The sequence below is a fragment of the Micromonospora sp. NPDC049089 genome (assembly GCF_040648775.1).
GTDB lineage: Bacteria > Actinomycetota > Actinomycetes > Mycobacteriales > Micromonosporaceae > Micromonospora.
Genome location: NZ_JBEZEH010000018.1, coordinates 1 through 48,353, shown reverse-complemented (window position 1 = coordinate 48,353; position 48,353 = coordinate 1). Strand labels below are relative to the sequence as shown.

The window sequence follows — 48,353 nt, the reverse complement described above, 5'->3', positions numbered from 1 at the left end:
CGCGGCGCCCGCGGAGCCCCACCCCCCCCCGTCGGGTCCGGCGCACCCGGGTTACGGGGCGTGTGCCCCACCCCTGGAGGCCGGGTGCAGCGCACCCGTCGCCGCCTATGCCGAACTCGCCGAAGGCGAGACCGGCGATGAGATCTACCTGCGCGGGGCGGTGATCAGCCCGGACGGCACTCGTGACCTCCGGCTGTCCCGCACCGGAACGCCCGCCGACGCGGCGGAGATCGGTAAGGCACTCGCCGCCGAACTCCTCGACCTCGGCGCCGACTCGATCCTCGGCCACGAAGGACACACCGGCCCGGGGACCCAGCAATTTGGGAGCACAGAATGACCCGCACCCGTAAGCCCGTCGGCCGTATCGCGTTCGTCGGGGCTGGCCCCGGTGACCCGGGCCTGCTGACCCGTCGGGCCCACGACGCCCTGGTCGACGCCGACCAGGTGATCTACGACCGGGGAGTCCCGGAGTCGTTGCTCGCCGTCGTGCGCGCCGAGGCCTCCGCTGATGCCGAATTCACCCCGGCCGAGGGCGCGCCGGGGGACGTGGCGAAGGTGCTCATCTCCGCGGCCCGCTCCGGGCTGAACGCGGTGCACCTGGTCGCCGGCGACCCGTTCGGGCACGACTCGGTGGTCAAGGAGGTGCAGGCGGTGGCCCGCACCGCCGCCCACTTCGAGGTGGTGCCCGGCGTCGGCCAGGCCGAGGGTGTGGCCACCTACGCCGGGGTCCCGCTGCCGGGTGTGCGTACGGCCGCCGACGTCGAGGACGTCAGCGTGCTGGACTTCGAGGCGCTGGCCACGGCCGTCGGCCGGGGTTCGCTCGCGCTCGCCGTGGACGCCGGTGACCTCGCCGCCGTCCGGGACGGGCTGCTCGCCGCCGGGGTCGACGGCACCACCGGCGTCGGGGTGACCGGCGACGGCACCGGCGAGACCCAGTACACGACCACGTCGACAGTGGACAGCTTCGTGGCCGCCGCGCTCGGCTTCACCGGCCGGGTGGTGCTCACCGTCGGTGTGGGCGTGGGGCAGCGCGACAAGCTGAGCTGGTGGGAGAACCGCCCGCTGTACGGCTGGAAGGTGCTCGTACCCCGGACCAAGGAGCAGGCCGGCGCGATGAGCGCCCGGCTGCGAGCGTACGGGGCCATCCCGTGTGAGGTGCCGACCATCGCGGTCGAGCCGCCGCGTACCCCGGCGCAGATGGAGCGGGCGGTCAAGGGCCTGGTCGACGGCCGGTACGCCTGGGTGATCTTCACGTCGGTGAACGCGGTCCGCGCGGTCTGGGAGAAGTTCGCCGAGCACGGCCTCGACGCCCGGCACTTCGGCGGCGTCAAGATCGCCTGCATCGGTGAGGCCACCGCGGATTCGGTCCGCGCGTTCGGCATCCAGCCGGAGCTGATCCCCGCCGGGGAGCAGTCCTCGGAGGGCCTGCTGGCCGAGTTCTCGCCGCACGACGAGATCCTCGACCCGGTGGGCCGGGTGCTGCTGCCGCGCGCCGACATCGCCACCGAGACGCTCGCCGCCGGGCTCACCGAGCGCGGCTGGGAGGTCGACGACGTGACCGCGTACCGGACGGTGCGGGCCGCTCCGCCGCCCGCCGAGATCCGCGACGCGATCAAGTCGGGCGGGTTCGACGCGGTGCTCTTCACCTCGTCCTCCACCGTGCGCAACCTGGTCGGCATCGCCGGGAAGCCGCACGCCCGGACCGTTGTTGCCGTCATTGGGCCCAAGACGGCGGAGACCGCGACGGAGTTCGGCCTGCGCGTCGACGTCCAGCCGCCGCACGCCTCGGTGCCCGACCTGGTGGAGGCGCTTGCCGCCTACGCCGTCGAACTGCGGGAGAAGCTGGCCGCCATGCCGGCCAAGCAGCGCCGTGGCTCGAAGGTGCAGGGTCCGACCGCTCTGCGCTTCCGGTAGTCGTTCGAGGAGGGCCTGCCATGTCGTACCCCGAGATCCGGCCCCGCCGGCTGCGCCGCAACCCGGCGGTCCGCCGGCTGGTGTCAGAGACCCGGGTCGACCCGGCCGAGCTGGTCGTGCCGATGTTCGTGAAGGAGGGGCTGACCGAGCCCCGCGCCATCGGGTCGCTCCCGGGGGTGCTCCAGCACTCCCGGGACTCGCTCCGCAAGGCGGCGGCCGAGGCGGTCCAGGCCGGTGTCGGCGGGATCATGCTCTTCGGCGTGCCGGAGCAGCGGGACCCGACCGGCTCCGGCGGCATCGACCCGAACGGCATCCTCAACGTCGCCATCCGCGACGTGGTGGCCGAGGTGGGCGACGCCACAGTGGTGATGAGTGACCTGTGCCTCGACGAGTTCACCTCGCACGGGCACTGTGGGCTGCTCACCCCCGACGGTGAGGTCGACAACGACTCGACCCTGGCCGCGTACGCCGACATGGCGGTGGCCCAGGCCGCCGCCGGGGTCGGCATGGTCGGACCGTCCGGGATGATGGACGGCCAGGTCGGCGTGGTACGCCGGGCCCTCGACGCCGCCGGGCACCAGGACGTCTCCGTGCTGGCGTACGCGGTGAAGTACGCCTCCGCCTTCTACGGCCCGTTCCGGGAGGCGGTGGAGTCGGCGCTGGAGGGCGACCGGCGCACCTACCAGCAGGACCCGGCCAATCTGCGTGAGTCGCTGCGCGAGGTCGCGTTGGACGTGGCCGAGGGCGCCGACCTGGTGATGGTCAAGCCGGCGCTGCCCTACCTCGACGTGGTGTCGGCGGTGCGGGCCGCGGTGGACGTCCCGGTCGCCGCCTACCAGGTCTCCGGTGAGTACGCGATGGTCGAGGCGGCCGCCGCGAACGGCTGGATCGACCGCGAGCGGGTGATGCTGGAGACGCTCACCTCGATCAAGCGGGCCGGTGCGCAGGTCATCCTCACCTACTGGGCCGTCGAGGCCGCTGGCCTGCTCCGCCAGCGCTACTGAGCGGCCCGTCCGCGGCCATCCTCTCCCGCCGTGCGCCGATCGTGACGCGCACGGTGGGCCTTGACGCGGCCGTGACCGCTGGGGCCTGGCTCGCGCGGGGTCCAGTTCTTGTCGGCCGGATCCCGGCTCCTGACTGCGGCGGATCCCGGCTCCTGACTGCGGCGGATCCCGGCTCCTGACTGCGGCGCATCCCGGCTCCTGACTGTGCCGGATACCGGCTCCTGGCTGTGCGGATCCCTGGCTCCGATGTCTCCACGGCTGCCTTTGCTCTGCACCCGCGGATGCGCCAGCCACGGTCTTAGGCCGGCGCTGACCAGGATGGCGCATATCAGGGTGCAGAGCAAAGGGGATAGGTCAGGGATTGCCTCCCCGCTCCGTCGCGCGGACGACGTGCTGCTCAAAGCCCACGACTTCGTCGCCCGAGCGGAAGCCACCCTCGCCATGATGACGGTTGTCCCGTTGTCCACAGGTCCTTCCGTTGTCCACAGGCCAGCCGAACGGGACTGCGAGAAACGGGGCGAGCCGGGACGGTGGAGGCATGGACGACCTACCGAGCGAGCCCTCCGACACCCTATGGCCGGTCGTTGGCATCGTCCGGGCGGCCCGTCGCCACGCCGACCTCAGCCAACGTGAGCTGGCCCGACGGGCAGGGGTGCACCACGCCACCATCGGCCGCATCGAGGGCGGTCGGACTGTTCCGAGCATCGAGCTGCTCTGCCGGATCATCGACGTCGCCGGGTGTCGGCTGGCCGTCGTCGACGACCTCGGCCGGGTGCTCATGCCGATGCGGGACTGGGACGACACGCGTGACGGTGCGGGGCGCCGCTACCCGACGCACCTGGACACCATTCTCGACCCGAAGCCGGGGGAGTGGTGGGCGGACATCTATGGGCTGGCCCGCCCGCCCGAGACGTTCTACCGCAACCGGGAGGTCCGTGACGCGATGCGTCGGCGTAGCCAATGGGAGGTGCGGGTAGCCAAGCACCGCGGCGATCCACCACCGCCACAGCGCTGGCGGTACGACTGACCGCGGGACGGACGACGGCCCGCCGCCCCCGGGCGGGGTTCGGCGGGCCGCCGACGACCGCTCCAGAATCAGTCGTCGTTGGTGATCGTTCCGGTCGCGAGTGGATCAGCCAGCCGCAGGCCGGGTACGCCGGCCACCAGCAACGTCAACTTCTCGTCCGCCTCCCGCTTGCGGTCACCGCGCACCGACACCGGGAACGCCACCGACGTCTGCCCGGCGGCCAACACCTTGCAGCCGGCGTACGGGTCGAAGTCCGAGCCCACCTGCGCCGTGAGGCCGACGGTCGCGGCGCAGAGCAGCACCGACTGGGACAGCGGCCGAGACACGGTCGCGGTGAAGGTGAGCTGCCGGGTGCCCTGGTTGCCCTCGGTCACCGCCGAGTCGGCCACTGTCAACGACGCCCGGGACCGGAACCGCGCCACCTGCGGGTCGTGGTCACTGGAACCTCGCGACCCGTCACCGGCGAACTCCGCCGGCCAGTCGGCGTTGATGTGCGCCGCCCGCACCTGCACCAGGTCGCTGTGGAACGCGTCGTTGACGAACAGGTGGTCGAGAGTCTGCGCGTGCCCCTCGAAACTGTACGAGTAGGCCGAGGCCGGAACGTCCGCGACGAGGTCGTCCCACAGGTTGCGCAGGCCCGCCTCGTAGAGCGGGGCGAGCTGGTCCGACGGCGTGGGCTGCTCACCGGTCGCGATGGGATCGTCCGGGCGCGGGAAGACGTTCAGGTCCCCGCCGTAGACCACCCGGGCGGTCTGGTCGGCCTCCTCGATCGCGGTGACGATCGCCGCACCGTAACGCGCCTGCTCACGCCGCTGCCCGACCCGGCTGTCCGGGCCGGAGGAGTAGTGGTTGCTGAGCGCGTACAGGGTGAACCGCTCGGCCGAGCCGGGCGCCGCGGCCACGCTGAACTTGCCCAGCTGCGGAGCACGGGTGAAGACATTGCTGCCGTCCCGACCGGTCGAGGTGTCCACGTCCGCCGGCAGCACCGCGTTGAGGGCCTTCGGGTTCTGCACGTCGGCGTTGGTCGGCAGCCCCGCAGCCCGGTACTGAACGGTCGGTGTCGCCCCCAGCAGGGGGTCCGCCGCCGTCGCGGCCGCCAGCGACACCCGGTCCGTGCGGTACAGGAAGGCCGCGGTGATACCGCGAGCGTCCGCGCCGGTCCGGTCATAGGCGGCGGCGTACGCGGGCCCACCGGCCGCCGTCACCGCGAGCGCCAACTCCTGGATGCTGTCCGGAGCGCCATCGGCGTTGTTGGTGTCGCCGCAGCTCAGCGCCGTCCCGGAGATCGTGCAGATGTCCTGGTCCTCGGCCTCCTGCACCAGGATCAGATCCGGTGCGTGCAGGTCCTTGACGATCTGATCGGCGAGGGCGGCCAGTTGCTCGCGGTATTCCGCCTCGCTGGCCGGGACGTAGTCGAACGGCGGGGAGACACCCACGCAGCCGGCGTTGCCGGCGAAGTCGCAGCCGTCGAACGGGTCGTCGCGGTAGTCGTACAGGTTCTCCACGTTGTAGGTGGCCACGGCCACCTCCTGCGACCGGTCGGCCGGCTTGGGCGGGTTGTTCTTCGACGGGTCGGCCCCGGCGGCGAACTCCGCCCGCTCGACCTGGACGCCGTACTTCTCGAACGAGTAGTAGACCCCGCCCACCGCGTCCGCCCGCAGCGTGTCGAAGGTGTGCGTCGGCGGAAGCAGTGCGGCGCTGTCCCCGGCGGTGGCCTTCACGCCCATGCTGCCCAGCAGCGTCCGCTGGCCGTTGCCGTCGTCGAAGCGGCGGGTCGGGTCGTTGTCCAGCGGGTGCGAATCACGGAAGACCCGCCGGGAGTACGGGTCGGCGCGGTCCAGCAGCGGGTCGTCGCGGTCGACCACCCACAGCTCCGCGTCGGCGGTAGAGGAGAAGACGTCCCGGCTGCTCACCGCGCCGCTGCCCGCGCGTACCCGCATCCGGGAGCCCTCGTGCCGCTCCCAGAAGCGCTGCGCGTCGGTCAGCACGGCCGGCGGCACCGCGTCGGCCACCGCGACCGCGGTGTCCAGGACCAGCCCACCGCCGATCAGGCGGACCAGCGACGCGCCGGAGAGCTGGGTGAAGTTGTAGTACTCCGACACCCGCGCCCGCAGCACGACCTCGTCGCCGACCGTCGGCACGTAACCGCCGATCAGCGAGGAAAACGTACCCATGAACACGAAGATGCCGTCGGAGCTGGTCGGATCGCCGTCGGTGTCACCAACGCGGCTCTGCAGGAAGAAGCCGTGCTGCTCCGCTCCGGCCGAGGTGCGGGCCAGGGTCAACTGGGTGATCACGCCGCGTACGTCGTACAGGGCGCTGCTCGTGCCGTTGCCGCTCGCCGGTGCGAGCGGTGACCGGTCGCTCGGACCGGACTCGGTGTCGGTGGTCGGACCCTGCACCTCGCCGACGGTCAGCTCCCGGGTCACCTGCACCGCCAGTGCGCAGCTCGCGGTGCCACCGCCCGCGTCGGTCGTGGTCAGTGTGACGGTGTACGCCCCGGCGGCGAGGTCGGCGCTCACACCGACCGTGGCCCGGGCGGTGCCGCCCACCCCGTCGGCGGGGGTGAACGCGGTACGGGTGATCGAGCCGGAGGTCGGGCTCGGGTTGATCGCGGTCACCGCCAGGTCGACGATCGTGTCGTCGGGGTCGGCGGCGGTCACCTCGCGGCTCACGGCCGTGCCGGCGGCGGTGACCAGTGACCCGCCGCAGGTCAGCGTGGCGGGCACGTCGACCGGGCCGCCGCCGTCCACGGTGTGCGCGCCCAGCCCGTCGAAGGTGTCGACGGGGAAGCCGGCCCACTGTGCGGCGGGGTCGAACGCGTCCGACGGGTCGGTGTCACCGGCGGCAACGCTCGCCAGCCGGCGCAGGGTGTTGTCAGCGGTGCTGGTGACGCCGGCGCCCCACTCGGTGCCCGGGTCGACGCCCACCTGGCCGATCGAGTCGAGCACTGTGGTGCCCCGGCGCAGCACTATCGCGTCGTCACCGTTGAAGAGGCTCGCCCCGGTGGTCTGGTCAGCCTGGGCGAGGATGGCGGTCCCGGCCGAGGCGCTGGCGAACACGAACGCGTCACCGGCCGCCACGTTGCCGGTCAGGGCGATCGTGGTGGCCGTGGTGGAACCGTTGAAGTAGAGCTGCAACTGGTAGCCACCGGCCGCCAGGTCGACAGCGGCGCCCGTGCCGTTGAACAGCTCGATCGCCTTGTTGTTCGACGAACCCTCGACGTACTCCGAGATGAACAGGTCGGTGGGCGCGGCGCTGGCCGCGGTGGGTGCGACGCCGAGCGCCGTGACTGTCACGGCGGCGGTGGCGGTCGCGAGCGCGGCGAATGAGCGGCGCGGGCGCATAGGGCCTCCACGATGGGTGGATGGGGGTCAACGCACGTTAAGGTGCGCGACTGTCCACCGTCCATCCCCTAATGGACAGTTTCGTGAATTTCTCAGCGCGGTGGATCGAGGCGGTGCACCAGCTCAGCGACGTCGACGCTGTATTCGCACCAGTCCCGGTCGGGGCGGTAGCCCAGCTCAGCGTTGACCTTCAACATCGCCTCGTTGGCCTGCGCGTTCCAGGTCTGCACCTCGATCAGCTCCGGCTCGGCGGAGCGCAACTCCAGCAGCATCCGCGCCTTGATCGCCCGATCGATGCCGTAGCCCCGGTGATCCTGCGCGACGATCGTGTCGTACTGGTCGGCGCGGGTCGGGTGCTGTGCCGGCACCACCACCTCGGTCAGGCCGGCCACCTCGCCGCTCTGCTCGTGCCGGGCGAGCACGATGTACGGCTTCATGCCCCGCCGGTGCAGCGTGTCGAGGCTGTCCCGCAGTCGCTCCGGGTCGTAGGAGCTGGGGCGCAGCTCACCGTCGTCGACGTCGCGCACCTCGGCCTTGGCCCGCGCGTACGCCTCGATCAGGTCGTCCGGCGGCCCGCCCGGGAAGAACTCCAGCTGGTAGCCCGCCCCGATGCCGGTGGCCATCTCGGCCAGCTCGGCCCAGTCCACCGCCGTCAGGTCGAGCACGCTGCGCGTCTCCACGTACTCCCGGGTGAAGCCGAGCGACTCGTAGAACCCGACCGCCGGCGTGTCGCCGACAACCTCGACCCCGATCGACTGGAAACCCTCCTGGTAGACCCGGCGCGCGGCACGCAGCACCAGGTCACGGCCGAGGCCGGTGCGCCGGGCGGACGGGTGCACCAGCACCTCGAGCACGCCGATGTCACCCAGAAGGAGTACGTGCACCTGGCCGATCACAGCGCCCGTGTCGCCCGGATCCGTCGGCTCGGCCTGGGCGATCCAGGAGATCCGCCGCTCGCCGGGCATCACCTCGGCGAGGTACTCCCGCAGCGAAGCCTCCCGCCAGGGCGGATCCTGCGGCAGGTCGGCCGCCAGGACCGCGTTCAGCGTGGCCAACAGCGACGCGATCTCGGCGGACGACGCGGTCCTGGGGTCCCACTCGCGCACCATCACCCGTCTAGCTTGCCGCTAACAGAGGCCCGGGGGAAGTGTCCAGTTCTCCAACGTATCGAGACGATCACTTCACTAGCGACTGGCCCGTCCGTACCGGTTAGCGGTGTCGTAGACGTCCTGGGCGTACCGCCGTACGTCGTTGTAGGAGAGGATCGCGTTCCACCAGTCGCCCGCGATGCTCAGGTTCCGACCGCCCTTGCAGAGGTAGTTCCCCGCTGCCAGGGCCGCGTCGTCCAGGTCGTGCGGGTCCTTGACGCCGTCGTTGTCCGCGTCCGCGCCGATCTCCTGCCAGGTGGTCGGGATGAACTGCATCGGCCCGATGGCGCGGTCGAGGGTCGAGTTCCCGTCGAGCGCCCCACGGTCGGTGTCGATGATCCGCATCCGGCCGTCCTTGCCGTCCAGCGGCAGCCCGAAGATGTTGGGTACCGCCTTGCCGTCCTGCCCCAACTGCGCCCCGTTGGTCGACCCGTGATCCGATTCGACCTTTCCGATCGCGGCCAGCGTGGTCCAGCTCAGCGCACAGCTGCGGTTGGTCTGGGCGAGCACCAGCTCGGCGTACCCGTACGCCTGCATGGCCACCGCCGGGACACCGACCTTGGCACCGACCTGCTGCGCCCAGCCGGCCAGGGCGTCCGACGGTCGGCCGCCGACCACCGACCCGGTCGGCAGCCCGTTGCCGGGCAACCCGCCGGTGGGCAGCGGAAGGGTCGGCAGTGGTCCGGTCGGCAGCGGCCCGGTGGGCAGCGGGCTGGTCGGCAGGCCGGAGGGCATCCCAGGCGCTGCCACCCCGCTCGGCGCGGCCGAGGCGTCGACGGCGACCGGGCGCGGTGCACGGATCGTGGCCGGTACGAGCAGCGCTCCCACCGCACCGGTCGCCGCCACCAGTGCCAGCAGGAAGACACCGGGCAGGGTCAGCCGACCACTCGGCCGGCGCGCCCAGGCGCGGGTCGCCTGGGTCGCTGCGGCTGCTGCCCGACGGGGCGGCAGCCGTACCGCGTGCGCGAACTGCACCCGCCGTCGGCGCGCCGGGTCGGACGCCGGCACGGCCGGGATCTCATCCACAGTGGTCTTGGCCGGACCTGCGGCACCGGTCTTCGCGGCGTCGGCGGGCGCGTCGGCGCTCGACGCGCCGGCCGCCTTCGACGCGGCCGGACCACTGGCGCTGCCGTCCGCCTCCGCGGCGTCGGCTTTCGCGGCGTCGGCTTTCGCGGCGTCGCCCTTCGTGGCGTCGGCCTTGGATGCCGCGGCCAGGGGGTCGGCCGCGGGGCTTGCGGTCGGGACTGATCCGGCCGGAACCTCCGTGCCGGTGGCGCGGGAGTCCGCTTCGGACCCGGCGGAGTCGGCTGCGGAGGACTTCACCGCTGGCGGAACCGCCGTGGCGGCTGGTGGCGTGGTGGTCGCTGGCGTGCTCGACGCGCCGGCGGAACGCCCGCTCAGCCAGGGGCGGCGGGGGCGGGGCACTTTGCGCGCCTGGTCGGGCGCGGCCCCGGAGCCTTCGAGCGGCCCGTCCAGCGGCGCGGCCGGTCGTAACGGTTGCACACGCGTGTCGTCCTCGCCGTCCACCACCTGTCGAGTATCACCCATGCTCCGCGAACCGTCAGATCCACGTACCCTGGGTGGCATGCCCCGGTACGAGTTCCGCTGCCGCGCCTGCGGCGACACCTTCGAGGTCAACCGTTCGATGGCGGCGGCCGGCGAGCCGGCCAGCTGCCCTCAGGGACACGCCGACACGGTCAAGCTTCTTTCCGCGGTCGCGGTCACCGGTCGCAGCGGTGGTGCTCCGGCACCCGCCGCTGGTGGTGGTGGCTGCTGCGGCGGCGCCTGCGGCTGCTGATCGGGTCAATTCGCCGCCGCCTGGTGGGCCAGCCTTGCCGGGAGCGGGTCCGAGTGGCACGTTGAGGCGGCACTTGCCCGGCCGTTCTCACGATGTGTGATCGTTCGGACTCAGGCAGCATGAACCCGACGTCACGGGCGGAGGTTCCTCGCATGTCGCCACGGATCCAGCTCCCGAGCGGTTGGGTGACCTTCGTATTCACTGATATCGAGGGCTCCACACGGCTGGCTCAGCTGCTCGGCCCGGACTACCGCCCGGTGCTCGCCGAGCATCGACGGCTGCTGCGCCGCACGCTGGCCAGCACCGGTGGCGCGGAGCTGCTGACCGAGGGCGACTCGTTCTTCCTGGCCTTCGAGGAAGCTTCCGCGGCGATGACCGCGTGCCTGACCGCTCAGCGGGCACTGTCCAGCCACGACTGGCCCACCCCCGAGGCCGCGCCCCGGGTGCGGATGGGCCTGCACACCGGCTATGCCGAGCCACGCGACGGCGAGTACGCCAGCGCCGAGGTGCACCGGGCCGCCCGGGTGGCGGCCGCCGCGCACGGCGGGCAGGTGCTCTGCACGGCGTCCACCGCCCGTCGGGCCGAGCCGATGCCGCCGGGTGCGACCCTGCTCGACCTGGGGCTGCACCGGCTACGCGGCTTTGACGACCGTGAACGGCTGTTCCAACTGGTCGCACCGGGTCTGGAGCGACAGTTCCCCCGGCCCCGCACCGCTGACGCGGTGCCGCACAACCTCCCCACCCAGGTCACCTCGTTCGTCGGCCGGCAGGCCGAGCGCATCGAGCTGAGCCTGCTAGTGCGTCAGAACCGCCTGGTCACCGTGCTGGGCGCCGGCGGCGCGGGCAAGACCCGGCTCGCGGTGGAGTTGGCCAGCGGAGTTGTCGAGGCGTACCCGGACGGGGTCTGGTTTGTCGACATCGCCTCGGTGACCGACCCGGGGTTGGTGGCGTTCGCCATCGCCGCTGTGCTCGGCCTGCGTCCCGAGCCCGGTCGGCCGATGCTGGACACCCTCGTCGAGTACGCGGCCGGCCGTCGGATGCTGGTCGTACTGGACACCTGTGACACCCAACCGGCCGCCTGCGCCGAGGTGATCGCGCGGCTGCTGTCCGGTGGAAGCGGCGTACGGGTGCTTGCCACCAGTCGCGAGTCGTTCAGTCTGCCCGGCGAGGTGGTGTGGCGGATTCCGCCGCTCTCGGTCGACCCGCGCGCGGACGGCGCGGAGAGCGACGCGGTGGCGCTGCTGCTGGACCGTACGGCTGCGGCCCGTGGTGGTCGGCAGCCGGACCCGGCCGAGTCCGCCGACCTGCGTCGGGTCGTGCAGCGGTTGGACGGCCTGCCGCTCGCCATCGAGCTGGCCGCCGCCCGGCTACGGGTGCTCTCGGTCGGTCAGCTCGCCGAGCGCCTGGACGACGTCCTCGGCACCCTGGACGCCGGCCGGGAGGACCCGGATCCGCCGCCGGTGGAGCGGGGCTGGTCCGGCAACCAGCAGGACACCGTGGACCTGGTCGCCGCGGCGGCCGGAGCGTCGCCACCCTCACCGGCCAGCCGAGCGGTGCATCGCTCGGCCACCGAACGGCATCTGACCATGCAGGCCACCGTCACCTGGTCCTACCGGACGCTGGGGCCCCGGGCCGCCCGCCTGCTGCGGTGGCTGGCGGTCTTCGCCGGCCCGGTGGATCTGGCGACGGTGGAGTGGCTGCTGGGTGACGATCCGCTGGACCCGCTGTCGGTCCTTGTGGACAAGTCGATGGTGTTGGCCGAGCCGCGTGCCTCCGGCAGCACCTACCGGATGCTCGACCCCATCCGGGCGTACGCGGCGCGACGGCTGGCCGAGGCGGGCGAGGAGCAGGCCGCCCGGGACCGGCACGTGGCCTGGTCGGCGCACGCGTTGGACCGGGCCCACCTGGGCCAGGACGGCCGGCCGGTGACGCTGTCGCTGTATGCCCTCGATCCACTGGCCGGGGAGCTGCGCGCCGCGCTGCGGTGGTGCGCCACCGGCGGCAGCGCCCGTGCCGGTCTCGGCCTGGCGGGTGGGCTTGACCAATGGTGGCTGGAGCGGGGCCTGGCCCGCGAGGGGCGGCTGTGGCTGTTCCGGCTGTACGGACGGATCGCTGAGACGGGGGAGCGGATCCCGGAGGCGGAGCTGGCTGCGGCGTACCACATGCATTCGCTGCATGCCAGCGCCGACGGTGAGTTCGCCGAGGAACTGCGCTACTCCCAGCGGGCGGAGGCAGCGGCCCGGCAGGCCGGCGACGCCGGGTTGCTGGCTCGGGTGCTCGCCGGCCGGGCGGCACCGCTCGTCGACATGGGGCAGTTCGCCGAGGCCGAACGGGTGTGCCGGGAGGTCATCGACTGGGCGCACGGGCAGGACGTGGTCGGTGAGGCTCTGTTCGCGGTCTTCAGCCTGGCCGAGCTGCTCTGGCGGCGGGGTGCCCTGGAGGAGGCCGCGGAGCTGCTGGGCGCGGTGCGCCCGGTGGAGGCCGCCCGGCCCGTGGAGCGGGGCCGGCGTTCGGTGGACATGCTGCTCGGCATGGTCGCGCTGGCCCGCGGCGACGTGATCGCCGCACACGAGCATCTGCTGGTGGCGCTGCGCTCCCGGATGGGTCACGGCTACCACGGGCGGGCGTGCGACACCTTGAACGCGATAGCGGTGCGCTGCGCGATCGGCGGGGAGCGGTTGACCGCCGCCCGCCTGTTCGGGGCGGCGCAGGCCACCCGGGCGAGCATGCGGGCCACCCCCGGCATCTTCGGCGGTTACTGGGCCGAGCAGCAGGGGGAGTTGCGCGCGGTGCTGGGCGACACGGCCTTCGACGACGCGTACGGCGAGGGTGCGGAGCTGGGGCTGGACGAGGCCGCGGCGCTGGCACTCGACGTGGAACACCCGGACCTGGCGGCGGACTCGACCCGCTTCAGCACCGGCCTGTCCCAACCAACCCCCCGCCGTCCCGCCGACCCCGACCGCCACCCAGCCACCCGAACCGAACGCGCCTAACCCCACCCACCCTGCCCTGCCCCCGCGCCCCCGCCCTGCCCCGCCGATCTTGCACTTTCTGTCGTGAGATACCGGTGTCAAAGCGGCATATCGACAACCGAAAGTGCAAGATCGCGGGGCGCGAGCGCGGGCGCGGGCGCGAGGCGCCAGGTGCGAGGGCGCGGGGCAGGGCTCGGGTTGCGGGGTTAGTGGGTTGCGGCGTTGGCTTCGGCTTGGGCCTTCATCCGGGCGGCGCGGTCGATGTCGGCCTGCTGGACGGCCGCTACCGAACCGAAGATGCTGACCGCCTGGTAGTAGGTCCAGGCCAGGCTGTAGCAGGCCGGTCGGACGACCGAGTTGTACGTGGTGCAGACGCGCTTCAGGTCCTCGTAGAAGGCGTTGTCGAGGCGGGACTTGTTTGCGGAGAACTGGCCGACCGCCTTGTAGTTGCGGTAGCCGAAGTCGTGCCGGTAGCAGCCCAGGTTGAAGGTGAAGCCGAGCGGGTTGTCCGGGCTGGACGAGCAGTAGTCGGTGGACCAGTTGAAGTTGTAGTCGGCCCAGGGTGCCCGGTTGACCCGGGCGCTGTTCCACGAGTTGTAGCTGGACGCGCTGGTCTGGGTCCAGCTGGACAGCACGGAGAGCTTCTGGGCGGGGGTGACGGCGGCGGCGGGTGAGGCGATGGCGAGGGTGGCGAGCAGCGCTGACGCGCCCGAGGCGAGCAGGGTGGCGAGACGTCGGGGCACGGGTTACCTCCGCGGGGGTGAGCGGGTGGGACGGAAGTTACCGGCGGGTTACCGGATGTCGATGAGTGTCGATCAGCTGATCAACTAGGTGGTATGCGCATCGCCAACTATTGGTGACATGCGTCGAAACAGACGAATGCCCCGGACGCACGGGGCGTCCGGGGCATTCAGAGAGAACGGTCAGCGCAGGACGAATGCCGGCGGGCTGGCGGGGCTCTCGTTGGCCGACCGGTCCACCGCGGTCAACTGGTAGGTGTAGCGCCGACCGGGCTCGGCCGAGGTGTCCACCCAGGACTGGACGCTGCCGGGCGTGGCCCGGACGGTGTCGACCAGGTGCGCGGCGTCGGCAGTGGCGCACCGGCCGGGCACTGTGGTGCCGTCGAACCGGTAGATCGCGTACGAGGTGGCGGTGCCGAGCGGGCCGACGCCGTCGGCGGGCTGCCGCCAGGTGAGCCGGACGCCGTCGGCCTGCCGGGTCGCCTTGGTGACCACCGGGAAGAGCAGCGGTCGCGCCGGCAGGTGGGGCATGGCCGGCACCAGCGCCGGTCGGGAGTAGTGCTCACTCGCGTAGATGTCGGTGGCACCGAGCCGGTTGGCCCGTACCTGCACCGCGGAGAAGTGCACGTTGCCCTGCACCTCCGGGTACGACCGGTTGAGCGTCAGGTGGTCGGACAGCTCACGCGAGTTCTGCCAGTACGGCCCGTACGCCGGGTCTCCGCTCTTGTAGTCGGCCTGGCCGATGTAGAGCTGCACGCGGGTGCCGCGCACCGTCTCGGCCCACCACGGCACGAGGCGCGCGTAGTCGGCGGCTGGGTACTGGCCGATGTACCAGTAGAGCTGCGGCACCACGTAGTCGACCCACTCCTGCTTGATCCATTTACGGGTGTCGGCGGAGATGATGTCGTACGACTGGCTGCCGGTGGTGTCCGAACCGAGCGGGTCGGCGGTCTTGTTACGCCAGATGCCGAACGGGCTGACGCCGAACTTCACCCACGGCTTCGCCGCCTTGATCTTGCCGTTCATCTCCTGGATCAGCAGGTTGATGTTGTCCCGCCGCCAGTCGGCCCGGTCGGTGAAGCCCCGGTTGTGGGCCGCGAAGGTCGCGTCGTCCGGCACCTGGTACGTGCCGCTGGGGTAGGGGTAGAAGTAATCGTCGAAGTGGACGCCGTCGATGTCGTACCGCTTGACGGCGTCCATCATGGCGGTCTGGACGAACTCGCGTACCTCGGGGATTCCGGGGTTGTAGTAGAGCCGGCTGCCGGCCACGCCGGCCGGTGGGTAGGCGAAGGTCCAGTCGGGGTGCTGCTGGGCCGGGTGGCCGGGGGCGAGCTGGGCGAGGTCCGCGCCGGCGCCACCGGGGGCCGGCATGGAGACGCGGTACGGGTTGAACCAGGCGTGGAACTCCAGGTTCCGCTTGTGCGACTCGTCGACCAGGAAGGCCAGTGGGTCCCAGCCCGGGTCCTGGCCGCGTACTCCGGTCAGGTACTCCGACCAGGGCTCGTACGGCGAGGGCCAGAGCGCGTCGGCGGTGGGCCGGACCTGCACCACGACGGCGTTGTGGTGCAGCCGCCCGGCCAGGTCGAGCAGCTCGCGGTACTCGGCCTGCTGCGCGGCGATCCGGTCGGGGCTGGTCTGGGACGCCTTGCTGGGCCAGTCGATGTTGACCACCGACGAGATCCACATGGCCCGGAACTGCCGTTTCGGGGTGGCCGGGTCGGTGGCGCAGGTGGTGGTGGTGGTGTCGGCCGCGCTGGGCGCGGCGCTCGCGGGGGTGGCGGTGACGAACGTACCGAGCAGGGCTGTGACCAGCCCGGCGACTCCGAGTCGGGTGGCTTTCATGCGGTGTGTCCCTTCGTTGGGGCTCCCGGATGCTTCGCGCGGTGCGCGGCAAGATTCGCCGTCGATGTCCGCGTCGATGGTAGGAAATTTTCACAATCTCGCCGACGCCGCAAGAGTTCGTGGTTGACCAATCGCTCCGCTGGGTAGCAACGCCGGTCACCGGCCGCCACGGGGTGGTCGCACGGTGGGAGGGGTGACCGGGTGTCCGTGCTGCGCACAAAACCAATCAAGGACGTGATAGCCCAGGGCGAGGCGGACGGCAGCGACGGCCAGTTGGGGCTGAAGCGACGGCTCGGCGCGATCGACCTCACCGGCTTCGGCATCGGCATCGTGATCGGCACCGGCATCTTCACGCTCACCGGAATCGAGGCCCGGGACAGCGCCGGGCCGGGCGTGGTGATCTCCTTCGCCATCGCCGGCGTGGTGGCCCTGCTCGCCGCCCTCTGCTACGCCGAGCTGGCCTCCAGCGTGCCGACCGCCGGCAGCGCCTACACCTACGCGTACGCCACGATGGGCGAGATCGTCGCCTGGATCATCGGCTGGGACCTGCTGCTGGAGTTCGCGCTCGGCGCCGCAGTGGTGGCCCGAGGCTGGTCCGGCTACCTCGCCGAACTGCTCGACCTGCCGACCCGATGGTTCGGCGAGGAGGGCAGCACCGTCAACATGGGCGCCATCGCCATCGTGCTGATCCTCGGCGTCGTGGCGATCGTCGGCATCCGGGAATCCGCCCGGATCACCAACCTGCTGGTGCTGGTCAAGGTGGCCATCTGCGTCTTCGTGGTGGTAGCCGGGCTGTTCTTCGTCAAGGCCGCCAACCTCACCCCGTTCATCCCGCCGGCCGAGCCCGCGGGCAGCGGCGACGACGGCATCAAGCAGCCGGTCACCCAGGCGCTCTTCGGGCTGGAACCGTCGGTCTTCGGCTTCGTCGGGGTGCTCAGCGCCGCAGCCGTTGTCTTCTTCGCGTACACCGGCTTCGAGGCCGTGGCGAACCTCGGTGAGGAGACGCGCAAGCCCAAGCGGGACCTCACCCTGGGTCTGCTCGGCACGCTGCTGATCTCCACTGTGCTCTACATCGGCGTCTCGCTGGTGGTGGTCGGGATGGTGCCGTACACCGAGATCGACCGGGGCGCCCCGATCGCGTCGGCCTTCGAGTCGGTCGGCGCGGGCTGGGCCGCAGTGCTGGTCTCCATCGCCGCGGTCGCGGGCCTGACCAGCGTCATCCTGGTCGACCTGGTGGCGATGGGCCGGATCGGCTTCGCCATCGCCCGGGACGGCTTGATCCCGCCCTCGATCGCGAAGGTGCACCCGCGCTGGGGCACCCCGTACCGGATCTCGGCGATCATGACGGTGGCGGTCGCGCTGCTGGCCGGCTTCCTGCCGCTGTCCGCGCTGGCCGACCTGGTCAGCATCGGCGCGCTCTGCGCGTTCGTCCTCGTCTCGCTGGCGGTGCCGATCCTGCGCCGCAAGCGGCCGGACCTGGAGCGGCCGTTCCGGGTGCCGTTCTCACCGGTGCTGCCGATCGTCTCGGCGCTGGCCTGCTTCTACCTGATGCTCAACCTGTCCGTGGAGACCTGGCTGCGGTTCCTGGCCTGGATGCTGCTCGGCGCGCTGATCTACTTCGGCTACGGCTACCGCCGCAACCGGCTGGCCCAGCACGAGCCCGCCGTCGCTCCGACCCCCCGTGAGCCGACTGCCTGACCCGAAGGTGCGGAAGGGCCCGATCGGCGGGGCCCTTCCGCGCGACCCGCGCAGCCACGACCAGTCCCTGGTGGCGTCCGCGCCGGCCTGGCACCGCGCGGACGGCGCGGCCGCGATGCGAGGCCGTCGCCCGCCTGGCCGTCCAACTCCTCGCCAATCGCCTGGACGGTGACCGCACCGACCCCGCCCAGGAACTCCGCGCCCCCCACCGCCTGGAACTCCGTGAGTTGACCCGGATCAGCTAGTCGAAGAAACGGGCCAGGTGGGACTGGGGTGCCGGGTCGGCGTCCGGGGGGAGAGGCGTCAGGTCGGCGAAGATCGAGGCGCCGTCGCAGCCCGCGTGCAGTGGGTACCAGCGCGGTGTCCCCGGTGGCCGCAACTGGCAGATCCCCTTGAAGGTCTGCACGTCCATCAGCCGGACGTGAGTCGGGTCGGCCACCGCGTTCACATGCCCCCACCAGGGGCTCATCACGTGCAGCACCCCACCGGGGCGGAGCACCCGGTGACACTCGTCGACCAGCGGCAGGAAGTCGATCAGGTGCTCCAGGATGTGCACCGCGAAGAGGACGTCCACCGAGTTGTCGGCGAGTGGCAGCGAGCCGGACAGGTCCGCCACCGCATCCACGCCGGGCGCCGGGTAGATGTCCAGCCCCAGGTTGCTCGACCACTGCTTGGTCGGCCCACAACCGAGGTCCACCACCACCGGTGCCCGCCCGCCGATGCCGACCCGGCACCAGACGCCGTAGACACCGGCCAGCCGTCCCACCAGGTCCCGCACCAGCCGTAGCTGGGCGGGCTCGGCGACATCACCGCTCAGATGCGCCACCCCCCGGTCGAACCGCACCTCGACCGCCAGGCCCCGCAACCGATCATCATGCTGGACCTGATCCGCCCATGCCTGGGCGAGGAAATCATCTATCGCCCGCAGCCGGTCGGCCGAGGGCGGAGTCTGTGCCAAAGCGACCATTCGGGCCACCTCCCGCCGCGCGATACCCGCAATCCCGCCCGTTATGCCCCACTCGTCCACCTCGCCGACCGCTGAGGCGCGGTCCGCCCGCGTGTCGCGCCTTGCGGGCAGATGCGCAGTCATCGTGATGTCACACAGTCATCACGATGACTCCACGACATCAGGGTCAACCCAGGCAGGCGCTTCAGGCCGGCAGGCGCTTCAGGCCGGCATGCGCTTCAGGCCGGCACGCCTTTCACGCTGGGCACGGGCTTCGCGCAGGCATCGGCTGAGCGGCCGGCACCGGCTGAGCGGCCGGCACCGGCTTCGCGCCCGGCACCGGCTGAGCCGCGAAGCGGTCCACGCGGCTGACCCCGACGCACGGAGGGCAGGTCGCCTCGCCGCCGGCCGGGGAGGGGGTCGCCTCGGAGCGGTCGGGTCAGCCGGAGATGGTGCGTCGGCCGCCGCGCATTCGCTGGCGGGGTGGCGGGTCGGCGGGCTTCGGCCGCTTCAGGTGGTAGCGGTGCAGTTCGTGGTTGCCGGGCAGGGACGGGTCCTCGCTCATCGCGACCAACTCCCAGCCCTGATCGCCGGCCCGGTTCAGGTGGGCCAGCGAGGTGTCGCCGTACGGCGTCACGTCGACCATCGAGCCGTCCGGGCCGTACCAGACGAAGACGACCTCCCAGCCGAGGTCGGTGGTCGCGGCCTGGCGGCGGCGGACCAGCAGGGCGTACTCCCACTTGAGCATGGCGTCATTCTCACCCCGCGCCGGCCCGCGGGCACGGATCAATCCTCGGCGATCCGCCCGGCGTCGACCCGCAGTCGCCGGTTGGTCTCGATGGCCGCCAGCATCCGCCGGTCGTGAGTGACCAGCAGCAGCGTTCCGGGGTAGCTGGCCAGCGCCGATTCGAGCTGCTCGATGGCGGGCAGGTCCAGGTGGTTGGTGGGCTCGTCCAGCACCAGCAGGTTCACCCCACGGCCCTGGAGCAGGGCCAGCGCGGCCCGAGTGCGCTCACCGGGGGAGAGGGTGGCCGCCGGCCGGGGCACGTGCGCCCCCCGCAGGCCGAACTTGGCCAGCAGGGTCCGCGCGTCCGCCGGCGACAGGTGAGGTACGGCCGCCTCGAACGCGTCGATCAGCGGCATGTCGCCGAGGAACAGCCCGCGGGCCTGGTCCACCTCGCCGATCACCACGCCGGGCCCCAGCGAGGCGGTGCCCTCGTCCAGCGGCAGCCGGCCCAGCAGCGCGGCCAGCAGGGTGGACTTGCCCGAGCCGTTCGCCCCGGTCACCGCGACCCGGTCCGCCCAATCGATCTGGAGGTCCACCGGGCCGAGGGTGAAGCCACCACGGCGTACCACGGCTCCGCGCAGCGTGGCCACGACGGCGCCGGCGCGGGGCGCGGCGGCGATCTCCATCCGCAGCTCCCACTCCTTGCGGGGCTCCTCGACCACGTCGAGCCGTTCGATCAGCCGATCGGTCTGCTTGGCCTTGGCGGCCTGCTTCTCGCTCGACTCGGCTCGGAACTTGCGGCCGATCTTGTCGTTGTCGGTGGCCTTGCGGCGGGCGTTCTTGACGCCCTTCTCCATCCAGCCACGCTGGGTCCGGGCCCGAGCCTCCAGCCCAGCCTTGGTCTCCGCGTACTCCTCGAAGTCCGCGCGGGCGTGCCGGCGGGCCACGTCGCGCTCCTCCAGGTACGCCGCGTAGCCGCCGCCGTAGTGATTGACCTGCTGCTGCGGCAGGTCCAGCTCCAACACACGGGTCACCGTGCGGGTGAGGAACTCCCGGTCGTGGCTGACCAGCACCGTGCCGGCGCGCAGCCCGGTGACGAACTCCTCCAGCCGCTCCAGCCCGGCCAGGTCCAGGTCGTTGGTCGGCTCGTCGAGCAGGAACACGTCGTACCGGCTGAGCAACAGCGACGCCAGCCCGGCCCGAGCCGCCTGACCGCCGGAGAGCCCCGTCGTCGGGTGGTCCAGGTCGACCGCGAGCCCCAGGTCGGCGCTCACCTGCTCGGCACGTTCGTCCAGGTCCGCGCCGCCGAGGGCGAGCCAGCGCTCCAGCGCGTCGCCGTACGCGTCGTCGGCGCCCACCGCCCCGGCGGTCAGCGCCTCGGTCGCCGCGTCCAACGCCGCCTGCGCGGCGGCCACCCCGGTCCGGCGGGCCAGGAAGTCCCGTACCGTCTCGCCCGGTCGCCGTTCCGGCTCCTGCGGCAGGTGCCCGACGCTCGCGGTGGGCGGGCTGAGTCGCACGCTGCCGGCCTCGACCGGCAACAACCCGGCGAGGGTACGCAGCAGCGTCGACTTGCCGGCCCCGTTCGGCCCGACCAGCCCGACCACGTCGCCGGGGGCGACCACCAGGTCCAATCCGGCGAAGAGCGGGCGGTCGCCGTGTCCGGCGGCCAGGTCCTTGACGATCATCGTGGCGCTCATCAGGACGGCAGCCTATCCGGCCGCCTGCATATCACCGCTCCCCAGCGGGCAGACTCAACGACGTGGTGACCACACTGGCGATCGACTGTGGCGGCGGGGGCATCAAGGCGTCCGTGCTCGACGAGGCGGGAACGATGCGGGCCCGGCCGTTGCGGGTGCCCACCCCGTACCCGTTGCCGCCCGCGCTGTTTGTCCGGACCCTGCTGGATCTCGGCGGGCGCCTGCCAACGGCGGACCGGCTCACTGTCGGCGTACCCGGGATGATCCGGCACGGAGTGGTCGTGAGCACGCCGCACTACGTGACCCGCAGCGGCCCCCGCAGTCGGGTCGACCCGGACCTGCTCGCCGAGTGGTCCGGCTGGGACGCGCGCGGCGCGCTGGCCGACGCGTTCGGGGTGCCGGCGCTGGTGCTCAACGACGCCGAGGTGCACGGTGCCGGAGTGGTCGCCGGCACCGGCTGCGAGCTGGTGCTGACCCTGGGGACGGGGCTGGGCAGCGCGCTCTTCGACGGCGGGGTGCTCGCACCGCACCTGGAGCTGTCGCACGCGCCCGTGCGCTGGGGCACCACCTACGACACGTACGTCGGCGAGCCGGAACGGCGGCGGCTCGGCGACGCCTTCTGGTCCCGTCGGATCCGGCAGGTGGTGGACGGGCTCCGCCCGGTGTTCCGCTGGGACCGGCTCTACCTGGGTGGGGGCAACTCCCGACTGATCCGGCCCGAGCAGCTGGCCCGGATGGGCGACGACGTGGTGGTGGTGCCGAACACCGCCGGAATAGTCGGCGGTGTCCGCGCCTGGGAACTTTCCGCCGGACGACGCAACGCCCGCACCTGACCGTTCGACGCCTCTTCGGCGGCCATCAGCGGCCGGAAGTGACCCGATCTCGACCCCGGGAACAGTCGCCAAACGTGCGGTGTTGTGCCAGCGTCGGAACAGGTGACGGTGCGACCCGAGGAGGTGGCAGATGGATCTTCTGGCGGACTACCGGCGGGCGACCATGTTCTTCGAGACCGGTGACCCCAGCGGTGCAGCCCGACTGCTGGAGCCGATCATCGACGCCGAACCCGGCAACGCTGCGGTCCGGCAACTACTGGCCCGGGCGTACTTCCAGTCGGCCCAGCTCAACCGGGCCGAGGAGCACCTGCGTGAGCTGGTTAAACGGGACCCGAGCGACCACTACGCGCACCACGTGCTCGGTCGGACGCTGGAGCGGCTGAACCGGCACACCGACGCGCTGCGGCACCTGCGGATCGCCGCAGCGATGTACGCGGCCAACGACGACTACCGGACCGCGCTGGAGCGGGTGGAGACCCGAGTGGGCGGCCGGCGCTGAGCGTGCGAGTCGACGTGGCAGGGGCGGCCCTTCGGGGCCGCCCCTTCGTCGTCGGACGACCTGGTGGACGTGCCTAGGATGGCGGACATGGGACCTGACCGGCCGGGGGCTGCGGCATGAAGCTCAAGCTGGACCTGCACGAGATCTTCAACAAGGGCCAGGACATCGACCGGGCGTTGCGCGGGATCATGGACGAGGCGGTGGCGAAGAAGGCCACTCTCGTCGAGATCATCCCCGGCAAGGGGTCCGGCCAGCTCAAGAAGCGAGTGCTGCGGTTCCTCGACCAGAAGGACGTCAAGCAGCTCTACCACCGGGTGGAGAAGGACTCGAAGAACTTCGGCCGCCTCTTCGTCCACTTCCGCTGGAAGTAGGAGCGCCACGGCCTCTGCCCTGCAGAGTAAGACGCCGGGAATTTGTCGCGAGCAGCTAACGAACCGCGTTCAGCGCCTCGCGGAAGTCGGCGGTGGCGTGCTCGTGCGGGTAGCGACGGTGCAGTTCGACGTCAACCTCGCCGGCGACCAGCAGCAACGACGGCAGGGACCGGCGAGTAGCAGCGAACGCCGCCACCCCCTGCTCAACAGCCCGATCCAGCTCCCCAGCGCGCAGGGCAGTGGCGGCGAGGGTGAGTCGGGCCTCGGCCATCCGCATAGGTGAGCGTTCGATGCCGTCAAGCCCAGCGCCGAGGCGCAGAACCTCGGTGGCGTAGTGGTCGGCGAGAGTGTCGTGTTCAGCGAGCCGGCAGATATCCATCGCGTAGAACAGCCATTTGCCCGGATCGACCTCGAAGTGGTTGTCGGGGCGGTCGGGCGCACCGAGTTCGTCGAGTAGCCGCCGACCTCGATCGAGTGCCATCCGCGCGCCTTTGCGGTCGCCGAGCCGTGCCCGCGATTTGGCTTCCTGTGCGATCAGTTGAACCCCCACCCGTTGCCGGCCGGCGACTTCCTGGCCGGTTTGGGCGGCGGTCAGCGCCGCCTCGTGTCGGGACTGGGTGAGTGCGAACCAGGCCGCCATCTCCCATGCCCAGCCGCTGATGTCAGCATGACCGGCTTCGTCGCCGAGCTGGCGGGCGGCGATACGGGTGGCTTCAGCGCTGGCACGCATGCCGAGGTCGTACTCGACACAGCCGATCAGTAGTGCCAGCCAGCCCGCGCACACCAACAGTTCGCGGTGCTGCCGTAGGCCGGTCGGTCGCTGTAGCAGCCGCGCTACCTCACGCAGCCAACCCTGACCTTCGGCGCGGAGTTCCCCGGCGTCGCGCCACCCGTACTGGCAGCACAGCTCGGTGATAGTCGCCTGCAACGTCTCGATGGTGGCGGGGGCGGTGTCGCTGGCGTGCATTCGATGTAGCAGTTCGACGGTCTCGGACGGCCGGGTGTCGGTGGCGGCGGCGACATCCAGGGCGGCGCATGCGATCAGTTCCCCGCGAGTGGCGAGGACGTCGTCGATTCGGCGGGCCAGATCCTCACCGGGGCGGCGACGGCCGTTCTCAAGCCGGGAGAGATGCCCCTTATCGGCGGGCAGCAGCTCGGCGAGCGCGGCCAGGCTGAGGCCGTGAGCTTCCCGCGCCTGTCGCATTCGGGCGCCGAATGTTGGCATGTCTCGCGCCTCCCGCCGGAGTTGCCGGGTTGCCGGCGCAGGTTGGCAACCCGCAACCCGTCGACCGAGGTCAGCGTACCGCCGCAGGGTGTACCGGACGAGCACGCGCGGTGACTGGTGGGAGGCGTGGTGGCAGTTCACGCGGAGCGGAAACCTCAATGGCCGGCGGATGGCTTGGTGACCGCCGACGTGCCGCAGAAGGCACGAGCGAGCCAGGCGGAGCGGTCGGCGTCGGCACTGGATCGCCGGATGGACGGGGAGCATCTGCCGCGTCGGCCGCAGTGGCAGTGCCTGATGTGCGAGGCGGGTACGCCTTGGCCGTGCCACCCGGCGCGGGTGCGCCTGGCTGAGGCGTACGGACCTGACCGCATTGGCCTCTCCACTTACGTTGGCGGCCTGCTTTTCATCATCGCCGTGGAGTTGCCCGACGTGACGCCGGCCGAGCTGTACGAGCGCTTCGTGGCATGGACGCGCTGATGGGCAGCATCCACCCGGTCGACGAGGCCGGTAGCAAGGCTCACCTACGCAGTAGAAATGGCAGACGGCGGCCGGGTGGCAGTGCTGGAAGCCGTCGCCGCACCCCCATCAACGGCGGTCACTGGCCGAGTCTGGACGGCCCCCGATGACGAGCCACCTCGCGATCACCCCAACCTGGATCTGCGCTGGCTGTGGTGCGGACTGGCCCTGCCACACCCGCCGTCGAGAGTTGCAAGCGGAGTACCACGGAGCCCCGGTGTCGCTCGCCCTCTACCTGGCCGCCCAGTTGGTTGACGCTGCACAGGACCTGGCCCACGTTCCGGCCGGCCATCTGCACTATCGCTTCCTGGGTTGGACCCGATGAGCATTCTTCGTGCCGGTGACGAGAAGTTCCACTACAGCGACGGCTCCCACAAGTGGATCCCGCCGGACCCGGACTACGACCAGGATGTCTGGGACGAGCAGATTCGCCAGCACAAGCATGGCCACCTGCGAAACGAGCGTCCGAAGGTCCGCATCCAGCGGCTGATCTGAGGTGGGTGGCGGCGGTCAGAGGCTGGGGATGAGGAGTCCGCACACGCCAGTGGAAGCACCGCGGACAGGCTGCCAGCACGGCCGATGAGCGGATCCGGGTACGGGCGATGAGGACCGCGAGCATTGCCAGGCTGACCAGCAGCGCGAGGAACAGCGCGGGCGTAGCAACGTAGAGCCCGAAGAGCAGCGCCCGCGACCGTTCCGAGTCGCACACCTCGGCGCAGCGTTACGCCTGTTCAGAGGTGGCGGTGGCACCATGCGCGTCAGGCCCGATCTCAGCGACCATGGTGTCCGCGTCCTCGAACGACTCAACCGTGCGGAACCCCTCAGCGGCGTACACCTTCGCAGCGAAGTTCGCCCGCTCCACGCTCAGCGACACCGTGCGGATGCCACGTTCTCGTGCGGCCTGCAGAACGGCGCGCAGAAGCGTCCGCCCCACGCCCCGGCCCCGCCAGGTCTCCACCACGCCGATAGTCAGCTCTGGCACGTCGTCACTCACGTACCCGTAGCCGGGATCGGCGGAGGTCAGGTACCGGAACCAGGCCACGCCGACTGAACGACCAGCCGAGTCCACCGCAACCAGGCCGAAGTCGTCTGGTCCCATCCAGCCGGTGACGTAGTGAGCCAGCGCGGGGTTCGCCAGGATCTGTTCGCGCGACCAGTTGCGCTCAGGCAGCCAGTTCACGGCCTCCACGAGCATGTCGACCAGGAATTCGGAATCAGCAGAGGTGGCCGCGCGAATGCCGAGGTCAGTCACCGCCGTAGCCTCGCACAGGGCCGCTCCTGGCCAGCTCTGTGGTCGCTGCGCCCAGAAGAGGGTGTGCCCGCTGCCGCCCTCGGGGACGAAGTCCTCGGCGATGATTGCCAGCCCCGCCTGTCGCAGCCATGAGCGGTAACTGGAGGCGTCGGCTTGGCTCCACCACATGGTGGCGTTGCCATCGAGCCAGTTGTCGTCGGTGCCTGTCCAGGCGCTGTTGCCGACGGTGGTGAGCAGCCAGCCGCCGGGACGTAACCAGGTGGCGATGCTCTTGATGAGCTGCGGTTGATCGGCCAGGGGCATGTGGATGACTGCGTACAGGCAGACCACGGCGTCGAACGAGGCCGGCCGCAGGTCGAGCCGGGTGGCGTCGGCGCGGAGAAAGATGCCGTCGGGCACCAGACGGCGCGCCCGCTCGATCTGCACGTCGCTGATATCCACGCCGGTCACGCGGTGTCCAGCGTCGGCGAGGAAGCGGGCGACCGGCACCCCGCAGCCGCACCCGAGGTCGAGGACCGCTGCCGAGGCGGGCAGGCGCTGGTGTAAGCCGGCGAGCCAGGGAGCGTACTGGCCGTCGTCAGCGTCGTCCGATCGATAGTGGTAGGAGAGTGCGTCGTACCCACGCCGGACCACGTCACGCTCGTCACTCCTGCTCATTCCGGGAACGCTACGAGGCTCGGTGCCGCCTGCCGATCCATTTATCTCGGTACGGCTGAGCCCTGCCAGCGATAGAGGTCGCGCAGTAGGGAGATCTCGGCGTTGACGGTGATCGTCGACCCCTAGGGTGTTCTGATGTCGGCGGTTAACCTGCGGCGGTCGGCGCGTGCGGTCGTCCTCGATGAGGACGACCATGTTCTGCTGCTCAGACTCGCCATTCCCGATCCAGCGGGCACGATCGCCGTTTGGATCACTCCCGGGGGTGGTGTCGAGAACGGCGAGACGCCGTTGGCCGCCCTGCGGCGAGAGCTTCGCGAAGAGGTCGGTCTTGCTCTCGATGTCGACCCGCCTCACGTCTGGCACCAGGAGATCGTCGCCGCCGGGTTTGCACCCGGCCACGATGGCGTCGTGAACGACTACTTCCTGGTTCGGACCGCGTCGTTCACGCCGCGCGGTGCGATGAGCGATGAGGAACTCGCGGCCGAGCACGTCGTCGGCTGGCGTTGGTGGTCGCTGTCAGAGATCAGGGAGTACGTCGGCCCGGAACTGTTCTCGCCTCGCGATCTCGCCACGCCGTTGGCCGCATTGATCGCTGAGGGAGTGCCAACCCAACCCGTCGCGCTCGCCCTGTGAACCCGGGGACCAGCTGTAGCGACCCCTCAGCTTAGGTAGACTGGTCCGAAGTAAGATTCAATCTAGCTTCGGGAGGGTCGATGTTCGTCGGTCGGCGCACGGAACTCGACCTGCTCGCGAAGCAGCTTGATCATGTGAAACGCACCGGCGAGGGTCGCTCGGTCGCCTTACGCGGTCGCCGGCAGGTGGGCAAGTCGCGGCTGGTGCAGGAGTTGTGCGACCGGGTCGATCTGCCGTATTGCTTCTACACCGCGGTCAAGGGCGCGTCGAGCATCGAAGCGGTCAGCTACTTTCTCGGGGCCTTGCGCGACTCGTCGCTGCTTACCGCTGGCGGCCGTGATCTTCTGCCGTCTCAGCCGCCGGCCGGTGGCTGGGGAGACATGCTGCGGCTGTTGGCGGGTGTCCTGCCCGATACGCCGAGTGTGGTCGTCCTCGACGAACTGCCCTGGATCTCCGAGCAGGACGCGACCTTCGACGGGCACCTTCAGGTTGCCTGGGATCGGCTCATCTCCAGCAAACCAGTGCTCCTGTTGCTGCTCGGCAGTGATCTGCACATGATGCAGCGGTTCACCGAGTACGACCGGCCGTTCTACGGCAGGGCCACGAACTTGGTCCTCGGCCCGTTCAATCTTGCCGAAACCGCCGCCGTGACCGGGTTGAGCGGCGCGGACGCTATCGATGCACACCTGATCACCGGTGGGTTGCCGGGTGTCGCCCTGGAATGGTCCCCGGGCACACCTCCCGCCGAGTTCCTGAGTCAGGAGATTTCCAACAAGACGTCGGCGTTGTTCACCGTCCCCGAACAGTCCCTCGCGTCGGAGTTTCCCGCCCCCGACACTGCCCGGCGCATCCTGGAAGCGGTGGGCGGGGCAGGTAGCCGCACATTCAGCAACATCGCCGCTGCCGCCGGCGACCGCGGTGGCCCGGTCAGCTCCGGCACCCTTTCCCCTCTGCTTCACCGGCTTGTCGAGGAGAAACAAGTCCTCGCTGTCGACAAGCCGCTGTCCACCAAGCCCAGCAAACTGGCCCAGTACCGAATCGCCGACAGCAACCTGCGTCTGTACCTGGCCATTCTGCGCGACGTGCATCAACTGGTTCTGCGCGACCGAACAGCGGCTGCCCGCGCCGTCCTCGACAGTCGGTGGTCCAGTTGGCGGGGTAACGCCGTCGAGCCGATCATCCGCGATGCGCTCGCCATCTCCGCCGGTGCCGGCGGTTTGCCCTGGACCGACACGTGGGAAGTCGGTGGTTGGTGGAACCGGCAATCCAACCCGGAGATCGATCTTGTCGGAGCCGACCGCGCTCCGATCGCCTCCCGCATCGCGTTCGCCGGTTCCATCAAGTGGCAGGACGGCCCGTTCGACAGGCACCACCTCGACGAACTGCGCCGTCACGCCCCGCTGATCCCGGGTTTTCAGCCCGGGGTCAGCGGCTTGGTCGCGGTCAGCCGCTCCGGAGCCGACCTCCCGGCCGGGGCCGTGGATCTGATCTGGGGGCCTGACGACATCGTCCAGGCGTGGTCGGCCTGACGCTGTCCAGCGATGCGCGGGCTGCCCTGGGTGATGTGGGTGGGTCAGGCGGGTGGCGTCGGCTGGCGGCGCCGGCGCTCGATGTCCCGCTGGACCTCGGGATCCCACAGGGACGCGTTCCAGTCCTCCGGCTGCGTCTCGATGTCGAGCGCCAACCGGGCAGGCTGACTCCCCGCCTGTTGGGGCACCTGTCCCGGCGGAGCATCCTGCGTGTCACGTGGCGGGATGCCCCCGGCGGGGGTGGCCGGGTCAGCGAGCCGACGGGTGGCTCTGCGGTGGGTGACCAGGGCACCGATGCCGAGCAGGATCGCGGCGGCCGCCCGGACGACGTGGAAGGCGGTCGGGGTCTTCACCGGCAGGAGGTACGACAGGAAGAGGAGTAAACCACCCGCTCCGACCGCCCAATGCCGGACCGTCGCCGCGGCGATCGAGTGCGCGTCGATAACGCGCTTGGTGACATTCGACCAAGTGAGGAAGGCGGCGAAGAGGGCCAGCGGCACGGCGATCGACAGGGCGCTGATTGCCCCTCCGGTCGGCGACGTCAGCAGGTCGGCGGCGATCGCAGCGCGCACCAACGAGAGCCCTGCGAAGATCACCACGAGCGTCACCAGAGCCCCTGGGCCGCCTGCCAGTGCGCGGGTGGCCGGGGCGGCGGCGTGGCGCCGCCGATGCAGGTGTGCCCTTGCCCAGGATGGTCGAGCTTGCTCCCGCAAGTCGAGCAATTCATTCTGCACCCCCGTGCTAGCTGTCGCGACGCGCCAGGCTAGCAGCGCGGTCGGGGCGCCGGGGGTGGCAGTGTGGAGGGTCAGTGGGCTGCGGCGTCGGCGCGGGCGCCGTGGCCGGCCGGGCGTCGGGACCAGCACTGGGGGCGCTGTCGGACGGCGAGCTCCAGGGCCTGATGGTCGGACTCGATCATTTCCCGGGCTATTCGACGCGCCATTTCCAGGCGGTCGACGTGCATGTCAAGATCCGTCGGGCCGGCGCCTGCCATCTCGAACTCCTTGTCAGCGTTCGAACTAGTCGCATCATGCGTCACGCCGAGAATCGTCACCATTCCCCGATCGGTGGAAAGCTTCCGCCGTACGGTTCGGTGTCACTTACCCCGGTTGCGCCGATGGTAGCGGTGGCCGCGCCACGTCGCCCGGAACTGCGTACACCTGGCCTTGCCTGCGGTTTGTACATTGCACGGTGCGCGGGTCGGGGGGCGCGACAAGTCCGGTGAGGGATCTTCGTTTCGGGAGGACCGCCGTGCAGCATTCGAGCAGGACCGATCCCTTGTTCGTCGCCGTCGAATCAGAATCGATCACCCGGGCGGATGTCGCCGGGCTCATCGCGGGGCGGCTGGCCGCCGTTCGGGTGCCGGGGTTGCTCTCGGTGGCCCGCTGCCAGGCGATCACCGCCGCCCTCGCCAACGCGCCGATGGACCGCTACGACGAGAGCCGGGTCTTTCCCGTCGTCGCCAAGTTCGGTCCGGCCATCAACGACCACCGGTCGGCCGGGGAGCTCCGCGAGGACTACTGGGACGCGGCCAGCGCGGCCGAGAAGAGCTGGTCCACGCTGGGCGTGTCGGACTCGCCCCGGGACCTGTGCCTGGCCGCGTTCCGCGGTGCCTGGCCGGACGTGGCACCCGGGCGGCGGCAGGGTCGGGAGATGCACGTCGGCGTCGTCCGTGAGATCAACGCGGGGCTCCAGGTGCACTTCGACGACGCGGTACGGGAGTACGCGGGCCGGCTGCTCGACAGCGAGGTGGTGGCCCAGTTGGCGTTCAACATCTACATCCGGGTGCCACCGGCCGGTGGTGAGACGGTGCTGTGGCGGCGGCGGTGGCAGCCGGACGACGAGCCGCTGCGGATCCCCGGCGGGTACGGCTTCCAAGAGGCGGTGGCCGCCGGCACGCAGTCGTTGACGTTGCGCCCCACGCTCGGGGAGGGCTTTCTGTTTGATCCGCGGCACTATCACACGGTGCGTCAGGCGTCGGATGGCCGACGGATCTCCATAGGATGTTTCGTCGGGCTCACCGACGATGGTCGACTGGCCCTCTGGTCGTAGTGAAGGGCGTTTCCCCATGGTGGACAGAAGCGACGTCGAGGCGGCCGCGGCCCTTGTCGAGGGGCGGGTCCGGGAAACCCCGGTCATCGCCGTCGACGGCGCCGATCTGGGTGTGCCGGGGCAGCTCAGTCTCAAGTTGGAGCTGCATCAGCACACCGGCTCGTTCAAGCCGCGCGGCGCGTTCAACCGGATGCTCCAGGGGTCCCTGCCCTCGTCCGGAGTGATCGCCGCGTCGGGTGGCAACCATGGCCTCGCCGTCGCGTACGCGGCCCGGTCGTTGGGCGTGCCGGCGGAGGTCTTCGTGCCGGTCACCGCCTCGCCGGTGAAGGTGCAGCGGTTGGCCGGGCTGGGCGCACAGGTGCGCCAGGTCGGCCAGCACTACGCCGAGGCCCTGGCCGCGAGCACGCAGCGGGCCGCGGAGACCGGCGCGCTGGTGGTGCACGCGTACGACCAGCCGGAGGTGGTGGCCGGTCAGGGCACCGTCGGCCGGGAGCTGGAGCGGCAGGTGGACGGGATCGACACCGTGCTCGTGGCGGTCGGCGGCGGCGGGTTGGTGTCCGGCATCGCCAGTTGGTTCGGTGGCTCGGTACGCGTCGTGGCGGTCGAGCCGGAGCAGATCCCCACCCTGCACTCGGCCCTGAAGGCGGGTCGTCCGGTCGACATCGAGGTGGGTGGCATCGCCACCGATTCGTTGGGTGCCCGGCGGATCGGCGAGATCGCCTTCGACACCGCCCGCCGGACCGAGGTGGTGTCCGTGCTGGTCCGCGACGAGGACCTGGTGCGGGCGCGCCGGCTGCTCTGGTCGGAGCTGCGGGTCGCCGCCGAGTTGGGTGGCGCCGCCGCGCTGGCCGCGCTGGTCGGCGGCGCGTACGTGCCGCAGGCGGGGGAGCGGGTGGCAGTGATCATCTGCGGTGGCAACACCGACCCGAGCGACCTGGGCCCGGCCGCGCCGCACTGACCGGCCGCGCCGCACTGACCGGCCGCGCCGCACTGACCGGCCGCGCCGCACTGACCGGCCGCACCGTGCTGACCGGTCAGTCGCCGTTGCGCAGCCGGCGCAGCGCGTGCTCCACCTGGAGGGTGTCCAGGTGGGTGTCGCCGAGGAGTCGCCGACGGTCGGCCAGTAACTGCTCGTACACCTCGATCGCCGCGTCGACCTGCTCCTCGAGTAGCAGCACCAGGGCCAGGGTGGATCGGATGGCGAGCACCTCGCTGCGGTCGGCGTGCCGGGGTTCCACAGTGGCCAGGGTGGCGCGCAGCTCGGCTTCCGCCTCGGCGAACCGGTCCTGCGCCTGCATGCAGCGGGCCAGCGTGTGCCGGGCCTGCCAGGTCTCCGGTTGGTTGAGCGGCCACAACCGGTAGCGGACCTCCAGGATGGCGTGCAGCATCTCCTCAGCCTCAGGCGCCCGTTGCTGGGCCAGCACCGCCAGCGCCAGGCTGTGTCGCACGATCATGGTGTCCCAGTGTTCCGGGCCGCGTACCTGATCCTCGGCGGCGACGATCTGCCGCAGCTCCAACTCGGCCTCCGGCCACTGCCGCTGCGCCATGATCGCCTTGGTGAGCTTGTGCCGGCTGGCGAGGGTGTCGGCGTCGTCGCTGCCCAGCACCCTGGTGCGGTCAGCGATCACCTCGCGGAGCACCCGGTCGGCCATCTCCGGCTGGTTGCGCTCCAGCCAGGTGCGGCCCAGTTCGTGGCGCAGCGCCAGCACCTGCGGCCGGTCCAGGTCGTGGTCGTACGCGGCGCAACCGCGCACGATCGGGTCGAGGATGTCGAAGGCCGAGCCGGGTAGGCCGACCGCGATGAGGTAGCGGGCGGTGAGTCGGGCCAGCTCCAGCGCGCGGCGTACCGTCTCGGGGTCGTGCTTGTGCTTCTGCGGCACGAGGTATTCCCGCACGGCCTCGACCAGGTGCGGCACCAGCACGTCCCAGTTGGGCCAGGCCGCCGAGTCGTCCGGGTTCTGCCCTTCGGTGGCGGCGAGCAGCAGCTTCATGACCAGCCCGTGGTATTCGGCGATCTGCTCACGCACCTCGTCGCGGTCGCGGAACATCGCGTGCACCAGTGGGTGCAGCGAGAGCACGTGCGCGAACGCGGGGTCGGTGACCTCCTCCTGCACGTCGAAGTCGACCAGGGCCAGGTTGCCGATGCCCTCCAGCACCTTCACCCGCTGCCGGCCGGTGAGCCCCTTGAAGAGCGGAGACTCGGCCAGGATGGCCGGCTTGAGCACCACCTCGTAGGGCACCGGGGAGATGCTCAGGCAGGCCAGCACGTTGAGCAGTGGTCGGCTCTGTTGGAGTTGGCGGCGGGCCAGCAGGTCCAGTGAGATGTCGTCGACCTCGCGGACGATCTCCAGGCCGAGGGACTCGTCGAGGTCGACGTCGGCGGCGTCGCGGGGTGAGCGGAACCGACGCTGCACAGCGGTGCGGTAGTCGGCGAAGGTGGTGATTGTGGATGAGCCGCGCCAGACCGGGCTGGCGTTGACCGACCGTAGGTAGTTGCCGGCGGCGCGCAGGGCGAGAGGCAGCCCGCCCAGCTCCCGGGCGAGTTCCCGGGCGTCGGCCTGCCCGCCGGCCTGGGCGCCGGCCCGGTCGATGAGCACCTTCGCGCCGGCGTCGGCGTCGAGTGGGCGCACCTGGTGCAGCACCGACCAGGTGCCCCAGGTGGCCCGGTTGCCGTCCCGGCTGGTCACGATGACCATGCCGTCCTCGGCCTCCGGGCTGCGCAGCCAGCCGGTGCCGTCGGCGAGGACTCCGTCGGTGGGGCCCAGGCTGGCGGGCTCGTCCGCACTGTCGAAGATCAACAGCCAGGGCTGCGCGGCCTGGTTGAGGTAGCGCCACACCAGGTCGGTGGCGCTGATCATGCCGGCCCAGGCCTGGTCGACCTGGGTCTCCGACGCGCCGAGTTGGCTGACCACCTCCCGCATCCCGGAGTTGAGCCGCCCCGCCTGCACCCACCAGACCGTACGGCCGTCGGCGCGGGCCCGACGGGCGATCTCCAGCGCGACGTGGCTCTTGCCGGAGCCGCCCATGCCGCAGAGGATGTGCACCGCGGGTCGGCCTCCGGCGTCTTCCCCCGGCCGCATGATCTCGCCGATCAGGTCGTCACGCCCGTGCAGCGGGCTGTCCAGTCGCCCGAGCGGTGGATCGACGGAGACCCGACTCGGCCGGTCGTACGCAGGCCGAGGCACGCCGGCATCCTCGGGTGGAACGTCCGCAGTCAATGCGGTCCCCCTTCGGTGGCGAATTCACAATGGGGCGGAGGCGAAAGATCCTGTCCATCTGATGGACAGTCGGAGGGATTGCCATCCGCACCATGTCGACAGCAAGCGTATCCATCCCCGTACTGGGTTGCACACTCTCCGTTCAGGCCACCCGGCTGACCAAAATCAGCGCGGGAATTCCCAATTCGCCGCTGATTCCGGCCGATCCGCCGTGCGCGGCACTCGACACGGGCATCCACGATGGACTTATGAACTGGTCGCCAATCCAGGACGTCGTCGACTGGGGTTCCGTGCCGGACTGGTTCGGCGCGGTCGGCTCCATTGCCAGCGTGCTCTTCGTCTACCTCGGATTGCGGCGGGAAATCCGTGCCCGTCGCGACGACGATCTGCGGGTCCGGGCCAACCAGGCTCGGCTGGTCTCGGCGGTGGCCGAGATTCGCGGCACCTCGGTGCTGCGGGTCGCGGTGGCCAACGAGAGCGACGCCCCGGTGCTGGACGTGGTGGTGCTGGCCCGGCTCGCCCCGCCCGACGATCCGGACGCCCCACCGGTCGAGCTGGCGGCGGCGAAACAGGTCCGGCGGATTCCCGGCCGCGACGTGCACGACCTCTTCGTCACCGTCGCGGCGGAGCATCGGCTCCGCCCGGCCGACACCGTTCTGGTGGACCTCACCTTCACCGACCACGACGGTAATCGCTGGCACCGGATCGGTGCCGGCCAACCGGAGCCGGTGGGCTGACCGGAGGAGGAGATGGTCCGGCGACGAGTCACTCGCCGGACCACCTCCAACCGTCAGAGGGGATAGGTGCGGGCGACCGCCAGCATCTCCGAGCTGTGCGACCCGACGACGCCGACGGCCGGCGGCCGGGGGCGGAAGCCGGGCAGCGCGTCCAACCCGTCACTGGCATCCATCGCTCGCAGCGCGACCTGCCCGGCGATCGGGCGCACTGTCAACACGACCTCGATGCCCTCCGCCGGCGGGGCGTGGAACACCAGCCCGAAGCCCCACTTCCCGGCGCGGGGCTCCACCGGCACCGACCGCCCCGCCACGTCGGCGCGCAGCACGGTGGCGGTCGACGTGTCGACGTGCAGGGTGGCGAGCCGGGCCACCCGCTGCGGGGTGAGCCGCAGCCGCAGCGTGCGCTCGCCGCCCGCGGTGGCGTCGGCCACCACCTCCAGCTTCGGCGCCGGCAGGTTCGCCGACTGCGCCGGACCGGCCCGCAACTCACCGTCGCCGAGCCCGGGGAAGTCGTCGCCGACATCGGTGACCCCGTCGACGTAGCCGTCCGTCCACGGCTGCGGGTCGCTCTCGTGGCTGAGCCAACGGGCCTGGCCGGTGCCGGCGTCCAGGGCGTACATCAGGTGGGTGGGAGCGGGGTGGGCGGCGTCGAACCGGTCGACGCCCAGGCCGACCCCGGCGAGCACCACCGCCGCCACAGCGGCGGCGCCGGCCGGCAGCACCGCGAGCCGCCGGGCCCGCAGCGCGAGCAGACCACGCTGGCCGCCGGCCTGCGGGTGCAGCAGGTCGACCACCGGCAGGGCGACCAGGCCGAGCAGCACCGCGACCAGCGCGGCCACCCCGCCCATGGCCATCCCCAGCGCGGGGAAGAGCAGCACCACGGTGGGCAGCAGGATGACCACACCCACTGCCGCGGCGGCCGTCACCGCCACCACCGGCCACGGTCCGGTCTGCCGGGTACGCAGCGCGACGAGCCCGCCGAGGGCGCCGGCCAGCGCCGGCACTGTGGTGAGGTACGCCCCACCCGGCACCGCCACGGCGAGCAGCACCCCGAGCACTGCCAGCCAGGCCAGTCCGCCGACGGCCAGCGCGGCCGGGCCGATCCGGCGGCGGGTCAGCGCGTACCAGGTGAACAGGATGGCGGCGGCGAGCGCCAGGACGGCCAGCCGGTACCAGATCGGCCGGTACGGGTCGAGCAGTTCCGCGTACCCCGGTCGGATCGTGGTGATCGCCAGCCAGAGCAGTTGGGCGGCGACCGGCGCGGCGATGATCGGCACCAGGGCCAGCGCGAAGCCGGCGGCCAGCCGGCCGGTGCTGGCCCGGCCGCTGCGGCGGGTCAGCCAGCCCAGGGCGGCCACCAGTGCCACCGCGAGCAGGGCCAGCGGCACTGTGAGCCAGCCGGGGTAGCGGACCAGCCCGCCGGGGACGGGGAAGTAGGTGGCGTCGTGCCCGGAGCGCAGGTCGGTCAGGTCGGTGCCACCGAACTCCCGGGCGAGGCCCAACGCGTTGTCCCCGTGCTGCTGGAGGCTGCCCCGGTCCATGGCGGCCGGGGTGTCCAACGGCGTGTGGTAGATCGCGCCCCCGTCGATGTACGCCGAGTTCAGCCCGACGAACTTCTGATCGAGGAAGGCGGTGAAGTCGGTGTCGTTGGGCAGCGCGCGGTAGATCTCCACAGCGAACGAGGTGCCGACCGGGTGTGGGGCGGCCCGGCCGAAGATGTCCACCAGCTTCGCGTTGTTCCGGGACGTCTCGAACATGATCACGGGCCCGGTGGAGCCCCGCGCCTCCAGGTTCAGCACCACACCGCCGTCGGCGGCCAGCGGGTGGCTGGCGGCGAACGCGGCCGCGCCGCAGAGGCACGCCTCCTCGGCGTCGGTCAGGACGAAGACGATGTCGTTGCGCGGCCGGGAGCCGGTGGTCAGCGCGCGGGCCACCTCCAGGATCGTCGACGTGCCGGCCGCGTCGTCGTTGCCGCCCGGCCCGGTCTGCACCGAGTCGTAGTGGGCGACCAGGAAGACCCGGCCCGTCGAGTCGGTGCCCGGCATCCGGGCCACCACGTTGCGGACCCGGGCCAGCGTCGCCCCTCCCGCCGCCCCGCTGAGCTGACCGGCCTCCGGTGCCACGGTGTCCTGCACCTCGGTCTCCAGGCCCAGCCCTCGCAACTGCTGCTCAAGGTGAGCGCGGACCTGCTCGTTGGCCGGGCTGCCGGCGACGTGCGACCGGGCGGCGATCACCTGGACGTCCTCGTACGCCCGGGCGGCACTGAACGCGTCCGCCGGGGCGTCGGCCGGCTTCGGGGCGGGGGTACGCAGGTCGAGCAGACTGCCGGCGCCGACGGCGGCCAGCGCGACCAGAGCCGCCGCGGCGGCCACGAGCCGCCGGCGCGGCCGGGTCAACGCGCGGTCGGCAGGGGGTACGCCCGGGACCGGACGGGGTGGCGTGCCCGTCGTGGCCGGGGTGGTGGGTGCTCCCACGGGAACTCCTCGGGGGGTGGTGGGGCCTGGGGTGGGATCATCCTGCCCGTCGGCGGCTGTGGAGGGGATGGCCGGTACGTCAGGCGTCCATCAGCCGCCCGGTTTGTCCGCGGCCGAGCAGTGATGCGCTCCATCCCCGCCCGCGCCGGAGGCATCGTGTTGTGTGCGACCGTTGTCTAATACAGGATCAGCGGGGCACTCGGAAGGAGCCCGACATCACCAGCGAACTCCCGCGTCTCGCGGCGGTGACCCGGCCGCACCGGGGGGCCGGCTCGGCCGGTTCCCCAGTTGTGCCGTACCCGCACGGTGGTCTGGCGCGGCACGCCAACCTGCCGCCGGGTGAGCGGCTGCGCGTGCTGCTGGTGGAGGACGACGAGGGCGACGCCTTCCTGGTCGGTGAGCTGCTCGCCGAGACGAACTCGATGATCGACCTGCTGGTCGCCACCAGCCTGCGGGAGGCGCGGCAGCGGATCAACGACGTCGACTGCGTCCTGCTCGACCTGGGTCTGCCCGACGCGCAGGGGTTGGACGGGCTGCGCCAGGTGTTGGAGATGTCCAGCGGGGCCGCGGTCTGCGTGCTGACCGGCCGCACCGACGAGCACCTGGGCGTCGTGGCGGTCGCCGAGGGCGCCCAGGACTACCTGGTCAAGGGCCAGGTCGACGGGGTGCTGCTGACCCGGGCGCTGCGCTACGCCGTGGAGCGTAAGCGCGCCGACGAGAACGCCCGCCGGTTGCGCGAGGTCGAGCTGCGCCAGGCCGAGTCGGCCCGACTCGAACGCGGTCTGCTGCCCCAACCGCTGATGACCACCGACCAGGTCGCGGTGCACACCTTCTACCGGCCGGGCCGGCACGCCGCCCTGATCGGCGGGGACTTCTTCGACGTGGTGCAGACCCACCCGGACCGCCTCGACCTGATCGTCGGCGACGTCTGTGGGCACGGGGTGGACGAGGCCGCGCTCGGGGTCGAGCTGCGGGTGGCCTGGCGCGCCCTGGTGCTCGCCGGGGTGCCGGACGACGAGGTGCTGCCCGCCCTGGAGCAGGTGCTGATGAGTGAGCGCCGCCTCCAGGAGATCTTTGCGACGGTGGCCACCGTCAGACTGGACCTGGACGCCAACCGGGCCACAGTCCGACTGGCCGGGCACCCGCCACCGCTGCTGCTCTCCGGCGGCCGGGTCGCCCCGGTGCCCGCGCCCGGCGGCCTGCTGCTGGGCGTACGACCCCGCCGGCCGATTGCCTACGACCTGGAGTTCGACACCGATGACTGGTCCCTGTTGATGTACACCGACGGCCTGATCGAGGGGCGGGTGGGTGCCGGCAACGAACGGCTCGACGTGCCGGGCCTCAGTGGCTTGCTGGACGAGCCGGCCAACCGTTCGGTGTCGCTGCCCGAGCTGCCGGCGTGGTTGGTCGGGCGGGCCGAGCGGCTCAACGGTGGTCCGCTCGCCGACGACGTGGCCATGCTGCTGGTCAGCCGGGGCGGTGGCCGGTGAGGCCGGTCATCGGCGGCTGGAGTCTCCGCCGCCGGGTGATCACCCTGCTCTCCGTCGTGGGCTTTCTGTTGATCGGGCTGGCCGGCGCGGAAGCGGCGGTGGCCGCCCGCAACCGCACCCAGATCGACGCGGTGCTCAATGAGACCGGCCCGTTGCGGGTGCAGTCCCAGGAACTGCTCAACGCGCTGCTCGACCAGGAGACGGCGATCCGCGGGTACGCGGTCAGCGGCAACCAGGACGACCTGAGCCCGTACCGGGAAGGGCTCGCTCAGGAGCAGAGCGTCATCGCCTCGATGCGGAAGCTGCTCGACGACTATCCGGGGATCAGTCAGGAGCTGCGGACCGTCGAGGAGCGTGTCACGCAGTGGCGGCGGTCAGTCGCGGAGCCGGTGATCGTCACCACCGAGCAGAGCGGCACCAGCGCCGGGCAGGCGTTGGTCACCGAATCGGCCCGGCAACAGTTCGACGAGGTGCGCTCGGCGGTGAACGACCTCCAGGAGGAGGTCCTGGCCGCCCGGGAGCAGACCGCCGCCAACGTGCGTACCAGCAGCAACGTGCTGGTCGTCCTGCTGATCGTGGCCGCCCTGGTGGTGGTCATCGCCGGTGCGGTGCTGCTGCTCTCGCTGGACCGGATGGTGGTCCGGCCGCTGACCGGCCTCGCCAACCAGGTCCGCGAGGTCGCCGAAGGCGACTACCAGCACCGCATCGCCACCGTCGGCCCGCCGGAGTTCATCCAGCTCGGCGAGGACGTGGATGCGATGCGGCAGAAGATCGCCGCCGACCTGGCCGAGGTCCGGGCCGCCCGCGAGCGCATCGAGTGGGTGAACAGTCAGCTCCAGAAGCAGGCCGAGGAGTTGACCCGTTCCAACCGGGACCTGGAGCAGTTCGCGTACGTGGCCTCGCACGACCTGCAGGAGCCGCTGCGTAAGGTCGCCAGCTTCTGCCAGCTGCTCCAGCGCCGTTACGCCGGGCAGCTCGACGAGCGGGCCGACCAGTACATCGCCTTCGCCGTGGACGGCGCGCAACGGATGCAGCGCCTGATCAACGACCTGCTCGCGTTCTCCCGGATCGGGCGGCTCACCACCGGCTTCGTCGAGGTCGACCTCAACAAGGTGATGGGCGACGTGGCCGGCCAGACCGAGGCCGCCCGGCAGTACGCGGACGCCGAGTTGACCTGGGCCGAGCTGCCGACGATCTCGGGTGAGGAACCGCTGCTCACCAATTTGCTGGCCAACCTGGTGAGCAACTCGATCAAGTTCCGCCGCCCGGACGTGCCGTCGAAGGTGCACGTCTCGGCCCGCCTGGTGGGTGCCGAGTGGGAGATCACCTGCCAGGACAACGGCATCGGGATCGAGCCGGAGTTCGCCGACAAGATCTTCGTGATCTTCCAGCGGCTGCACTCGAAGGACGCTTACCCGGGCACCGGCATCGGGTTGGCGATCGTCAAGAAGATCGTCGAGTACCACGGCGGCCGCGTCTGGGTGGACACCGACGTGCCCGAGGGCACCGCGATCCGGTTCACCCTGCCGGCACTTCCCGAGGACGTCGCGGCGGCTGCCGCCGCCGATTCCGCGGTGGAGCCGACCGATGGTGACGCGACGCCCTCGACCGAGGCGCCGGCAGAGCTGATCGAGCAGGCCGACGGGCCGGACCAGCCGGACCGGGCCGACCGGACGCTGGAAAGCGGTAGAACGGGTGACATGAAGGAGACGGTGGGATGACCGCGCCGGCGGACGGCAAGAGCCCGATCGAGGTCCTGCTCGTCGAGGACGACCCCGGTGACGTGCTGATGACCCAGGAGGCGTTTGAGGAACACAAGCTGCGTAACCGGCTGACCGTCGTCTCCGACGGGGCCGAGGCGCTCGCCTACCTGCGCCGGGAAGGTCAGTACGCCGACGTGACGGCGCCCGACCTGATCCTGCTCGACCTCAACCTGCCCCGGCGCGACGGCCGGGAGGTGCTGGAAGAGATCAAGAAAGATCCGGACCTGCGCCGGATCCCGGTGGTGGTGCTCACCACCTCGCAGGCCGACGAGGACATCCTGCGCAGCTACCAGCTGCACGCCAACGCCTACGTGACCAAGCCGGTGGACTTCGAGCGCTTCATCTCGGTGGTCCGTCAGATCGACGAGTTCTTCGTCAGCGTGGTCAAGTTGCCGCCGCGTGGCTGACACCCTGCTGGACGACGTCAGCGGCCTGCTCTGGGAGGCCGCCGACCAGGTCGTGCTGCCACTGTTCCGCAAGCTCGACGACGATGACGTGTCGGAGAAGGCGCCCGGTGAGGTGGTCACCGTCGCGGACCGCCGGGCCGAGGAACTGCTCTCGGCGGGGCTGCGCCGGCTGCGGCCGGGCTCGAAGGTGGTCGGCGAGGAGGGTGTCGCCGACGATCCGGGGTTGCTGCGGCACCTCCGCGACGGCGGGGACGTCTGGCTGGTCGACCCGGTCGACGGGACCGCCAACTTCGCCGCCGGTCGCCGGCCGTTCGCCCTGATGGTGTCGCTGCTGACCGACGGGCGACCGGCCGCCGGCTGGATCCTCGACCCGCTGGCCGGCACTCTCGCCTCCGGCTCGGCGGACGAGGGCACCCTGCTCAACGGTCGACCGGTGGACGGCACCGGCTCGGTGCCGCCGCTCGGCGAGCTGCGCGGCGCGGCGATGACCCGGTTCCTGCCGCCGGAGACCCGCGACCGGGTCCGCGCCGGCGGGCGGCGGCTCGGTGAGCTGCTGCCCGGCCAGCACTGCGCCGGTCGGGAGTACCTGGACATCCTCACCGGCGAGCAGCAGTTCGTCCTCTTCTGGCGCACCCTGCCCTGGGACCACGGCCCGGGCACCGTGCTGGTCCGTGCCGCCGGGGGCGTCGCCCGCCGATTCGACGGCGTCGACTACCACCCCGCCGACGACGGCCGCGGTCTGCTCGTCGCCGCCAACGAGCAGGTCTGGGCCGACGTGCGCGAGGCGCTCCTCAGCCCCTGATCCGCGCGCTGCGCGACCGCGCTGGAACGCTGCGTCGACATCGAGGCAGCCTGAGGTTCAGCAGGCTGGTCACCCGCCCACGATCCGGTATCGTGACCGGCGGTCTCCGCCAGCGGGCCGCCGACCGGCGTCGCCATGCAGCGTTCAATCGGAGGCCGGCGGTCGACGGAAGGACGCTTTCGTGCCCAGGAACAGGTTCAGCCCGCGGCTCGGTCGCCGCGCTCTGTTCGCCGTGCTCGCCGCCGTCGCGCTGGTGCTCGGCGGTGCCGCGGTGCCCGCGTACGCGGAGCCGGACGAGGGTGGCAGCAAGAAGCTGCGGGACGCGCTGGAGCTGACCGCCAGGGGCCACATCGAGGCCAAGGCCAAGCTGGACAACTCCAAGCGTCGCCAGACCGCGCTGGCCGGCGAGCTGACGACGATCGAGGGTCGGCTGGTCGGGCTCACCAGCCAGGTGGGTGAGGTGGCCGCCCAGTCGTACCGGGTGGGTCGGCTGAGCGCTGTCTCGATGCTGCTCAACACGGCCACGCCGGAGGCGTTCCTGGAACGCGCGGGCGACCTCGACCTGATGGCTCAGCGGGACAGCAAGCGGCTGCGTGACCTCACCGAGGCCCGGCAGCAGGCGCAGCAGGCCAAGGTGGCCATGGACGCCGAGGTTCGGGAGCAGCAGAAGCAACTCGCCGTGATGGCGAAGAAGAAGAAGGAAGCCGAGGAGGCGCTCGCCGAGGTCAGCTCCGGCGGCAGCAACGGTTTCAGTGGTGGCAGCTCCACCTCGGCGAAGCCGGCACCGCGTAACTCCGACGGGTCCTGGCCGTCGGAATCCTGCTCGGTGAAGGACCCGACGACCTCCGGGTGCATCACTCCGCGCACCCTCAACGCGCTCAAGCAGACCCAGGCGGCCGGCTACAAGCGGCACGTCTCCTGCAAGCGCAGTGGTGGCGGCGGCGAGCATCCGAAGGGCCGTGCCTGCGACTTCTCGGCCGCCACGAACGGCTTCGAGGACAAGAACGCGACGGGCGGCGACAAGGCGTACGGGGACAGCCTGGCCGCCTGGCACGTGCGCAACGCCGATCGGCTGGGCGTGCTCTACGTGATCTGGTACCGGCAGATCTGGCATCCCGGCACCGGTTGGCGCTCGTACAGTGGAAGCGGCTCTCCGGCGGCGAGCCACACGAACCATGTTCACCTCTCGATGTACTGACCCGGAGCACCAGCTTCGCTGCGTACCATCGCGACGATGAGCTCCCCACCGTCCGACGTAGCGGCCCTTCCGGCGCCCCCGGCCCAGCCCGTGCCGATCACCGGCCGGGCGCTGCCCAACGGCCTGGCCGCGTTCCTGGTCTTCTTCTCCAGCGGTGCCGTGCTGGTGCTGGAGACCGTCGCGCTGCGCCTGGTCGGCCCGTACGTCGGGGTGACCCTTCAGGTGACCAGCTCCGTGATCGGCATCGCGTTGGCCGCGATCGCCTACGGGGCGTGGACCGGCGGCTGGCTGGCCGACCGGCGTGACCCGCGGGGCCTGCTCGCGCCGGCGTTGGTGCTGGCCGGCATCGCCACCGCTGTCACCCTGCCTGTCGTCCGGTACGCCGGCGAGGTGCTGCGCGGTGGCGCGGCCAGCGCGATCCTGCTGCTGGTGGCGCTGGCGGTGTTCGTGCCGGCCGCGCTGCTGGCCGCGGTCACCCCGCTGGTCGTGAAGCTCCAGCTGGCCGACCTGCGCCGCACCGGCCAGGTGGTCGGTCGACTCTCCGGGATCGGCACCCTGGGCGGCATCACCGCGACCCTGCTGACCGGGTTCGTGCTGGTCGCCGCGCTGCGCAGCACCGTCATCCTGCTGGCCCTGGCGCTCGCCCTCGGGCTGGTCGGCATCGGCCTCGGCTGGTACCTGCGCCGAGAGGAGCCCACCGAGCTGCCCGGTCCGGCCCGGGCCCGGGCCGCGCTGGCCGTGCTCGGCCTGGCCGGGGCGGGGCTGAGCACCGTGGCGCCCAACCCGTGCGACATCGAGACGGCGTACCACTGCGCCCGGGTCACCGCGGACCCCTCCCGGCCCAGCGGACGGACGCTGCTGCTCAACTCCGCCCAGCACTCGTACGTGGACCTCGCCGACCCGAAATACCTGGAGTACGCGTACACGAAGTGGATCGGCGCGGTCGGCGACGTCGCCGCGCCGGCCGGTCAGCGCCTGGACGCGCTGCACCTGGGCGGCGGTGGGTTCACGGTGCCGCGCTACCTGACCGCGACCCGACCGGGCACCGACAACCTGGTGTTCGAGATCGACGGCGGGCTGGTCGAGCTGGGTGAGCAGGAGCTGGGCGTACGGCCGGGGCCGGACCTGCGGGCGGTGGTGGGTGACGCCCGGATGCTGGTTGCCGGCGAGCCGACCGACAGCCGTGACCTGGTGGTCGGCGACGCGTTCGGGCACCTGGTGGTGCCCTGGCACCTGGCCACCCGGGAGATGGCCGCCGACGTCCGGCGGGTGACCCGCCCCGGCGGTGTGTACGTGCAGAACGTCATCGACTACCCGCCGCTGCGGTTCATCCGCGCCGAGTTGGCCACGGTGGCCGCCGAGTTCGGGCATGTCGCGTTGATCGCGCCCCCGGAAGCGCTCGCCGAGGAGCAGGGCTCCAACTTCCTCATCGTCGGCTCCGACGCGCCGTTGCCGCTGGAAGCCGTCCGGGCCCGGCTGGCCGAGGTGGACCCGAAGGTCAGCCTGCTGTCCGGTGCGGCGCTGACGGACTTCGTCGGTCAGGCGATGGTGTTGACAGACGACTACGCCCCGGTTGACCAACTGCTGGCCACCGCCTGATCGGGTGACAATCCTGACCGATTCCGATACTCCAGGTGTAGGCGGGCCGTTACTGGGCAACATCGCTCACCATGGGCGGTGGGGACCGGAACGGCGCGCAGTTGCTCGATGAGCGGTACCGGCTGATCGAGCAACTCGGCGCGGGTGGCATGTCGGTGGTCTGGCGTGGCTATGACGAGGTGCTGGGTCGCCAGGTCGCGGTGAAGGTGTTGGCCTCCCGGCTGGCCAGCGACCGGGCCTTCCGCCACCGCATCCGGATCGAGGCGCAGGCCGCCGCGCGGCTCTGCCACCCCAACATCACCAATGTGTACGACTACGGCGAGTCCGAGCAGGTCGGTCTCACCGTGCCGTACGTGGTGATGGAGCTGGTCGACGGCGCTTCGCTGGCCAGCCGGCTGGGTCGGGAGAGCCAACTGCCGTGGCGGGAGGCGGTGACCATCGGTGCCGAGGTCAGCTCCGCGCTGGCCACCGCGCACGCTCGCGGAGTGGTGCACCGCGACGTCACCCCGGGCAACGTCATGCTCACCTCGACCGGCGTCAAGGTGGTCGACTTCGGCATCTCCGCGCTCGTCGGGGAGAGCGAGAAGGGGCCGGACGGCGCGCTGTTGGGCACTCCCGCGTACCTCGCCCCGGAGCGGCTGGACAACGGCCAGGTCTCCCCGGCCACCGACGTGTATGCCGTTGGGCTGCTGCTCTACCGGATGCTCACCGGTCGACTGCCGTGGCTGGCCAGCACTACCACCCAGATGCTGCGCGCCCACATGTACAACGACCCGGAGCCGATGCCCACCGTCCCGGGGCTGCCCGACGGGGTGGCCGACCTGGTCGGACGCTGCCTGGCCAAGCGACCCGCGGACCGGCCGGCCACCGCCGAGCTGACCCGGACGCTCGCCGAGGCGGCCGGCATGCTCGCTGCGGTGCCGGTCTCCCCGGCCGCCGGGCCGCTGGACGCGGCGATGCTCGGCAGTGCGCGTACCACCATCCTGCCCTGGTCGGCGGCGACCGACGCGTTGCCGCTGTCGCGGACCCGTAACCGTCGGACGCAGCAGCGGGTGACCCGGCGTCGGCGGGTGGAGGCCGGCGTGGCCGCCGTCGGGCTGATCGCTGTCACCGGGGCGATGTGGGGGTTCACCTCGCGTAGCCCGGCCAGCGGAGAGGACCGGCCGACGACCGAGGCTCGGATGGGGATGCCGACGGCGGCGCCCTGCGAGGTGGCGTACGCGCTGCGCTCCGACTCCGGCACCGACTTCTCCGCCGAGCTGACCCTGACCAACACCGGTGGCCGTGAGCTGCGCGACTGGGCGATGAGCTTCACCTTCCCCGGGCAGCAGAAGGTGACGAAGGCGGAGCCCGCGCCGGTGCACCAGCAGGGGAGCACGGTGCTGATCCGACCGGCGGCCCAGCGCACCACGCTGGCCCCCGGTGCGGCCGAGAAGGTGACCCTCACGGGTAAGTACAGCGGGGCGAACCCGTTGCCTGTCGAGTTCCGACTCGGCGAGGCGACCTGCGGGGTTCGGGTTTCCGGCGTCGCCGGCAGCGCGCCGTCCACGGCCCCGCCGCCCAAGGCCGCCACGGTGAAGGCCCCGCCGAAGAAGACGACGGCACGCGGCGGCTCCGGCGCGGGCGGCGGCGCGTCGAAGGCCAAGCCACCGAAGCCTCCGAAGGCCCCGGCGAAGCCCGCGAAGGCCGCGAAGGCCGCCGGTGGTGGCCCGGGAAAAGTGTGAAGGTGACCAAGGGGCCGGGCGGTCACCGGAAGAAGTAAGCAGGCCACGGCGGGTCAGCGCATCCCCGCGAATCGCTGCACCTGGTCGATCCCACCCTCGACGATGAGCACCCCGCCCTGGGGAAGCGTGGTGTCGTCGGAGGTGTACCGGAAGCGTTCGCCGGGCAGCTTGGCGCCGATCACGCGTACCCCGAAGCGCTCCTCCGGTCTCAGGTCGATCAGGGTGCGCCCGACCAGGGACTCCGGCACCCGGACGGTGGCGATGGCGAAGTCGTGGTCGAACTCGATGAAGTTGAGCAACCGGCTGACGAGCAGGTGCGCGACCCGGTCCCCGGTCTCCGCCTCCGGGAAGATCACGTGGTGCGCGCCCACCGACGCCAGGATCTTGGCGTGCTTCTGCGAGGTGGCCCGCGCCCAGATCTCGGGTACACCCAGCTCGACCAGCGCCAACACGGTGAGCACACTCGCCTCCACCGACGCCCCGATGGCCACCACGGCCCGTCCGAAAGTGGTGATGCCCAGCTGCCGCAGCGCCCCCTCCTCGGTCGCGTCGGCCTGAACCACTCGGTCGAGCTGCGCCGACCAGCGCTGCACCTTCGCCGGGCTGCGGTCGATCGCCAACACCTCGCGGTCCATCCGGGTCAGCGACCCGGCCAGGTGGCAACCGAATCGACCCAGCCCGATCACCACGATGCCGCCGCTGTCCGCCCGTCTAGCCGACACCTCGGCCCTCCCTGCTTCCAATGGCGTGTCGCCGGTGTGCGGGCCGGCCGACACCTCCGAACCACGCCCTAGCCGACAATGGGTTGCTCCTGGGGATAGCGGTAGAGCCGGCGTCGGGTGTTCAGGGCGATCGCCGACCCCAGGGTCAGCGTCCCGACACGGCCGATGAACATCAGCACGGTCAGCGCCAGTTGGCCGCCGGGCGGCAGTTCGGCGGCCAGACCGATGGTCAGACCGGTGGTGCTGAACGCCGAGGTGATCTCGAACAGGGCCGCGACGAAGCGGACGCCCTCGGTGAGCAGCAGCAACAACATGGTTCCGGCCATCACCAACGCGACGCTGAGCAGCGCCACGGTGATCGCCTGCCGCTGGCTCGCGGTGGCCACCCGCCGGTGCCCGATCGTCACGTCGGGCTCACCGCGCAGCTCCGCCCAGATGGTGAACGCCAGCAGGAAGAACGTGGACACCTTGATGCCACCGGCCGTGCTGGCGCTGCCGCCGCCGATGAACATCAGCACGATCAGCAGGGGATAGCTCTCCTCCTGGAGAGCGGTGATGTCCAGGACGCTGAAGCCGCCGGTGCGGCTCAGCGCGATCTGGGTGAACGACGCGAGGACCTTCCCGGGTACGTCGTACTGGCCGATCGTGCTCGCGTTGGTCCATTCGGCGGCGAGCAGGCCACCGAAGCCGAGCAGCAGCAGCACCACGCTGCCCCAGATGGTCAACTTCGTCGCCACCGCCCAGCGGGTCGGCTGCCGCCATTCACGGACCGCCTCGAAGAGGGCGGGAAACCCGAGACCGCCGATGATCGCGCCGATCGCCAGGGGCAGCGACACCCACGGATCACGGCTGAAGGCCAGCAGGCCATCGGTGTAGAGCGCGAAGCCACCGTTGTTGAACGCCTGCACGGCGTGGAAGACGCCCGACCAAAGGGCCTCCCCGAACGGGTAGTCGTAGGTCAGCCAGAGTCGACCGGCGACCAGCACTGTCATCACCGCCTCGCAGGCGAAGACGGTCAGCGCGATCCGGCGGAGCAGCCGGCCCACGTCACCGAGGCCGAACTCCGCCGTCTCGGCCTGCACCAGCAACCGGTTGCGCAGTCCAAGCTGACTGGAGACCACCAGGATGACCAACGCGGCGACGGTGAGGATGCCGAGACCGCCGAGCTGGGTGAGAAGGGTGATCACCAGCAGGCCCCAGCCGGACCAGTAGTTCGGCGTGTCGGTGATGGCCATGCCGGTGACCGACACGGCCGAGGTGGCGGTGAAGAGCGCCGTGACCACTGGTGGGCGTACGTGTTCGGCGGTCGCCCAGCGCGCCATGAGCAACCCGGTACCGAGCAGGATCGGCACCAGGAACGCGAACGGCACCAGCCGCACGGGATTGCGGAAGAACCGGCGCACCAGACAATCTTCCTGTCCGCCCGCGCCCCCGGAGTGGGAACGGGCATTCCGGAGATTCATCTGCCGGCCAGCCATCGACCAACTCCTGGCACATCACGGGCGGTCTGCTTACCCGGACCATCGATGACAGGAGACGGCGTTGCGACACACGCTGGAGGCGTACCGGTTGGCGATCCGGATGGGTGCCGACCACATCGAGCCGGACCTGGTCTCCACCTCCGACGGCGTGCTGGTCGCCCGGCACGAGAACGAGATCTCCGGCACCACCGACGTGTCGACCCGCCCGGAGTTCGCGGCCCGTAAGACGACGAAGACCATCGACGGTGTCGCGGTGACCGGGTGGTTCACCGAGGACTTCACCCTCGCCGAGCTGGCCCGTCGTCCGCCACCCG

Annotated in this window: 40 protein-coding genes and 1 pseudogene; 25 read left to right on the top strand and 16 right to left on the bottom strand. The window is 71.2% G+C overall.

What is annotated here, in order from left to right:
- From AB0B48_RS05835 to AB0B48_RS05820, 4 genes and pseudogenes are all read left to right on the top strand, one after another.
- Positions 1 to 337, top strand: a pseudogene (locus AB0B48_RS05835) (hydroxymethylbilane synthase); the annotation flags it as partial.
- Positions 334 to 1,914: a uroporphyrinogen-III synthase gene (locus AB0B48_RS05830; RefSeq protein WP_355005750.1), complete on the top strand. Its 1,581-nt coding sequence runs from the start codon at positions 334 to 336 to the stop codon at positions 1,912 to 1,914. The pseudogene AB0B48_RS05835 and the gene AB0B48_RS05830, both read left to right, overlap by 4 nt.
- Positions 1,915 to 1,934: 20 nt before the next feature.
- Positions 1,935 to 2,918, top strand: coding sequence for a porphobilinogen synthase (gene hemB, locus AB0B48_RS05825; protein WP_355005749.1), 984 nt, complete (start codon positions 1,935 to 1,937; stop codon positions 2,916 to 2,918).
- Between the two features lie 538 nt (positions 2,919 to 3,456).
- Positions 3,457 to 3,945 (top strand): helix-turn-helix transcriptional regulator, encoded by a 489-nt coding sequence (locus AB0B48_RS05820; RefSeq protein WP_357196460.1) that lies wholly within the window; start codon positions 3,457 to 3,459, stop codon positions 3,943 to 3,945.
- 68 nt (positions 3,946 to 4,013) lie between these two features.
- On the opposite strand, the gene AB0B48_RS05815 is transcribed toward AB0B48_RS05820, so the two are convergent.
- The 3 genes from AB0B48_RS05815 to AB0B48_RS05805 all read right to left on the bottom strand — a co-directional run bounded on the left by AB0B48_RS05815 (position 4,014) and on the right by AB0B48_RS05805 (position 9,988).
- A complete protein-coding gene (locus AB0B48_RS05815; RefSeq protein ID WP_357196457.1) occupies positions 4,014 to 7,292 on the bottom strand; it encodes a lamin tail domain-containing protein in 3,279 nt (1,092 codons plus the stop codon).
- Between the two features lie 92 nt (positions 7,293 to 7,384).
- Positions 7,385 to 8,401 (bottom strand): GNAT family N-acetyltransferase, encoded by a 1,017-nt coding sequence (locus AB0B48_RS05810; protein WP_355006076.1) that lies wholly within the window; start codon positions 8,399 to 8,401, stop codon positions 7,385 to 7,387.
- 75 nt (positions 8,402 to 8,476) lie between these two features.
- Entirely contained in the window at positions 8,477 to 9,988 is a 1,512-nt protein-coding gene (locus tag AB0B48_RS05805; protein ID WP_357196454.1) for a lytic murein transglycosylase, read from the bottom strand.
- Positions 9,989 to 10,025: 37 nt separating this feature from the next.
- On the opposite strand from AB0B48_RS05805, the gene AB0B48_RS05800 reads away from it, so the two are divergent.
- Both AB0B48_RS05800 and AB0B48_RS05795 read left to right on the top strand, forming a co-directional pair.
- The gene (locus AB0B48_RS05800; protein WP_112674337.1) at positions 10,026 to 10,238 is read left to right on the top strand and encodes a zinc ribbon domain-containing protein; all 213 of its coding nucleotides are present in this window, start codon (positions 10,026 to 10,028) and stop codon (positions 10,236 to 10,238) included.
- Positions 10,239 to 10,390: 152 nt separating this feature from the next.
- Entirely contained in the window at positions 10,391 to 13,231 is a 2,841-nt protein-coding gene (locus AB0B48_RS05795) for an NB-ARC domain-containing protein (RefSeq protein ID WP_357196451.1), read from the top strand.
- 185 nt (positions 13,232 to 13,416) lie between these two features.
- Here the strand turns inward: AB0B48_RS05795 and AB0B48_RS05790 are convergent, their stop codons facing one another.
- Both AB0B48_RS05790 and AB0B48_RS05785 read right to left on the bottom strand, forming a co-directional pair.
- Positions 13,417 to 13,953: a phospholipase gene (locus AB0B48_RS05790; protein ID WP_357196448.1), complete on the bottom strand. Its 537-nt coding sequence runs from the start codon at positions 13,951 to 13,953 to the stop codon at positions 13,417 to 13,419.
- Positions 13,954 to 14,133: 180 nt separating this feature from the next.
- Positions 14,134 to 15,792: a family 10 glycosylhydrolase gene (locus AB0B48_RS05785; protein ID WP_357196445.1), complete on the bottom strand. Its 1,659-nt coding sequence runs from the start codon at positions 15,790 to 15,792 to the stop codon at positions 14,134 to 14,136.
- Between the two features lie 201 nt (positions 15,793 to 15,993).
- Between AB0B48_RS05785 and AB0B48_RS05780 the strand changes: the two genes are divergently transcribed.
- Entirely contained in the window at positions 15,994 to 17,490 is a 1,497-nt protein-coding gene (locus AB0B48_RS05780; protein WP_357196442.1) for an amino acid permease, read from the top strand.
- 241 nt (positions 17,491 to 17,731) lie between these two features.
- On the opposite strand, the gene AB0B48_RS05775 is transcribed toward AB0B48_RS05780, so the two are convergent.
- The 3 genes from AB0B48_RS05775 to AB0B48_RS05765 form a co-directional block, all read right to left on the bottom strand.
- Positions 17,732 to 18,457 carry a methyltransferase domain-containing protein gene (locus AB0B48_RS05775; RefSeq protein ID WP_357196439.1) on the bottom strand — a complete coding sequence of 242 codons (726 nt, stop codon included), beginning with the start codon at positions 18,455 to 18,457 and terminating at the stop codon, positions 17,732 to 17,734.
- Between the two features lie 418 nt (positions 18,458 to 18,875).
- Entirely contained in the window at positions 18,876 to 19,184 is a 309-nt protein-coding gene (locus AB0B48_RS05770) for a hypothetical protein (protein ID WP_357196436.1), read from the bottom strand.
- Between the two features lie 38 nt (positions 19,185 to 19,222).
- On the bottom strand, positions 19,223 to 20,860 hold the full coding sequence (locus AB0B48_RS05765) for an ABC-F family ATP-binding cassette domain-containing protein (RefSeq protein ID WP_357196433.1): 1,638 nt from the start codon (positions 20,858 to 20,860) through the stop codon (positions 19,223 to 19,225).
- Between the two features lie 62 nt (positions 20,861 to 20,922).
- On the opposite strand from AB0B48_RS05765, the gene AB0B48_RS05760 reads away from it, so the two are divergent.
- The 3 genes from AB0B48_RS05760 to AB0B48_RS05750 all read left to right on the top strand — a co-directional run bounded on the left by AB0B48_RS05760 (position 20,923) and on the right by AB0B48_RS05750 (position 22,563).
- Positions 20,923 to 21,693, top strand: a complete 771-nt coding sequence (locus AB0B48_RS05760; protein WP_124860484.1) for an ROK family protein — start codon at positions 20,923 to 20,925, stop codon at positions 21,691 to 21,693.
- A gap of 130 nt (positions 21,694 to 21,823) precedes the next feature.
- On the top strand, positions 21,824 to 22,192 hold the full coding sequence (locus AB0B48_RS05755) for a tetratricopeptide repeat protein (RefSeq protein WP_357196430.1): 369 nt from the start codon (positions 21,824 to 21,826) through the stop codon (positions 22,190 to 22,192).
- Between the two features lie 116 nt (positions 22,193 to 22,308).
- Entirely contained in the window at positions 22,309 to 22,563 is a 255-nt protein-coding gene (locus tag AB0B48_RS05750; protein ID WP_007465523.1) for a Smr/MutS family protein, read from the top strand.
- A gap of 55 nt (positions 22,564 to 22,618) precedes the next feature.
- Here AB0B48_RS05750 and AB0B48_RS05745 read toward each other — a convergent pair whose 3' ends face one another.
- On the bottom strand, positions 22,619 to 23,788 hold the full coding sequence (locus tag AB0B48_RS05745; RefSeq protein WP_357196427.1) for a helix-turn-helix domain-containing protein: 1,170 nt from the start codon (positions 23,786 to 23,788) through the stop codon (positions 22,619 to 22,621).
- A 177-nt stretch (positions 23,789 to 23,965) separates the two neighbouring features.
- Here AB0B48_RS05745 and AB0B48_RS05740 point away from each other — a divergent pair, with 177 nt between their 5' ends.
- A complete protein-coding gene (locus AB0B48_RS05740; protein ID WP_357196424.1) occupies positions 23,966 to 24,265 on the top strand; it encodes a hypothetical protein in 300 nt (99 codons plus the stop codon).
- Positions 24,266 to 24,625: 360 nt separating this feature from the next.
- Entirely contained in the window at positions 24,626 to 24,799 is a 174-nt protein-coding gene (locus AB0B48_RS05735; RefSeq protein ID WP_357196421.1) for a hypothetical protein, read from the top strand.
- 226 nt (positions 24,800 to 25,025) lie between these two features.
- Here AB0B48_RS05735 and AB0B48_RS05730 read toward each other — a convergent pair whose 3' ends face one another.
- Positions 25,026 to 26,213 carry a GNAT family N-acetyltransferase gene (locus tag AB0B48_RS05730; RefSeq protein ID WP_357196418.1) on the bottom strand — a complete coding sequence of 396 codons (1,188 nt, stop codon included), beginning with the start codon at positions 26,211 to 26,213 and terminating at the stop codon, positions 25,026 to 25,028.
- 135 nt (positions 26,214 to 26,348) lie between these two features.
- On the opposite strand from AB0B48_RS05730, the gene AB0B48_RS05725 reads away from it, so the two are divergent.
- On the top strand, positions 26,349 to 26,846 hold the full coding sequence (locus AB0B48_RS05725; RefSeq protein ID WP_357196415.1) for an NUDIX domain-containing protein: 498 nt from the start codon (positions 26,349 to 26,351) through the stop codon (positions 26,844 to 26,846).
- A gap of 80 nt (positions 26,847 to 26,926) precedes the next feature.
- Positions 26,927 to 28,375, top strand: a complete 1,449-nt coding sequence (locus tag AB0B48_RS05720) for an ATP-binding protein (protein ID WP_357196412.1) — start codon at positions 26,927 to 26,929, stop codon at positions 28,373 to 28,375.
- Positions 28,376 to 28,419: 44 nt separating this feature from the next.
- On the opposite strand, the gene AB0B48_RS05715 is transcribed toward AB0B48_RS05720, so the two are convergent.
- Positions 28,420 to 28,983 (bottom strand): hypothetical protein, encoded by a 564-nt coding sequence (locus AB0B48_RS05715; RefSeq protein WP_357196409.1) that lies wholly within the window; start codon positions 28,981 to 28,983, stop codon positions 28,420 to 28,422.
- Positions 28,984 to 29,180: 197 nt separating this feature from the next.
- The gene (locus AB0B48_RS05710; RefSeq protein WP_357196406.1) at positions 29,181 to 29,429 is read right to left on the bottom strand and encodes a hypothetical protein; all 249 of its coding nucleotides are present in this window, start codon (positions 29,427 to 29,429) and stop codon (positions 29,181 to 29,183) included.
- A gap of 194 nt (positions 29,430 to 29,623) precedes the next feature.
- Between AB0B48_RS05710 and AB0B48_RS05705 the strand changes: the two genes are divergently transcribed.
- Complete coding sequence (locus tag AB0B48_RS05705; RefSeq protein WP_357196403.1) at positions 29,624 to 30,424, top strand: proline hydroxylase; 801 nt, start codon at positions 29,624 to 29,626, stop codon at positions 30,422 to 30,424.
- A gap of 16 nt (positions 30,425 to 30,440) precedes the next feature.
- Positions 30,441 to 31,382, top strand: a complete 942-nt coding sequence (locus AB0B48_RS05700; protein WP_357196400.1) for a threonine/serine dehydratase — start codon at positions 30,441 to 30,443, stop codon at positions 31,380 to 31,382.
- Between the two features lie 76 nt (positions 31,383 to 31,458).
- On the opposite strand, the gene AB0B48_RS05695 is transcribed toward AB0B48_RS05700, so the two are convergent.
- Positions 31,459 to 33,609, bottom strand: a complete 2,151-nt coding sequence (locus AB0B48_RS05695) for a tetratricopeptide repeat protein (RefSeq protein ID WP_357196398.1) — start codon at positions 33,607 to 33,609, stop codon at positions 31,459 to 31,461.
- 281 nt (positions 33,610 to 33,890) lie between these two features.
- On the opposite strand from AB0B48_RS05695, the gene AB0B48_RS05690 reads away from it, so the two are divergent.
- Positions 33,891 to 34,379, top strand: a complete 489-nt coding sequence (locus tag AB0B48_RS05690; protein WP_357196395.1) for a hypothetical protein — start codon at positions 33,891 to 33,893, stop codon at positions 34,377 to 34,379.
- Between the two features lie 53 nt (positions 34,380 to 34,432).
- Here AB0B48_RS05690 and AB0B48_RS05685 read toward each other — a convergent pair whose 3' ends face one another.
- Positions 34,433 to 36,751 carry a M28 family peptidase gene (locus AB0B48_RS05685; protein WP_357196467.1) on the bottom strand — a complete coding sequence of 773 codons (2,319 nt, stop codon included), beginning with the start codon at positions 36,749 to 36,751 and terminating at the stop codon, positions 34,433 to 34,435.
- A 392-nt stretch (positions 36,752 to 37,143) separates the two neighbouring features.
- On the opposite strand from AB0B48_RS05685, the gene AB0B48_RS05680 reads away from it, so the two are divergent.
- From AB0B48_RS05680 to AB0B48_RS05650, 7 genes are all read left to right on the top strand, one after another.
- Positions 37,144 to 38,343: a fused response regulator/phosphatase gene (locus AB0B48_RS05680; protein ID WP_357196392.1), complete on the top strand. Its 1,200-nt coding sequence runs from the start codon at positions 37,144 to 37,146 to the stop codon at positions 38,341 to 38,343.
- Complete coding sequence (locus AB0B48_RS05675) at positions 38,340 to 40,064, top strand: ATP-binding protein (RefSeq protein WP_357196390.1); 1,725 nt, start codon at positions 38,340 to 38,342, stop codon at positions 40,062 to 40,064. The genes AB0B48_RS05680 and AB0B48_RS05675 overlap by 4 nt, the downstream gene beginning before the upstream one ends.
- On the top strand, positions 40,061 to 40,513 hold the full coding sequence (locus AB0B48_RS05670) for a response regulator (protein WP_357196387.1): 453 nt from the start codon (positions 40,061 to 40,063) through the stop codon (positions 40,511 to 40,513). The genes AB0B48_RS05675 and AB0B48_RS05670 overlap by 4 nt, the downstream gene beginning before the upstream one ends.
- Positions 40,506 to 41,315, top strand: a complete 810-nt coding sequence (locus AB0B48_RS05665; protein ID WP_357196384.1) for an inositol monophosphatase — start codon at positions 40,506 to 40,508, stop codon at positions 41,313 to 41,315. The genes AB0B48_RS05670 and AB0B48_RS05665 overlap by 8 nt, the downstream gene beginning before the upstream one ends.
- 181 nt (positions 41,316 to 41,496) lie before the next feature.
- Positions 41,497 to 42,513 carry a hypothetical protein gene (locus AB0B48_RS05660; protein WP_355005721.1) on the top strand — a complete coding sequence of 339 codons (1,017 nt, stop codon included), beginning with the start codon at positions 41,497 to 41,499 and terminating at the stop codon, positions 42,511 to 42,513.
- A 36-nt stretch (positions 42,514 to 42,549) separates the two neighbouring features.
- On the top strand, positions 42,550 to 44,112 hold the full coding sequence (locus AB0B48_RS05655) for a fused MFS/spermidine synthase (protein WP_357196381.1): 1,563 nt from the start codon (positions 42,550 to 42,552) through the stop codon (positions 44,110 to 44,112).
- Between the two features lie 71 nt (positions 44,113 to 44,183).
- On the top strand, positions 44,184 to 45,836 hold the full coding sequence (locus AB0B48_RS05650; protein WP_357196377.1) for a serine/threonine-protein kinase: 1,653 nt from the start codon (positions 44,184 to 44,186) through the stop codon (positions 45,834 to 45,836).
- A 53-nt stretch (positions 45,837 to 45,889) separates the two neighbouring features.
- Here the strand turns inward: AB0B48_RS05650 and AB0B48_RS05645 are convergent, their stop codons facing one another.
- Positions 45,890 to 46,558, bottom strand: coding sequence for a TrkA family potassium uptake protein (locus AB0B48_RS05645; protein WP_357196374.1), 669 nt, complete (start codon positions 46,556 to 46,558; stop codon positions 45,890 to 45,892).
- Positions 46,559 to 46,626: 68 nt separating this feature from the next.
- Positions 46,627 to 47,961, bottom strand: coding sequence for a potassium transporter TrkG (locus tag AB0B48_RS05640; protein ID WP_357196371.1), 1,335 nt, complete (start codon positions 47,959 to 47,961; stop codon positions 46,627 to 46,629).
- Positions 47,962 to 48,139: 178 nt separating this feature from the next.
- Between AB0B48_RS05640 and AB0B48_RS05635 the strand changes: the two genes are divergently transcribed.
- Positions 48,140 to 48,353 (top strand): glycerophosphodiester phosphodiesterase family protein (locus AB0B48_RS05635; protein WP_357196464.1); only part of this gene is annotated, 214 nt, incomplete at its 3' end.

What these genes read in the sequence shown, in the direction of transcription:
- AB0B48_RS05710 (WP_357196406.1), bottom strand. Translation starts at nt 29,429, where the DNA reads ATGGTGACGATTCTCGGCGTGACGCATGATGCGACTAGTTCGAACGCT.
- AB0B48_RS05765 (WP_357196433.1), bottom strand. Translation starts at nt 20,860, where the DNA reads ATGAGCGCCACGATGATCGTCAAGGACCTGGCCGCCGGACACGGCGAC.
- AB0B48_RS05795 (WP_357196451.1), top strand. Translation starts at nt 10,391, where the DNA reads ATGTCGCCACGGATCCAGCTCCCGAGCGGTTGGGTGACCTTCGTATTC.
- AB0B48_RS05690 (WP_357196395.1), top strand. Translation starts at nt 33,891, where the DNA reads ATGAACTGGTCGCCAATCCAGGACGTCGTCGACTGGGGTTCCGTGCCG.
- hemB (WP_355005749.1), top strand. Translation starts at nt 1,935, where the DNA reads ATGTCGTACCCCGAGATCCGGCCCCGCCGGCTGCGCCGCAACCCGGCG.
- AB0B48_RS05805 (WP_357196454.1), bottom strand. Translation starts at nt 9,988, where the DNA reads ATGGGTGATACTCGACAGGTGGTGGACGGCGAGGACGACACGCGTGTG.
- AB0B48_RS05810 (WP_355006076.1), bottom strand. Translation starts at nt 8,401, where the DNA reads ATGGTGCGCGAGTGGGACCCCAGGACCGCGTCGTCCGCCGAGATCGCG.
- AB0B48_RS05655 (WP_357196381.1), top strand. Translation starts at nt 42,550, where the DNA reads ATGAGCTCCCCACCGTCCGACGTAGCGGCCCTTCCGGCGCCCCCGGCC.
- AB0B48_RS05785 (WP_357196445.1), bottom strand. Translation starts at nt 15,792, where the DNA reads ATGAAAGCCACCCGACTCGGAGTCGCCGGGCTGGTCACAGCCCTGCTC.
- AB0B48_RS05725 (WP_357196415.1), top strand. Translation starts at nt 26,349, where the DNA reads ATGTCGGCGGTTAACCTGCGGCGGTCGGCGCGTGCGGTCGTCCTCGAT.
- AB0B48_RS05775 (WP_357196439.1), bottom strand. Translation starts at nt 18,457, where the DNA reads ATGGTCGCTTTGGCACAGACTCCGCCCTCGGCCGACCGGCTGCGGGCG.
- AB0B48_RS05830 (WP_355005750.1), top strand. Translation starts at nt 334, where the DNA reads ATGACCCGCACCCGTAAGCCCGTCGGCCGTATCGCGTTCGTCGGGGCT.
- AB0B48_RS05745 (WP_357196427.1), bottom strand. Translation starts at nt 23,788, where the DNA reads ATGCCAACATTCGGCGCCCGAATGCGACAGGCGCGGGAAGCTCACGGC.
- AB0B48_RS05800 (WP_112674337.1), top strand. Translation starts at nt 10,026, where the DNA reads ATGCCCCGGTACGAGTTCCGCTGCCGCGCCTGCGGCGACACCTTCGAG.
- AB0B48_RS05735 (WP_357196421.1), top strand. Translation starts at nt 24,626, where the DNA reads ATGAGCATTCTTCGTGCCGGTGACGAGAAGTTCCACTACAGCGACGGC.
- AB0B48_RS05650 (WP_357196377.1), top strand. Translation starts at nt 44,184, where the DNA reads ATGGGCGGTGGGGACCGGAACGGCGCGCAGTTGCTCGATGAGCGGTAC.
- AB0B48_RS05700 (WP_357196400.1), top strand. Translation starts at nt 30,441, where the DNA reads ATGGTGGACAGAAGCGACGTCGAGGCGGCCGCGGCCCTTGTCGAGGGG.
- AB0B48_RS05750 (WP_007465523.1), top strand. Translation starts at nt 22,309, where the DNA reads ATGAAGCTCAAGCTGGACCTGCACGAGATCTTCAACAAGGGCCAGGAC.
- AB0B48_RS05770 (WP_357196436.1), bottom strand. Translation starts at nt 19,184, where the DNA reads ATGCTCAAGTGGGAGTACGCCCTGCTGGTCCGCCGCCGCCAGGCCGCG.
- AB0B48_RS05730 (WP_357196418.1), bottom strand. Translation starts at nt 26,213, where the DNA reads ATGAGCAGGAGTGACGAGCGTGACGTGGTCCGGCGTGGGTACGACGCA.
- AB0B48_RS05720 (WP_357196412.1), top strand. Translation starts at nt 26,927, where the DNA reads ATGTTCGTCGGTCGGCGCACGGAACTCGACCTGCTCGCGAAGCAGCTT.
- AB0B48_RS05820 (WP_357196460.1), top strand. Translation starts at nt 3,457, where the DNA reads ATGGACGACCTACCGAGCGAGCCCTCCGACACCCTATGGCCGGTCGTT.
- AB0B48_RS05670 (WP_357196387.1), top strand. Translation starts at nt 40,061, where the DNA reads ATGACCGCGCCGGCGGACGGCAAGAGCCCGATCGAGGTCCTGCTCGTC.
- AB0B48_RS05755 (WP_357196430.1), top strand. Translation starts at nt 21,824, where the DNA reads ATGGATCTTCTGGCGGACTACCGGCGGGCGACCATGTTCTTCGAGACC.
- AB0B48_RS05815 (WP_357196457.1), bottom strand. Translation starts at nt 7,292, where the DNA reads ATGCGCCCGCGCCGCTCATTCGCCGCGCTCGCGACCGCCACCGCCGCC.